Annotated in this window: 48 protein-coding genes, 1 tRNA gene and 3 pseudogenes (1 of these 52 only partly in view); 29 read left to right on the forward strand and 23 right to left on the reverse strand. The window is 64.0% G+C overall.

All coding sequences use genetic code 11. The features are described from left to right. Both A3CW_RS54565 and A3CW_RS47165 read right to left on the reverse strand, forming a co-directional pair. The coding region (locus tag A3CW_RS54565) for an IS4/Tn5 family transposase DNA-binding protein (RefSeq protein ID WP_407669762.1) at nucleotides 1–187 on the reverse strand (187 nt) is incomplete at its 3' end. A 91-nt stretch (nucleotides 188–278) separates the two neighbouring features. After that, nucleotides 279–1,151: pseudogene (locus A3CW_RS47165) on the reverse strand (transporter substrate-binding domain-containing protein); the annotation flags it as partial. A 438-nt stretch (nucleotides 1,152–1,589) separates the two neighbouring features. Between A3CW_RS47165 and A3CW_RS0122050 the strand changes: the two are divergent. The 3 genes and pseudogenes from A3CW_RS0122050 to A3CW_RS53915 form a co-directional block, all read left to right on the forward strand. Further along, nucleotides 1,590–2,513, forward strand: a complete 924-nt coding sequence (locus tag A3CW_RS0122050; RefSeq protein ID WP_081771756.1) for a transporter — start codon at nucleotides 1,590–1,592, stop codon at nucleotides 2,511–2,513. 554 nt (nucleotides 2,514–3,067) lie between these two features. Further along, a complete protein-coding gene (locus A3CW_RS50290) occupies nucleotides 3,068–4,972 on the forward strand; it encodes a sensor domain-containing diguanylate cyclase (RefSeq protein ID WP_063750856.1) in 1,905 nt (634 codons plus the stop codon). A 105-nt stretch (nucleotides 4,973–5,077) separates the two neighbouring features. Then, nucleotides 5,078–5,381: pseudogene (locus A3CW_RS53915) on the forward strand (hypothetical protein); the annotation flags it as partial. 785 nt (nucleotides 5,382–6,166) lie between these two features. Here A3CW_RS53915 and A3CW_RS0122060 read toward each other — a convergent pair. After that, nucleotides 6,167–6,628, reverse strand: a complete 462-nt coding sequence (locus A3CW_RS0122060; RefSeq protein WP_028205506.1) for a hypothetical protein — start codon at nucleotides 6,626–6,628, stop codon at nucleotides 6,167–6,169. Between the two features lie 576 nt (nucleotides 6,629–7,204). After that, entirely contained in the window at nucleotides 7,205–8,005 is an 801-nt protein-coding gene (locus A3CW_RS0122065) for a helix-turn-helix transcriptional regulator (protein WP_028205507.1), read from the reverse strand. A 449-nt stretch (nucleotides 8,006–8,454) separates the two neighbouring features. Here A3CW_RS0122065 and A3CW_RS0122070 point away from each other — a divergent pair, with 449 nt between their 5' ends. After that, a complete protein-coding gene (locus tag A3CW_RS0122070; protein WP_211254079.1) occupies nucleotides 8,455–9,276 on the forward strand; it encodes a sulfite exporter TauE/SafE family protein in 822 nt (273 codons plus the stop codon). Nucleotides 9,277–9,626: 350 nt separating this feature from the next. Here the strand turns inward: A3CW_RS0122070 and A3CW_RS0122075 are convergent, their stop codons facing one another. Together A3CW_RS0122075 and A3CW_RS0122080 are read right to left on the reverse strand one after the other, a co-directional pair. Further along, on the reverse strand, nucleotides 9,627–11,267 hold the full coding sequence (locus A3CW_RS0122075) for an MFS transporter (RefSeq protein WP_322787963.1): 1,641 nt from the start codon (nucleotides 11,265–11,267) through the stop codon (nucleotides 9,627–9,629). Nucleotides 11,268–11,271: 4 nt separating this feature from the next. Then, complete coding sequence (locus A3CW_RS0122080; protein WP_028205510.1) at nucleotides 11,272–12,216, reverse strand: ornithine cyclodeaminase family protein; 945 nt, start codon at nucleotides 12,214–12,216, stop codon at nucleotides 11,272–11,274. 181 nt (nucleotides 12,217–12,397) lie between these two features. Here A3CW_RS0122080 and A3CW_RS0122085 point away from each other — a divergent pair, with 181 nt between their 5' ends. After that, the gene (locus A3CW_RS0122085; protein ID WP_035513575.1) at nucleotides 12,398–13,504 is read left to right on the forward strand and encodes a porin; all 1,107 of its coding nucleotides are present in this window, start codon (nucleotides 12,398–12,400) and stop codon (nucleotides 13,502–13,504) included. Nucleotides 13,505–13,663: 159 nt separating this feature from the next. Here the strand turns inward: A3CW_RS0122085 and A3CW_RS0122090 are convergent, their stop codons facing one another. Next, complete coding sequence (locus A3CW_RS0122090) at nucleotides 13,664–15,208, reverse strand: hypothetical protein (RefSeq protein WP_028205512.1); 1,545 nt, start codon at nucleotides 15,206–15,208, stop codon at nucleotides 13,664–13,666. A gap of 380 nt (nucleotides 15,209–15,588) precedes the next feature. On the opposite strand from A3CW_RS0122090, the gene A3CW_RS0122095 reads away from it, so the two are divergent. From A3CW_RS0122095 to A3CW_RS52460, 10 genes and pseudogenes are all read left to right on the forward strand, one after another. Further along, nucleotides 15,589–16,320, forward strand: coding sequence for a TenA family transcriptional regulator (locus tag A3CW_RS0122095; protein WP_028205513.1), 732 nt, complete (start codon nucleotides 15,589–15,591; stop codon nucleotides 16,318–16,320). Between the two features lie 165 nt (nucleotides 16,321–16,485). Then, a complete protein-coding gene (locus A3CW_RS0122100) occupies nucleotides 16,486–17,940 on the forward strand; it encodes an aldehyde dehydrogenase family protein (protein WP_028205514.1) in 1,455 nt (484 codons plus the stop codon). A 29-nt stretch (nucleotides 17,941–17,969) separates the two neighbouring features. Further along, nucleotides 17,970–18,449, forward strand: coding sequence for a GlcG/HbpS family heme-binding protein (locus A3CW_RS0122105; RefSeq protein WP_028205515.1), 480 nt, complete (start codon nucleotides 17,970–17,972; stop codon nucleotides 18,447–18,449). A gap of 19 nt (nucleotides 18,450–18,468) precedes the next feature. After that, entirely contained in the window at nucleotides 18,469–19,485 is a 1,017-nt protein-coding gene (locus A3CW_RS0122110; RefSeq protein ID WP_028205516.1) for a 2Fe-2S iron-sulfur cluster-binding protein, read from the forward strand. Between the two features lie 97 nt (nucleotides 19,486–19,582). Further along, nucleotides 19,583–19,888 (forward strand): 2Fe-2S iron-sulfur cluster-binding protein, encoded by a 306-nt coding sequence (locus A3CW_RS0122115; protein ID WP_028205517.1) that lies wholly within the window; start codon nucleotides 19,583–19,585, stop codon nucleotides 19,886–19,888. 347 nt (nucleotides 19,889–20,235) lie between these two features. After that, a complete protein-coding gene (locus tag A3CW_RS0122125; RefSeq protein WP_035513578.1) occupies nucleotides 20,236–20,514 on the forward strand; it encodes a 2Fe-2S iron-sulfur cluster-binding protein in 279 nt (92 codons plus the stop codon). Beyond that, nucleotides 20,508–21,455 carry an alpha/beta hydrolase gene (locus tag A3CW_RS0122130; RefSeq protein ID WP_028205520.1) on the forward strand — a complete coding sequence of 316 codons (948 nt, stop codon included), beginning with the start codon at nucleotides 20,508–20,510 and terminating at the stop codon, nucleotides 21,453–21,455. Before A3CW_RS0122125 ends, A3CW_RS0122130 begins: the two co-directional genes overlap by 7 nt. Nucleotides 21,456–21,576: 121 nt before the next feature. Continuing rightward, entirely contained in the window at nucleotides 21,577–22,269 is a 693-nt protein-coding gene (locus A3CW_RS0122135) for a GntR family transcriptional regulator (RefSeq protein ID WP_028205521.1), read from the forward strand. A gap of 406 nt (nucleotides 22,270–22,675) precedes the next feature. Beyond that, nucleotides 22,676–22,871, forward strand: a pseudogene (locus A3CW_RS51145) (chloride channel protein); the annotation flags it as partial. 573 nt (nucleotides 22,872–23,444) lie between these two features. Further along, the gene (locus A3CW_RS52460) at nucleotides 23,445–23,801 is read left to right on the forward strand and encodes a hypothetical protein (RefSeq protein ID WP_154678006.1); all 357 of its coding nucleotides are present in this window, start codon (nucleotides 23,445–23,447) and stop codon (nucleotides 23,799–23,801) included. Between the two features lie 52 nt (nucleotides 23,802–23,853). On the opposite strand, the gene A3CW_RS0122145 is transcribed toward A3CW_RS52460, so the two are convergent. From A3CW_RS0122145 to fdnG, 7 genes are all read right to left on the reverse strand, one after another. Further along, nucleotides 23,854–23,949, reverse strand: a tRNA-Sec gene (locus A3CW_RS0122145). A gap of 47 nt (nucleotides 23,950–23,996) precedes the next feature. Next, a complete protein-coding gene (selB, locus tag A3CW_RS0122150) occupies nucleotides 23,997–25,925 on the reverse strand; it encodes a selenocysteine-specific translation elongation factor (protein WP_028205523.1) in 1,929 nt (642 codons plus the stop codon). Next, a complete protein-coding gene (gene selA, locus A3CW_RS0122155; RefSeq protein ID WP_035513582.1) occupies nucleotides 25,922–27,388 on the reverse strand; it encodes an L-seryl-tRNA(Sec) selenium transferase in 1,467 nt (488 codons plus the stop codon). The genes selB and selA overlap by 4 nt, the downstream gene beginning before the upstream one ends. Before the next feature lie 15 nt (nucleotides 27,389–27,403). After that, a complete protein-coding gene (gene fdhE / locus A3CW_RS0122160) occupies nucleotides 27,404–28,336 on the reverse strand; it encodes a formate dehydrogenase accessory protein FdhE (RefSeq protein ID WP_028205525.1) in 933 nt (310 codons plus the stop codon). Nucleotides 28,337–28,464: 128 nt separating this feature from the next. After that, nucleotides 28,465–29,091 carry a formate dehydrogenase subunit gamma gene (locus A3CW_RS0122165; protein WP_028205526.1) on the reverse strand — a complete coding sequence of 209 codons (627 nt, stop codon included), beginning with the start codon at nucleotides 29,089–29,091 and terminating at the stop codon, nucleotides 28,465–28,467. Next, nucleotides 29,078–30,016, reverse strand: coding sequence for a formate dehydrogenase subunit beta (gene fdxH / locus A3CW_RS0122170; protein ID WP_028205527.1), 939 nt, complete (start codon nucleotides 30,014–30,016; stop codon nucleotides 29,078–29,080). Before fdxH ends, A3CW_RS0122165 begins: the two co-directional genes overlap by 14 nt. Before the next feature lie 12 nt (nucleotides 30,017–30,028). Further along, complete coding sequence (gene fdnG, locus A3CW_RS0122175) at nucleotides 30,029–33,100, reverse strand: formate dehydrogenase-N subunit alpha (protein ID WP_081771757.1); 3,072 nt, start codon at nucleotides 33,098–33,100, stop codon at nucleotides 30,029–30,031. A 195-nt stretch (nucleotides 33,101–33,295) separates the two neighbouring features. On the opposite strand from fdnG, the gene A3CW_RS0122185 reads away from it, so the two are divergent. Both A3CW_RS0122185 and A3CW_RS0122190 read left to right on the forward strand, forming a co-directional pair. After that, entirely contained in the window at nucleotides 33,296–34,705 is a 1,410-nt protein-coding gene (locus tag A3CW_RS0122185) for a YihY/virulence factor BrkB family protein (protein ID WP_028205530.1), read from the forward strand. Nucleotides 34,706–34,925: 220 nt separating this feature from the next. After that, nucleotides 34,926–36,098: a porin gene (locus tag A3CW_RS0122190; protein WP_028205531.1), complete on the forward strand. Its 1,173-nt coding sequence runs from the start codon at nucleotides 34,926–34,928 to the stop codon at nucleotides 36,096–36,098. A 228-nt stretch (nucleotides 36,099–36,326) separates the two neighbouring features. Here the strand turns inward: A3CW_RS0122190 and A3CW_RS0122195 are convergent, their stop codons facing one another. The 3 genes from A3CW_RS0122195 to pdxR all read right to left on the reverse strand — a co-directional run bounded on the left by A3CW_RS0122195 (nucleotide 36,327) and on the right by pdxR (nucleotide 39,749). Next, nucleotides 36,327–37,226 (reverse strand): LysR substrate-binding domain-containing protein, encoded by a 900-nt coding sequence (locus tag A3CW_RS0122195; protein WP_028205532.1) that lies wholly within the window; start codon nucleotides 37,224–37,226, stop codon nucleotides 36,327–36,329. A 253-nt stretch (nucleotides 37,227–37,479) separates the two neighbouring features. Continuing rightward, nucleotides 37,480–37,929, reverse strand: a complete 450-nt coding sequence (locus A3CW_RS0122200; RefSeq protein ID WP_028205533.1) for an HU family DNA-binding protein — start codon at nucleotides 37,927–37,929, stop codon at nucleotides 37,480–37,482. A 323-nt stretch (nucleotides 37,930–38,252) separates the two neighbouring features. Then, nucleotides 38,253–39,749 (reverse strand): MocR-like pyridoxine biosynthesis transcription factor PdxR, encoded by a 1,497-nt coding sequence (gene pdxR / locus A3CW_RS0122205; RefSeq protein ID WP_028205534.1) that lies wholly within the window; start codon nucleotides 39,747–39,749, stop codon nucleotides 38,253–38,255. A gap of 192 nt (nucleotides 39,750–39,941) precedes the next feature. Between pdxR and A3CW_RS0122210 the strand changes: the two genes are divergently transcribed. The 5 genes from A3CW_RS0122210 to A3CW_RS0122235 all read left to right on the forward strand — a co-directional run bounded on the left by A3CW_RS0122210 (nucleotide 39,942) and on the right by A3CW_RS0122235 (nucleotide 44,681). Beyond that, on the forward strand, nucleotides 39,942–40,379 hold the full coding sequence (locus tag A3CW_RS0122210) for a carboxymuconolactone decarboxylase family protein (RefSeq protein ID WP_028205535.1): 438 nt from the start codon (nucleotides 39,942–39,944) through the stop codon (nucleotides 40,377–40,379). 229 nt (nucleotides 40,380–40,608) lie between these two features. Continuing rightward, complete coding sequence (locus A3CW_RS0122215) at nucleotides 40,609–41,292, forward strand: DJ-1/PfpI family protein (RefSeq protein WP_028205536.1); 684 nt, start codon at nucleotides 40,609–40,611, stop codon at nucleotides 41,290–41,292. Nucleotides 41,293–41,464: 172 nt separating this feature from the next. Next, on the forward strand, nucleotides 41,465–41,797 hold the full coding sequence (locus A3CW_RS0122220; protein ID WP_028205537.1) for a hypothetical protein: 333 nt from the start codon (nucleotides 41,465–41,467) through the stop codon (nucleotides 41,795–41,797). 293 nt (nucleotides 41,798–42,090) lie between these two features. After that, complete coding sequence (locus A3CW_RS0122230; protein ID WP_028205539.1) at nucleotides 42,091–43,587, forward strand: DASS family sodium-coupled anion symporter; 1,497 nt, start codon at nucleotides 42,091–42,093, stop codon at nucleotides 43,585–43,587. 41 nt (nucleotides 43,588–43,628) lie between these two features. Next, nucleotides 43,629–44,681: an Ldh family oxidoreductase gene (locus tag A3CW_RS0122235; RefSeq protein WP_028205540.1), complete on the forward strand. Its 1,053-nt coding sequence runs from the start codon at nucleotides 43,629–43,631 to the stop codon at nucleotides 44,679–44,681. A gap of 97 nt (nucleotides 44,682–44,778) precedes the next feature. Here A3CW_RS0122235 and A3CW_RS0122240 read toward each other — a convergent pair whose 3' ends face one another. After that, nucleotides 44,779–45,951 (reverse strand): 4-hydroxybenzoate 3-monooxygenase, encoded by a 1,173-nt coding sequence (locus tag A3CW_RS0122240; RefSeq protein WP_028205541.1) that lies wholly within the window; start codon nucleotides 45,949–45,951, stop codon nucleotides 44,779–44,781. A gap of 236 nt (nucleotides 45,952–46,187) precedes the next feature. Between A3CW_RS0122240 and treF the strand changes: the two genes are divergently transcribed. From treF to A3CW_RS47180, 4 genes are all read left to right on the forward strand, one after another. After that, on the forward strand, nucleotides 46,188–48,023 hold the full coding sequence (gene treF, locus A3CW_RS47175) for an alpha,alpha-trehalase TreF (protein ID WP_063750857.1): 1,836 nt from the start codon (nucleotides 46,188–46,190) through the stop codon (nucleotides 48,021–48,023). 99 nt (nucleotides 48,024–48,122) lie between these two features. Beyond that, nucleotides 48,123–48,806: an HAD family hydrolase gene (locus A3CW_RS0122250; protein WP_028205542.1), complete on the forward strand. Its 684-nt coding sequence runs from the start codon at nucleotides 48,123–48,125 to the stop codon at nucleotides 48,804–48,806. A 208-nt stretch (nucleotides 48,807–49,014) separates the two neighbouring features. Then, nucleotides 49,015–49,974 carry a glycosyltransferase family 2 protein gene (locus tag A3CW_RS0122260; protein WP_035513586.1) on the forward strand — a complete coding sequence of 320 codons (960 nt, stop codon included), beginning with the start codon at nucleotides 49,015–49,017 and terminating at the stop codon, nucleotides 49,972–49,974. A gap of 89 nt (nucleotides 49,975–50,063) precedes the next feature. Then, nucleotides 50,064–52,034, forward strand: coding sequence for a PAS domain-containing hybrid sensor histidine kinase/response regulator (locus A3CW_RS47180; RefSeq protein WP_051481636.1), 1,971 nt, complete (start codon nucleotides 50,064–50,066; stop codon nucleotides 52,032–52,034). Nucleotides 52,035–52,051: 17 nt separating this feature from the next. On the opposite strand, the gene A3CW_RS0122270 is transcribed toward A3CW_RS47180, so the two are convergent. Further along, nucleotides 52,052–52,885, reverse strand: a complete 834-nt coding sequence (locus A3CW_RS0122270) for a class II glutamine amidotransferase (RefSeq protein WP_028205544.1) — start codon at nucleotides 52,883–52,885, stop codon at nucleotides 52,052–52,054. 55 nt (nucleotides 52,886–52,940) lie between these two features. Beyond that, nucleotides 52,941–53,618, reverse strand: a complete 678-nt coding sequence (locus tag A3CW_RS0122275) for a MarC family protein (protein WP_028205545.1) — start codon at nucleotides 53,616–53,618, stop codon at nucleotides 52,941–52,943. Nucleotides 53,619–53,863: 245 nt separating this feature from the next. Between A3CW_RS0122275 and A3CW_RS0122280 the strand changes: the two genes are divergently transcribed. Continuing rightward, nucleotides 53,864–54,079, forward strand: a complete 216-nt coding sequence (locus A3CW_RS0122280) for a DUF3311 domain-containing protein (protein ID WP_028205546.1) — start codon at nucleotides 53,864–53,866, stop codon at nucleotides 54,077–54,079. Then, nucleotides 54,076–55,551: a sodium:solute symporter family protein gene (locus A3CW_RS0122285; protein WP_028205547.1), complete on the forward strand. Its 1,476-nt coding sequence runs from the start codon at nucleotides 54,076–54,078 to the stop codon at nucleotides 55,549–55,551. The genes A3CW_RS0122280 and A3CW_RS0122285 overlap by 4 nt, the downstream gene beginning before the upstream one ends. Before the next feature lie 61 nt (nucleotides 55,552–55,612). Here the strand turns inward: A3CW_RS0122285 and A3CW_RS0122290 are convergent, their stop codons facing one another. Both A3CW_RS0122290 and A3CW_RS0122295 read right to left on the reverse strand, forming a co-directional pair. Then, nucleotides 55,613–56,230 carry a glutathione S-transferase family protein gene (locus A3CW_RS0122290; protein WP_028205548.1) on the reverse strand — a complete coding sequence of 206 codons (618 nt, stop codon included), beginning with the start codon at nucleotides 56,228–56,230 and terminating at the stop codon, nucleotides 55,613–55,615. Nucleotides 56,231–56,243: 13 nt separating this feature from the next. Continuing rightward, nucleotides 56,244–56,609, reverse strand: a complete 366-nt coding sequence (locus tag A3CW_RS0122295; RefSeq protein WP_028205549.1) for a YciI family protein — start codon at nucleotides 56,607–56,609, stop codon at nucleotides 56,244–56,246. Between the two features lie 104 nt (nucleotides 56,610–56,713). Here A3CW_RS0122295 and A3CW_RS0122300 point away from each other — a divergent pair, with 104 nt between their 5' ends. Next, entirely contained in the window at nucleotides 56,714–57,160 is a 447-nt protein-coding gene (locus A3CW_RS0122300) for a MarR family winged helix-turn-helix transcriptional regulator (RefSeq protein WP_028205550.1), read from the forward strand. 2 nt (nucleotides 57,161–57,162) lie between these two features. On the opposite strand, the gene cobM is transcribed toward A3CW_RS0122300, so the two are convergent. Then, a protein-coding gene (gene cobM / locus A3CW_RS0122305; protein ID WP_028205551.1) for a precorrin-4 C(11)-methyltransferase crosses the window boundary here: on the reverse strand, nucleotides 57,163–57,486 show its 3' end. The gene runs 408 nt beyond the window's last position; the window shows 324 of its 732 coding nt (coding positions 409–732); its start codon lies off the right edge, out of view — the gene reads right to left on this strand; the stop codon is at nucleotides 57,163–57,165.

A 57,486-nucleotide genomic window follows, 5' to 3' on the forward strand; every position in this document is an offset into this window, starting at 1 on the left:
CGCTCCAGCCACGGCACGCGCCCGGGATGCTCGCCGTCGGCTTCTCCGCGAGCCGTGTAAGCACAGCCTTCGCGCGTTTATTGCGCCTCACGTCACCCAGATCCACGCCTTCCAGTTCCTTGTATGCCCAGCCATCGGACTCTCGCGTCATTTGTCGTCGCCGCAAATTGCAAGAGTAAACGCGCATTCGCTTCAGTTAACAACCCCGAATTCCTGCGTCAGATCAAACTTCAAGCCTTATCTGACGGGGCTTCGCGGAGATGTGTGTAACGAGGTGCCTTCAGCCTGGGGCTCTGCAAACGGATCGCCCATCCGATATAGCCAGCGTCGCGCACCGCCATATCGTCGCGCACAGCGATCCCAGGCAGTATCTGCGCCCATATCTTCGCTTTCCAGTCATCCACCACGAGGATCTGGATGAGCCCAACATTGAGCATCTCCATTGCGTCCTCGTCCTCAAGCGCATCGGGGAGCAGCGCAAGCTTTACCGGAGCCTTGCCTTCCTTGCGAAAGCGCGCATTCAGCGTGTTCAGGCTCTCGTAGTAACTGCTGCTGGCGCGTACATGGACCGTCTTTCCGCTGAGATCGTCAAGCTTCGCAAGAGATGGCGACTTCGGCCCGGTAACAACGACTTCCCGTACCGGCGTTCGGTCGCGTGGCGCCACGAAGTCGACCTGTTTGAGACGCGCCTCGGTAGCCGTCAGATTGCCGGCCGCGATGTCGCCCCGGCCGGCGATCAGCCCCGGGATCAACTGGTCGCGCGTTGTCGGGATGATGACCAGGGTGAGCGGGCGCTTGCCAAGCGTCGATTTGTATTTCCTGTTCACGTAGCGCTCAAAGTCCCGCATAAGCCCGGCAGTCAGTCCGCGCTCGTGACCCTGGTCGTTAAAATAGAGTGTGCGACTATAGGGAACGAGTACGCGGATCAAACGGCGGTCGAGCATTGCGTCGAAGTCGCCTTTCCATGGTTGGTTGCCGAGATCGATACGGCGCGCCCCGGTAGCCGACGCGGGGGCAGTAGCAGCTGCCGGGGTAGACGCGGAAGCGGCAGGCTGCGATGCCGCACCTTGCGCGGCGCAGCACGTCGCCACACCCGCGAACATGCCTGCGCAGAACGCCGCAATGTACATCAACGCATGTATGACGCGCATCGTTAAGACCCGCTCCGAAACCGGAGGCTGGAACGAACCCCGGTAGTGCCCGTGTGTGTACCAATCGCCACGCCATGCTCATCTTTCGAGCTGAGACTCCGCAACGTGAATCCGGTGCGGTCATGAATCCCGCTTAACCTTCTGCGCGCTGGCGACGGTCTCACTGCACCAGCACATCCTGATACTGCCACTATGGTGGCTTGTGAAAATCGGCCTATGGTCCTACACGGCGATCTCCGGGGACGGCAGGTCGACGGCAGTGATTGCTCCATCCTTCAGGTCAGACGAGCCCGTTCACGCGCCGCCTCCCCACGACAATCAGACCATCGTCCTATTCACCGGTGGGGACGTCGCTGCTATCCTGGGTTCCGAACTCGCGAGGCGTATGCAGCCGCATCGCATTCGCCCCCTCCTGCCGGCAAACCGGATTGAACCGCCATGAGCAGGCGACCCGCTCTGGGGTTACGTCTCTGTTACTGTGCCGCCGTGCTGCCGTGGCTGGCAAACGCACCGCGTGCGCAGGAACTGGAGCCGCGCACCTATTCTCCCTCGCCGATTGGCACCAACTTTCTCCTCCTGGGTTACGCGCACGTAAGCGGCGACGTACTCACCGACCCGTCCCTCCCCATCACGGGTGTAAGCACACAACTGAACAACCTTGTTCTCGGCTACGTGCGCACGTTCGCACTGGCAGACCGCACGGCGTCGATCGGCGTTGCCGTGCCATTCGTGAGCGGCAACCTGAATGGGCTCGTCATTGGTGCACCAACCGAGGTGCATCGCGCAGGCCTCGGTGACGTGCAGTTTCGCTTCGCGCTAAATCTGATCGGCAACCCCGCGCTTTCACCCGAAGCGTTTTCCCGTGCGCCGCCCGTTACCTCGCTCGGCGCGAGCGTGACGATTCAGGCGCCCACAGGCCAGTACGTCCCCTCACGCCTCGTCAACGTCGGTAACAACCGTTGGGCATTCAAGCCAGAGGTCGGGGTATCACAGCCATGGGGAAACTGGTTCTTCGAGGCCTCGGCCGGTGTCTGGATGTTCACGAACAACACGAACTTTTTCAACGGACGGGAAAAAAGCCAGGCTCCACTCGCGATCGCCCAGCTCCATGGCGGATACAGCTTTCGGCCGGGGCTCTGGCTCGCCGCCGATCTCGGCTATGCGCTCGGTGGCGCCACCGAAGTCAATGGTGGATCGAGCAGCGGCCGCCAGGCTAACGCGCGCGGCGGCGTCACGCTTGCCGCGCCGCTCGGTCGCGGCTGGTCTGCCAAGCTTTCCTACTCTCGAGGCTTTGTCGTGCGCGCGGGCGGCAACTATCAGATCGTCTCCGTCGCGATCCAGTACCGCTGGTTCGATCATTGAGTTGGGTCATTGGCGCCTCATGAGGGTCACCTCGAAGCACTGCTCCCATCAATCAGCCGCCTGGAACGTCCAAACGACAAAAGAAAATTGTCGCGTTTGGCGGCCCGAACCCGGCACCAACCGTTCAGCGCGCTGATGCCTCAAATTTCGCAGAAGCATAGTCGGACGTCCTCATACGACGGAGACATGTATTGAAGAAGCGTTTGCAACCCTGAATGGCCAAGTCTGGCTTTGCGATCCAGAAGGGATAGACGACTCCGGCAAGATGTATGACCGATACCGGCAGATCACCCTCACCGATTGCGCTATAGGTTGAAGGACCGCTGTCGGGGTTGGTTACCGCTGAACGTGTCGAGCAGAAGTTGGCCACATCAGGACAGCCTTACCGGATGCTGGTGAGCCACCCGAAAGGCGAGATGCTCCTGGAGAGTGGGCGAAAACGAACTGATGGGCAGGATTCGGGAACGTGTCTCAGAGCTGATGCCGCCCTGAAATGCGGTGACGCCGTCGATCGCCTACGATGATAGACAAGCCCGCACCGGAAGTCAGACATCATGGCGCGCTCACTCACTACCGCGGTTCGTTGGTCGCTCGATTACATTGCGCGCAAATCGTGGCTGCGACGGGCGCTGCTCGCACTCGCCGTGCTTGTGACTCTGAATATCCTGATTAACTCATGGCAGTCGTGGCACGACTTCCGAGCCGCAGATACCCTGGCAGCACAGCGGCTGAACGGCCAGGCCTCGCTTATCACAGCACGCATCGAGGACCGTTTGCAGCGCGTAAGTGTGTCGACGGCACAGATTGAGAACATGCTGGACAGCCAGACGCTCGCCGATGCCGAGCTGACGCAACTGGCAATGGACATGCGTCCAGCGCTCGGTGAAGTGCTCATTGCGGTCTTCGCGCCTGACGGCCGGCTGCTTGCCGGATCGAGTGCGGGTGTCGGCAACCAGGTGCCTGGCCTTGAATCGGCGCTTGCCCGTGTGCGGAATGATCCGTCTGACCTCGTCACAGACCTTGCGACCTGGGCACAAGAGGCAGTCGTCATTTTCGCGAAGGGACATCGTAACCGGGGAGGTGAACTCGACGCGGTCATCGTCCAGGTGGTCAACGTCGAACAGCGCCCGCTCGAAGCCATGAATTTGCCGGCGGGCACTTCCGTCCTGTTGCGCGACAGCGCGGACCGCGTCATCGCACGCTACCCGGCCGCCTTCGCGATGCCGCCGGGACAGAAGCTGATCGACGGCACGGCGACGACTGGCCCCACGACGACGACCCGTTATCTGCTCTTTCCACTGGACGGTACGCAACAGTTGGTGGCCACACGCAGGATTCCGCTCGGATCCACAGCAAGCTACTGGACACTTGATGTCGGCCTTTCGGTCGATGTATACCGCGCGAGTGTACGGCAAAGCTTGTATCTCAACCTCGCTGGTGCTGCCACGGTCCTGGTCATGCTGGCGAGCGCGATCCTGCTCGTGCGCCGTGAGCGTCACCTATTCGATCAGGTGCAACAGTTTGCAAGCCTGATTTCGACCATTGTGAAGAACATGCCCACGCCGGTTGTCGTGGTACAACCCGGCGAAGGTAAAGTTCTTGTTGCCAATGAATCTATGCTGGCTGTATTCGGTGCGGTCGCTGGCGCGGGGCAACCGTTTGCCCGGCTGTTCGTGGAACCCACTGCATGGACGGACACACAGTCGGTCCGTCAAGACGAGACGATCGCGATGCTCACGCGCGACGGCCCCCGGCATATGCTGCTGTACAGCACCCGGCTCCCCCTCGGCGTGCAAGCCGAAGCATCCGACGCACTGCTGGTTACACTCGTCGACGTCAGTGATCAACACCAGCAACTCACGCAGCTACGGACCGAAGCCGACATCGACGCGCTCACTGGACTGCCGAACCGCCGCAGTTTCGCGAGGGCTGCCGCGCAGGCGGTTGCGCATGCTCGCGGGCAACACCGGCCGCTATCGCTGCTGGCGCTGGATCTGGACTACTTCAAGCTTGTCAATGACACGTACGGTCACGCAGCCGGGGATCGCGTTCTGGCAGTCGTGGCATGCGTGCTTGAAGGAGCGCTGCGCGCAGAGGATCTGGCCGCCCGCCTGGGCGGCGAAGAATTCGCCGCCATCCTGCCCGACACAACAGTAGAGCAGGCCCAGACCGTCGCCGAACGTATTCGCACCTCCATCCAGAACACTCCTATCGCCCTGGAGGCAGGACAGACCATTTCGCAGACCGTAAGCATCGGCATCGCGTCATACCACGATGGCGAAGATGACATCGCGGCAGCGCACGAGCGTGCCGATGCCGCGCTATATGCGGCCAAGAGCGCGGGGCGCAATCGTGTCCACATTGCGATACCCGCCGCCCCAGAGTCCACAGAAACGACACTATCGGCGCCATCAGGTCGTGAAAGTCAGGCATCAGCGACAGACAGAGAGAGCAAGTGAACCGCTGACGGTGCTACGACGGGAACTGAAGGAATCTCGTGTTCGATGACGCCTCCCTCGATGTCTGCTGTGCGCCTCATGACAGACATTTGCGCTGTGGACTGGTTAGAGCTGCGAGATCCCTCCGGATTGGTCCGCGCCGTATACGGATGGGCCGACGACGCTGAGCTCAGGATTTTGCCAAGGTATCTGGTCGAGTCACAGACGAACAGTTCAAGCGGACTAGGCAGCTTGCTGGTCCGTGATCGCGGGAACGGTCAAATTCTTGAAAGGTCGTCGATGGTCTGCTCAACCCGGTACCAACCATCCAGATTGGACCAGGCTGTCAGAGTGGCTCAACTTACGCTACCCACAGCATCTCGACCCGCTGCGGCACTGGGAAGCTTGCGAGCAAAACATCCGGAACTGAGCGACTTTTGAAGGCGCCGTTATTGCGCCTACTAACCCTGACTTGGTGAACAAGAAGGCAGGGTCATCGCCTAAAGAGGTCGTCAACACGCTCCGTATAAGCGTTCACGGTCGACGTGCCCGTGCCCTCTGCACGCCTGCTAGCGGATCGGCAGGTTCCCATCGAAGCCGCCCATGTTCCGCACGCACTTAACGCGGCATTCGGCATCGACACCTCGACATCGCAGCAACGGGATGAAGACCAAGTCCGGTTGAACGGTGCACAGGCCGCTGTGTGTCCAGAATCTGGTCGGTGGTACCGGGTTGACTGATCGTCATGGTCACTGATGGGGGACGCACAACCCAAAGCGGTCGTCGGCAGCCCATGACCAACCGATGATTGCGGAAATCCAGACATCAACGGTCCGCTCCATCACGGTTTTCGGATAGTGACTCACGCCGCGCAGTTCATAATCCCTCGATATCCACCTGTATCCTTCGGCGTTGACCTCGGCGTGCACGACAGGATCGGATGATGCAGTCTGCACGAATGCGGAAGTTGCGTATGACGATCAGAACCCGGCCATGAAGTCGGGAGGTGCAATACATGATAGTAATCCTTATCGATGAATTGTCGTTCACTTCTTCTGTGTAGGTAGACGTACTGCTGGTAGTTCTGAATCTCTTCAGATCGTGCACGTGGATGCCGCCCCTGACGCCGTCACAACGTTCCGCAGTCATTTCGCATGTTGCGACCCACCGGTACACGTCGAGGCAGCAGTCGAATATCGCGTCACCCTCAGCGCATCACGTGGGGCGATCGTCAATAACGAACCATCGGAGCGTGCGAGCCGGTTGGTCAGGCACGGCAATTTGCGTGGGCAGGCTGCCGATCACGCCCTTCACCTGGGCGAGAAACGCGCCACCCTTCATTGACGCGAGGGCGACGGTTTTCAGGCCGCACTGCGCAGCCGTGTTCAAGCGCGAGTGAACGATGGTGACCCACCAATCCGTCATCGTGTAGCTTGTGTCGTGGGCTTCGATGCACGTCCGATAGTTCGAAGCGACAAACTTCCCTGCGTCGCCCGAGGCCGCAACCACCGCCCACGCCTTCTCGTAACTCCCGCTATCCCGTCCCGCAGCGCTCCCCACCATCGACCGCGTTTGCAGCCCATAGGCCACAGCGACGACTGCAATTGCAACGAGTCCAGTGAGATACACAGGATGACGCTTCGTTGCCTGACGGCCCGTTTTAAGTACAGAAATCATGACGTGATCCCCTTCCTTCGAAGACAAGGTCTGGTCCCTGGATCTGTGCTTGTGATGGTCACCCTGCAATACAAGAGCGGCCTGGATCTTTGACGGGATCGTAGATTATTCGCTGACGCCCGAACATAACCTGAATAGGTGATCGCGTGAGCGCAGCGGGTGCCGACGGCGCCCCTCCCGTCCACTTCGGACAGACTGCCTGAGGACGCGATATTCGCACTCTGGGATGAGCTCGCGGACTTCGCGGTCGGTGACAGCGAAGTCGCCGCTGGGCACCTGCTACCGCGGAACTAACCGGCGTAGTACCTGACGGGCCCAGTTCAGGGTGCGCCGGGAGCCAACGGCGCGCCACTGCCGGGCTCAGGCGGGTGATATGGGTCCGGAATTCCCCGAATCCTGGGCGTTGGATATCGTTGATCCAGGTCGTCAGGGCGAGATGTGAATTGGGAGCTACGTCCGGCTGACTGCCCTGGGGCCCCTCATCTTGTTGGTCATTGACAGGTCCGAACCGGCGGGCTCCCGCATCTCACGCGATCCTTACGTCGCTGCTTGCAACGGTCCAGCGCCTGCACTCCGCTATCGCAACTTGCCGAGCCACAGCGCGGTGAGCGCTGAGCGATTACGAACATTGAATTTGCCGTAAATCGACTTGATATGGACATGCGTCGTGTTCGGACTTTGGTCGAGTTTCTGCGCGATCTGCTTTTCCGTGAGACCGTCGAGCAGCCACAGCAGCACCTTTCGCTCGGCCGACGTCAGGGGCGCGTCGGCGATGAGCAGGCCGTAGCTGAGCAGTTGCTGCCGGCTGAACCATCTCAGCCCATGCATCACGAAGCACAGAAGCTCGAGATCCAGCGCAGAGAAGCGGGGTGCCAGCACATCGCGAAACACGAAGAGATGAATCCGCACATCGTCGTTGAGCGACCACCGCATCTGAATGCTGTCGCCGTGGCCGACTTCGAGGTAGTGGCGGCGATAGTGCTCACCTTCAAACCATTCGGCGGGCATCGCCTCGAAGAGCAGGTTGGCGCAGAACGGTTCACTACCTGACGCGGCCACGACATGTGACGAGTCGACGTGGCCGGACAAGAGTGTGTCGTACTGCTCCTGCACGGAAGCGACCATGGCCGGGACCGGATGCAGGAGCCGAGCCAGTCGTGGACGCCAGCCGAACAACGGATCTTTTGGCGCGAGCGAAGGCAATCGCACAACAGTGGACCAAAGCGCATTCTGTGCCTTGAGCATGGCACAGAGCGTGGTTAGCAGATGGGACAGTGCGACATCGCCATCACCTGCTGAGAACTCGGCCAGCCGATCCCAGAGTGCATAGACGTCGTCGTGGACCAGTGGATGGGTGGAATCCGCGAATGGAAGCATGTTGTCCCCAAGAAAAATGTGCGGATCGCCGATGTTCGGTGAGCACGAGCGTATCACCTCTTCAGGTAGTGCCCAAGCGCATCACGGTGCTCGATACTGATACGCCGCTCACAGCCGCGTTCAGACCGTTGGGTGAGGAGCTTCATGTTTCATGGCATCGGCCGTCAGCACGAGGAACCGTGCGGTGGACGTGGCATTAGCCTATCCAGATGTGCGGTAGCGCACACTTCGTGCATCAAACTGAAAGTCGCCGAGCCTATCACTTTAACCTTTCTTCCGACCAGCCAGCGCACCCGCCGCACCGGTGTAATCAATCCTTGAACGCGCGCTTCCCGCCACAACGGGCGGGAAAAGCCGGCCTTTCCGGTGGTGTCCAAAACTGAGAGACATGGCAAATGGATAGCGAACCTCAGCCCGCGCCTGAGAGCCCCGCGGGATCAGCCCGGTCATTGACCCCGGCACCGGGGTGGCACCCCTGGCAGGTCAAACTTCAGTGGGCGGTGCTCGTGCTCGCCACGGCACTTTGCCTGGCCTTGTCCGTGCACGAAGGCGTCGAGCTCTTTGTCATCGGTGCCATTTTTCTGGCGTCCGGCATATCCAGCATCGCGGGCTTCGCCTTTTCCGCAGTCTGCGGCGCAATGCTGTTCCATCTCTCCGCCGACCCGGTGCAGATCGTCCAGATCATGATTGTCTGCAGCATCGCGAACCAGACAGCAATGGTCTGGTCACTCAAACAGGATATCCAGTGGCGGGCGCTGGCTGTTTTCCTGATCGGCGGCGTGGCCGGACTGCCCCTGGGCATCACCGTACTGCTCACGCTGGATCGTCACGTCTACACCCATGTGCTTGGCGTGTTCCTGGTTCTCTATGGGTGCTACATGCTCGCCCGGCGGCCGCTGGTCATCCGGCGCCAGGCGAAGGCACTCGATGTCTTAGCGGGATTTCTCGGCGGCGTCACGGGTGGCGCGGCCGGCTTTCCCGGAGCATTCGTGACCATCTGGTGCGGGTTCAAGGGGTGGAACAAGGACCGCCAGCGTGCCATGTATCAGCCGTTTATCCTGATCACGCAGGTCGCCGCGCTCGCTGCAATCAGCCTCTTGCGACACTCCGCCGGCAAGACCGGTTTCGCCCCAGCCATTCTGCTCTGCATACCCGGGTCGCTGCTCGGAACCGCGATCGGTATGACGCTCTATAAACGACTGTCCGACAATCATTTCGCACGGGTCGTGAACCTGCTGTTGATTGTCTCGGGGATCAGCTATTTTGGATAACTAGAGAATCTGCCGCAGAACGTGCGCCCCGTCGAATCTGGCTTGCCGCTCAAATGGCCGCTGATCACCGGAGGAGCGGCCATTGATGTTCGAACAGTGCGTTGGTCCGCTCAGGTCCGCTACGACCGGCCACGTCGGACCGTATTCGGCCACTATCGGCCGTTCGGGAACGCCAGCAGCCACGACATTCAGACGTCCCTTCAATCCAGAAAGCAGTCGTTCGATTCGCACAACGAGACGCTACGAACTCTTGGACATCAAGACGCGAACGCGGGCAACCCTGGCGCAGCCGCACCTTTAGATTAAATAGCTATACAAGGTCAAATATCACCCCAATTCCGCTTCGGCGCTTACTCAGGCACCGACTCGGGCGCCGACGATCGCTGCCCGACACTCAGCGCCACCACCTCGATGAGCGGAACGAGCCGCACGAGCAGACACGCTGCGATCATGGCGCACGCAACGACGAGCAACGCTTGATCCACACCGGATTGCAAAGCGGCACGGGCGCTGTCCAGAAACGGCGCTCCACCGTGCGCCGCTACGGCCGCAAAATCAACGGCGACCCGCGACGCGCTTCCATGAAGCAGCACCTCAGGATCACGCAACGCCGCGAAAGGCCCCGAGAGTGACGCGCCGCGCGCCGCAAGCCGGCTCTCGAGCCCGGAGACATACCGCGTATGGACAATTGCCCCGGCCACGGCCGTACCGAGTATGCCGCCCACCATCCGCGCCGACTGGATCATCGCGGTGGCGATGCCGAGTTGCTGCTTGCCCGCGACCTGCTGGGCGAACACGGTCAGGTTTGGCATGACGAAGCCGATGCCGACGCCGCCGATGAGCATGGCGGCAGGCAATGCCAATCCGCCGTCGCGCACCGGAACGCATGCTATCCCCGCGCACGAAGCGGCCAGCAAGGCAAATCCGGCGTAGAGCAGCAGATTCGGGTTGGCGATCCGGGTGACGATGCGCGTGTTCGCGATCGTGCCCACTGTGATGCAGACGACGAGCGGCGTCACGGCAACGCCCGCCTGTTCCGCGCCGAGCCCGAGCGCGCCTTGCAAAAGCAGAGGCACGTAAAAAAGCAGCGCAAACATGGCGACGCCCATCAGAAGCGAAAGCACGAGCAGCACGACGATCGCGCGATCGCGCAGCAGCACGGGTGGCAGGATCGCTTGCGGCGCGTGACGCTCCTCACGAACCAGCAGCGCCAGTCCCGCGACGAATACGGCCGCCTGGATACACGCGGTCAGATTGATCCCGTGCCGCCCTACGGATTCGACCAGAAGCTGCGAGGCGCCCAGGGTGAGCGCAATCCACACGGCTCCGCGCCAGTCGGGATTGAGCGTCCCAGGGTGCACGTGTCGGATGCGCGGCAGAAAGCCGCTCGTCAGGCAAAGGCTGACGAGGCCGACGGGGATGTTCACGAGAAACGCCGAGCGCCATCCATAGTGCTGGCTGAGAAAACCGCCCAGCGACGGTCCGATTGCGTTGGCGACGCCGAATGCGCTCGAAAAGAGCACCTGCCACCTCAGCCGCACGAGAGGGTCCGGAAAGAGATCGGGAATCGACGCGAAGCAGGTCCCGACCAGCATGCCGCCACCAATCCCCTGCAACGCGCGGTATGCGATCAGCGTAGCCATGCTGCCGGCCGCGCCGCATAGCGCCGACGCAGCCGTGAAGAGGACGATCGCGGCAATGATCAGGGGCTTGCGCCCGAACCAGTCCCCCAGCCTGCCGAAAATCGGCACGGTGATTACCGATGTAAGCAGATAGGCCGTCGCCACCCACGCATAGAGATCAAAGCCCTTCAGATCAGCGACGATGGTGGGCAACGCCGTCCCTACGACGGTCTGATCGATGGCGACCATCATGACGACGCTGGACAGGCCGAGCATCGCGCATAGCGACTGCGCGAACGTCCGCGCCTGGGCATGCCCGCCGGCATTCAGGGTCTCGACACCCGAGACGTTCTGCAGGTTCTGACTCATGGCGTCAGCCCGCAGCGTGATTGCCCGCGCGTGCGAGGTAATTGCGCCATACGAGGCCTGCGAGGGCGATGTCCTGCAGACCGATGCCGACGGCTTTGTAGACGATGATGTCGTCTTCGTTCTGCCGGCCGGCCACGCGTGCGCCGAGGACGTCTCCCAGTTCGAGCACGTGGTCCCATTGAACAAGACCGGGCCCCGCGAGCAGCAGATCGCCGGCCTCCACGCGCGCCTGTTCGCGCAGCTCGACGACGACGCGCGCAGCACGCGCAAGCACCGCGTCATCGAGTTCGCGCGTGGTCGGCAGACTTGATCCGATCGCCGCGACGAGGGTGCCCGGCTGCACATGCGCGCCGTCGAATAGCGGCTGGTCCGCGCGCGTGGCGGTCACGATCACGTCGGCATCGCGCACGGCACGGGCCGCGTCGCAAGCGAATGCTTCGACATCGCTCGAACCGTGTTCTTCGTTGAAGCTCGCCACCGCCGCGGCGGCATCGTCGAGACCGACGATACGAAACGATCTCAACCCGGTATGGGCCGCAAGCGCGCTGGCATGCGCGCGCCCCTGCACGCCCGCGCCAAAGATTGCGGCTGTTTGCGCGCCGCGACGCGCCAGCGAGCGCACTGCCAGCACGGTGGATGCGGCCGTCCTGATGCGTGTCAGCGCATTCGCGTCGAGCGTGGCGAGCAGACTGCCGTCGTGCGTCGAGAACAACACGATCATGAAGTTGAAGCGGCCGGCGATCGTCGTATAGACCTTCGCGCCGGCCACGCCTTCCAGAGGAAGCACGGCGCCCAACGTGGAGAGCTTGACGCCATCCGCTTCGGTGCGGATGCGCTGCTGCACGGCGGCTTCTCCCGAAGCGAGCTGGACGAACGCGCGCTCGAGGACGGGAATCGCAGAAGAGAAGTCGACCAGCCCGTCGATCTCATTGTCGGTCAGATGAATCATGTCAATCCTTGAGTGAATGCCAAGATCATACGAGGCATCGTCCATTTTGTATACAACATACTGTTAATAAGGCTGCAAGGCGCGGAATTCCCTCATTTGACAGCGCGATTTTGAAAATATCGTATACCGTCTGCGAACTCCAATCCCAGATTCGCTATTCCCATTTCAGGAGACTCAAGGCATGGCGGTAACAAAACGATCAGTCATCGCCGCTGGTGCGGCGCTCGCCGTAGCCGGCACCGCTCACGCGCAGTCGAGCGTGACGCTGTACGGCATCATCGATGCAGGGTTGGCTTATACGACCAATCAGAAAGGCGGACAGACCTGGCAGGAGATGAGCGGCATCACGCAGGGGAGCCGTTGGGGGCTGCGCGGGAACGAGGATCTCGGCGCTGGCCTCCACGCCGTCTTCGTCCTCGAGAACGGCTTCTCGCTTGCCAATGGCACGCTCGGTCAGGGTGGCCTCATGTTCGGACGTCAGGCGTATGTCGGCCTTTCCAGCGACCATCTGGGTGCCCTCACCCTCGGTCGCCAATACGAAGAGATGGTCGAGCAGATCTCGCCTGTCACGACGGACCAGTGGGGCGTACTCTTCGAACACCCCGGCGACAACGACAATACCAATCGCGGTTTTCGCGTGAACAACACGATCAAATACGTGAGTCCGACGTTTTCGGGCACCCAGTTCACTGCACTGTACGCACCGGGTGGTCAGCCCGGCTCGATCGCCACTAACAGCGTCTATAGCGTCGGCGCCCACTATTCAGCAGGCGGGCTGTACGCCGGGGCGGCATTCACGCATGTGGACCATCCGGGTGCGCTCGCCGCGGGCACGTTCTGGACCACCGCGAACAGCGTGAACGGCAGCTATGCCATTGCGGCACACGCGTACCAGGTGTTCGGCGTGGGCGCGAGCTATCAGTTCGGTTCGGCCAAGGTGGGCGGCGCGTTCACGCAGTCGACCTTCAAGGGCGGCTTCGGCGGCCAGGACGTGCGCTTCCAGAACTACGAGGTCAATGCCTCGTACCGGTTCACGCCCGCCGCACTGCTCGGCGTCGCGTTCGTCTATACCGATGGACGCGTCGACGCAAGCGACAGTCGTCCACGTTACGAGCAGGCCGATCTCTTCTTCGACTACAGCCTCTCGAAGCGCACCGATGTCTATCTGATGGGCACGGGGCAGCACGCGATCGGCTCGGCGAAGTTCGCCCAGGTTAGCCAGTTCCTCTCAGCTTCGACGACGAGCGAGCAGGCGGCCATCGCTGTCGGTATGCGTCACCGGTTCTGACGCCTTCCCAGGTTCACGGCGACGCACGCGGCGCGTCGCCGGTTCGTTTCCCCGTATTCCCACGTGCATCAGAATAAAAACAGCGCCCTCGCACTTCCGGTGCGGGGCGCCGCGAGAATAAGCATTCAGTCTGCGAGCGTGCGCGTCAACGCGTGGGGCTCACCACACGATGATCGCGATGAAGGTGGACACCACCAGACCGGCGACCACCGGCAGCAGAAGATACCGCACTGCCTGAAGCACCGGCACGCGCGCAAAGCTCGCGACGGCGGCAAGCGCGGACCACGCAGTCAGCGTTTTTCCGGTCCACACAGAACCCATCTGGCCAATTGCGGCGAGCGTCGACACATCGAACCCGACCGCACGTCCGAGCGCGCCCGCGAGCGCCCCGGTTAGCGGCAAGCCCGCAAAACCGGAACCGTCGATCCCCGTTACCATGCCCGCGAACAAGATGCCGTAGGACACGAAGAACTGGTTGTGGGGAATGTATTGCTCGCCCGCCTTGACCAGATCCGCGAGAAGACCCGGCGCGGCCACGCCCGGCGCGAGGCCCAGGATCGGGGCCGCCGTCCCGGCCACGCCGATGAAGAAGAAACCGGCGATCGGCAATACTGAACTCATCGCACGGAAGGAAAACAGGAACCCTTCCGTCACGTGATCCGCAACGTTCTTGCATGCCGAACGATAGTCTCGCGCGGTGGCGACGGCCACCATCAGCAACGCAGAGACGCCACCGACGAGCGCGGCCGCCGCGTTGCCGCTCGCCCCCTTGAAACCCGGCACGACGTGCGGCAGCACCATGAACGCGACGATGGCAGCGAACGCGAGCGGCACGAGAATGGCGAAGCACTTCGACCAGCGCTCCTGGGAAGGCGTCAGCAGATCCCGCGGCGCAGTGATCACCGGCGCCGCATGACCTGCACGGCCGCCATCACCCACCGACGCGTGTTGCGGCTTGCCGCGGCGGATACGCGCGTGACGCGCCGGAGCATGCGACACAACCGAGTTCGCGGTCACCTGCGTCGCTTCCCAGCGTTCGAGGTGCGCAACGTTCGGTTTCTGGATCTGGCTGCGGATGCGCAGATAGGCAATCGTGAAGGCCACGCCACCGGTAATCAGCGAGAGCAGCAATGCCTTGTCTGCGACGGCAGGCATCGGAACAGCCGCCGCCTTCGCGCTGATACCGGGCGCGACCTTGATGACATAGTCCGACGAAAGCGCCGTACCGAGCCCGGCGATGCCGATACACAGCGCCGCGCCAAGCGGTGGCACGCCCGCGTAGATCGCCGCGGGCAGCAGAATGCCCGCGATAAGCGGAACGGCAGGTGTCGGCCAGAAGAACAGCGAGAGCACATAGCTGACGAATCCGAGCACGAAGAATCCGACATGTCCGTTCACCATGATGCTGCGAAACGGCTGGACCATTCTGACGTCCGCGTTGATCTGCTTGAGCGCGTTGAGCAGCGCGGTCATCAGCGAGATCACAAGGAAGATATTGAAGAGTTCACGCGCAGCTGTGAGAGGGGCGAAGAACACCGCTTCGAAGGCACTCGAGAGATGGCCGGAATAGACGAGCACGGTGGCAAAGGTCGCGATGACCGCCGGTAGTACGACGTTCGCTCTGAGGACGAGGGTGGCAATGATTGCGACGACGCCGCAGAGGTAAGTCCAGTGAGCCGATGTGAGCACGACATGGGAGTCCATCATTTCTCCAGGAACGCTTCGTTAGAAGCGCCGGGTTTTAGAAAGGTTTGCGCTTGTTGGTATACTATGTACCAAAAAATCGACCTGCAACGAAAAAAATAATCTCGTTAACCCTGGTCCGGATGACCAATCAGGCCCATCACGCTATCGCGTATCGCCGGGAAGCATCGTGCAAAAAAAGGCCCTCCTGCCCGCTGGTCGGGCTTCCTGTTGATACATCCAGACCGTAAAGAGAGTGCGTGAAGGCAGTGCCCGACTTCTCACGACGCGCGCTTCAAATCTTTTCCACTTTGCATCTTCTAGTTTTTTGTATACAGTCTACTAAACGTAACCGATGCACTTTGCCAGCCGGTAACGTCACACTTCTCAAGGAGTTTCGAATGGCCGAACTGATGTCGCGCGACGCTTTCCGCGCCGCGCTGGAAGAAGCAATCAAAGGAAAGAGCGCTAACCAGGCTCCGTTCAGCATCGCGTGGGCGAGCGGCAAGCTCACGCGTGCGCACCTCGCACGCTGGGCAGAGAATCACTACCACTACGTCGGCCCGTTCGCCGATTACCTCGGTTACCTGTATGCGCGCATGCCGGAGCACATGACCGAGGCGAAAGACTTCATCCTCGCGAACATGTACGAGGAGGAAATCGGCGGCGACCGTCACACGGATCTGCTGATCCGCTTCGCCGAAGCCTGCGGCACGACCCGCGAACGCGTCACCAATCCCGACAACATGTCGCCGACTACGCGCGGCCTGCAAGGCTGGTGCTATGCCGTCGCGATGCGCGAGGACCCGATCGTCGCCGTGGCGGCGTTGGTGGTCGGCCTCGAGTCGCAGGTGCCGTCGATCTATCGCAAGCAAACCCCGACGCTGCGCGAGCAATACAAGTTCACCGACGAGGAGGTCGAATTTTTCGACCTGCACATCGTCTCCGACGAGATCCACGGCGAGCGCGGTTACCAGATCGTGCTCGAACACGCCAACACGCCGGAACTGCAACAGCGCTGCCTCAAGATCTGCGAAGTGGGCGCGCAGATGCGGCTGCTTTATACAACGGCGCTCTACTACGACTACGTCGAGAAAGAGATCCCGCTGCCGGAACTGGGTCTCGCGGCCTGACGAACGATACCGGCCGTACGCGCTACGCGTGCGGCTGGTTTGCGGTGCGTTCCGGCTGCCGGTATCCGGCGGATGAGTCTCTCCGCCGGGCTGCAGCGGCACGTCGCTCTTGTGTAATGCGCAGGCACGGCCATGCGCAGGTCTCTGTCACCGGACGACTCAGTGATGACAAACGATTCCATCTTTTTCAACCATATCGACGGCGAGTGGTGCGCGAGCCTCTCGGGCGCCACCTTCGAAAATCGCAATCCCGCCGATACGCGCGATCTGGTCGGCCACTTCCAGGCCTCGACGGCGGCCGACGCGGCGGCTGCCGTGAAAGCCGCATCGGCGGCTTTCGCCGGCTGGAAGAAGCTGTCGGTCGCGGCGCGCGCGCAGTATCTGCTGAAGGCCGCCGACTACCTCGAACAACACGCCGAACGATTCGGCGACGAACTCTGCCGCGAAGAGGGTAAGCCGCGCGGCCTCGCCCGCGACGAATTTGCCCGTTCGGCGCAGACGCTGCGCTTCTATGCCGTGGAGGCACAATCGTTCGGCGGCGAAACCTTCCCCACCGACGACGCGAAGATGAGCGTCTACACGCTGCGCGAGCCGCTCGGCGTCGTGACCGTCATCAGCCCGTGGAATTTTCCGGTGTCGATACCGGCACGCAAGATCGCGCCAGCACTCGTGTGCGGCAACACGGTCGTGTTCAAGCCGTCGTCGGATGCGCCGCTCTCGGGGCTGCGCCTCGCGCAAGCGCTCGTCGATGCGGGACTGCCGCGCGGCGTACTGAATTTCATCACCGGAAGAGCGGCCGAAGTCGGTCCCGGCATCACCGAGGCGCCGGAAATCCGTGCGATCTCGTTCACCGGTTCGACATCGGCAGGCGAACAGATCCATCGCGCCGCGGCGCTGTCCACGCGCACGCAGATGGAACTCGGCGGCAAGAACCCGCTTATCGTGCTCGAAGAAAGCGACGTGCCGCTCGCGGTCGATCTGACCATCAAGGGCGGCTTCTCGCTCACCGGCCAGGCATGCACGGGGACGAGCCGGGTGCTCGTCACCCCGCAGGCGAAAGCGGCTTTCGTCGCGCGACTCGTCGAAAAAACGCAGGCGCTCAAGATCGGCAACGGCATGATGCCGGGCATGGACATCGGCCCGCTTGCGACAGCCGGGCAATTGCGCACCGTGTTGTCCTATATCGAAGCCGGGAATGCCGAAGCGACGCTCGCTACGGGCGGCAAGCAGATCACCCACGGCGATTTCGCGCACGGCTATTACGTCGAACCCACGGTCTTCGTCGACGTGCCGCGCGAGGCGCGAATCGCGCGGGAGGAAATCTTCGGCCCCGTGATCGCGGTGATCGACGTCGCCGATTACGACGACGCGATCGCAGTCGCCAACGACACCGAATATGGCCTCTCCGCCGCGCTCGTCACGCGCGACGCTGCGTTGATGGAACGCTTCGCGCACGACATCGAAGCCGGCACCGTGAAGATAAACCGCACGACCACGGGCAATCTCGTCAACGCGCCGTTCGGCGGACTCAAGCGTTCGAGCACGGCAACTTTTCGCGAATCGGGCCGCGACGGGCTCGAGTTCTATCTGCAAACCAAGACCGTATATCGCGGCGTTTGATGCCGCCCCACTCCATCGAAGCCTCGCACATGAAATCATTCTTCAAACTCGAACTGGCCGAAGCGCGCCGCATGATCGCCGCAGCCATTACCCGCTCACATGAAATCGGCGTGCTTGAATCCGTCTGCGTAACCGACGAAGGGGGCTTTCCCCTCGCGCTGGAACGCATGGACGGCGGTCGTATCACAGGCCCGCAAATCGCCTGGAACAAGGCCTTCACCGCGGCGGGCCACAAGCGCTCGACGCATCTCTTCAGCACGCCGCCGAACGGCCCGGCGCTGCCCGGCAATGAGGCTTTCGGCATTCAGTGGAGCTTCGACGGCAAGTTCGCCGCATTCGTCGGCGGCTTTCCGATTGTTGTGGACAACCAGGTGGTAGGCGGCATCGGACTAAGCGGCGGCAATGGTGCTCAGGATACCGAAGCAGCACTCGCAGGCCTCGCGGCGCTGCGCGAGCTGCTGCGGGAGTCCGGCCGTGAAGTGCTGGTTCAGGCCGATATCAAGCTGTAACGCGAGGAAAGGTGCCGTCATGGACCATCGGGTCATGTGGATCGAGGAAGGTTGCACGTTCGAGGCCGCCAGCGATGAAAGCGTACTCGACGCCGCCGTGCGCGCGGGCGTCATGCTGCCCTCCGAATGTTGTTTCGGGGCCTGCGGAACGTGTCGCGTCAGGCTGGTGAGCGGCGCGGTGCGTTACGACGAAGCGCCGCCGGGCCTCTCGGAAGCCGAGACCGAACAAGGCTACGCGCTGGCCTGTCAGGCGCGCGCGACCTCGGACCTCGTCCTCAGCACGGACCGGCCGCTGGCAGCGCCAGTGCCGCCGGCGCGGCAGCGCGCGTCCGTGCACGCGATCGAGCGGCATGACGCTGGAATCGTTGCGTTGACGCTCGCCATTCACGGCCTCGAGCGGATCGCGTTCCGGCCGGGTCAATACCTGCATGTGCATCTCGGCGAGGCGGGCGTACGCAGCTTCTCGATGGCATCGGCGGCAGGCGCGGCGACCGTGGAACTTCATATCCGCAGGATTGAAGGCGGCTTCTTCACCGACACCCTGCTTTCGACCCTCTCGCCCGGCGACACGCTCGACGTGGAGCTGCCACTCGGCGGATTCGGCTATCACGCAGAGGACTATCGCCCGATCGTGATGATCGCGACGGGCACGGGCATCGCGCCGCTGCATGCGATGCTCGGTGAGATCCTCGCCGATCCCGACCATCCGCCGGTATCGCTGTTCTGGGGAGGCCGCACGCCGTCGGACCTGTATCTGCACGATGTATTGAGCGCGCTCGCCGCGCACCACGACGACTTCGACTACACGCCGGTGCTCTCGCGCGCCGCTCCGGACTGGACCGGCGCGCGAGGCTACGTGCAGCACGCCGTTGCCGCGCGCTACCCCGACCTCACGGAACATGCCGTCTACGCGTGCGGCTCGCCGGACATGATCGCCGCGGCCAAACGCGAATTCGCCAGTCGCGGCGTGAGCCCGCGCTATTTCTATGCAGACGGCTTCACGTTCCAGCATGCGCCCTCGGCCGTGCAGGCGTAAGAGCGCCGGTCGTTGCTAACGCGTTATGCAGGTCATGCGAGATGACCGTTGCTTCATGTATTGCGTCGCGGCCAATCGCTGCGGCGAGGAGACAGTAATGCCAAATGTCGTGTTTCACAAAAACGGCGAGACGTATCGCGACTCCGTCAAGGAGAACACCAATCTGGTGGTGCGGGCCGGTATTCGTCAGTTTCCGTATCCGCATCTTCGCTACGAATGCGGCATGGGGAAATGTTCTCAATGCGCCTGCCAGGTGCTCAGCGGTGCCGAACATCTGCCCGAGCCGAACTGGAAGGAGCGCAAGCAGCTCGCGGAGCGGCTCGCCCAGGGCTTCCGTCTCGCGTGCCAGTTGTGGATCGACCACGATATCGAGCTCGTCCAGCACGACGCTTTGACATCCTGATTTTTGTACAGCCTTGTCCATGTATATCATCCTGACCAACAAACCGGGCCAGTACCGTAGCGAGGCGACGGACGGTCTGCGCCCGCTCGAAGCGCTTGCGTACCTCTATGAAGGGCGGCACATCGCAACCTTCACGATCGCGGAGCTTCAACGGGAAACGCGCGTGAGGATCGTCGAGGAGACGGCGCCCGCCAGCATCAACCTCGTTCCGACCCGGTTCTTCGAGCATTTCGACACGCGCGAAGCGGCGCTTGATTCGCTAACCCACCTGGTTNGNGCGAGCCACGCCGATGCGCGGCTCGTTGTGCTCGCCGAACCCGTCGTCGTTTCTTGAGCGTATCCATTCCATGATTCAGGTTACTTTCATCAGCAACGGCGGCAAGACGGTGGCAGCGCCGCCCGACAGCAATCTGCTGCGCGTTTCACTTCGCGAGCAGGGCGGAATTCCGTTCAAATGTGGCGGCGGTCTCTGCGGCACCTGCAAATGCAAGGTGGAGCGCGGACTCGAAAATACCGATACCGTCAAACCGAAGGAAAAGCGGCACCTCAGTCCGGAAGAGATCGCGGCCGGCTACCGGATGGCGTGTCAGACGTTCGTCAATGGCGATGTGAGCGTGTCATGGTGAAATCCGACGCGCCTTTCGCGCCGTTCAGCGCCCTCTCCGATGATGACCGCCGCACGATGTACGCGTTGGGGCCGCGCTGGGCCGACGACATCGTCGGCAATCGCAAGGTGGTGGTCGACACCTACACGCCGATCGCGGCCACGGCGCCCAAGCTCGCCACCGTCGAACGGGATGTGCGCTACGGCGAACACAGCCGCCATACGCTTGACATATTTCAGCCGCTTGGGCTGCCGCACGGCGACACACTACGGGACGCCGTGGTCTTCATTCACGGCGGGGCATTCGTCCGCGGCAACAAGAGCGTGAACGGCGAGATTTACGACAACGTGTGCCACTGGTTCGCCAACCAGGGACTCGTGGCCTTCAACGTCGAGTACCGGCTCGCCGACGCCGCCCCTTATCCGGGCGGCGCCGAGGACGTCGCCGATGCACTTGCGTTCATTCGCGGACTGGCCGTCCGGCTTCGCTTCGACGCCCGGCGCATCGTCGTCATCGGACACTCGGCGGGCGGCGCGCATGCCGCCGCGTGTCTATTCGACCCCGCTCTCGCGGGCCGCGTGAATACGGAAAGCGTGGCCGGCCTGGTGTTGATCAGCGCGCGAATCGTTGCCGACGTGAGGCCAGGCAACCCGAATGCGCTACCCGTGCGCGCGTACTTCGGCGAAGACGAGACGCTGTACGCGCAACGCTCGCCGCTTACCCACGTAGCCCGTTCGGCGGTTCCGCTGATGATCGCGATCGCCGAATACGAGAATCCGTACCTCGACGAGTACGGCGCCCAACTATTCATTGATGCCCTGCGCCATCGAGGCGTTCCGCCCCGTTTCGTGCAGATGCGCGGGCATAATCACACGTCGATCGTCGCGCACTTCAACTCAGGAGAGAACTATCTCGGCAACGAGATCCTTGCGTTCATCGATGACGTCAGCCCGAAGAGCTAGGCGGACCGCCACGTAGGGTTCTGGGTGACGCAAAAACGGTATGACGTGTACTGTCTACAATTCTCGGCGTGCGTTAAAATGGGGCGTTGTCGGCGTGGCCGGCATAGAGCGTGGAGTTTCGATGAGCACCCTCCCGGATCCGTCCGGCCCGGCCGGCCAACCTGAGCGATCCGCCCCTATCCAGCACAAGCAGTTGTCCGAGCTGGTGCTTGCGCGCATCCGCGAGTCAATCGCGACGAGCGCCTATGCCCCGGGCGATCGCCTCGTCGAAGGTCGCATCGCCGAGGAACTGAACGTTTCGCGCGTGCCGGTGCGGGAGGCGCTGCGCGCCCTCGCCGCCGAAGGTCTGGTAGAGGTCCGCCCGCGTCATGGTGCAGTCGTCGCATCGCTCGACCCGTCTTCCGCGCGCGAAATGGTGCAGATCCGCGCGACCCTGGAAGGGCTGAACGCTCGCCTCGCAGCCGAACACTGCACGCCGGAACTCTCGGCCAGGATCGAACGGGTGCTGGAGGAAGGCAAGAAGCGCGCGAGCAACGGACAAACCGGCGGGCTGCTCGACCTGAATGCCCAGTTTCACGATCTGCTCTATGCGGCCGGGGCCAATATGATCCTCGCCGACTTGATGCGTTCGCTGCGCGATCGTACGCGCCGGCTCTTCATTAACTCGAATGACGACGAGATCCGCATGACGTGGGACGAACACGCCGCCATTCTGCGAGCGGTTCAGGCCGGCGACGCGGCGCTCGCAGCCCTGCTGGCGGAGCGTCACGTGATGCGTGCGGCGCAGCATTATTTGAGCAAGGCGGCGGGATAGGCTTCTGGGTTGCCCGGACGTCCACGGCGTTCCCCTGCCAGGCCTTCCAGTACTTGTTCCACCCTCATGCGGGGACTCGGCGCACGTTGTGCTGTCGAAGACTGTTGTCGCGCAGCGGATCGCGCACGGCCCGGCCGTTCAAATCCATACATCGCTCGCCATCAATGGTATCGCACATGCGCCTCCTGACAACTCCGGCACAGTCCAGGACCGTCGGGCGCGGGGCACGACCGATCGGCTCCGATGGCGGAGCAAACCACATCTGAGGACGACGGTCTGGTCGCGCCTGGAGATTAGAAGCGTTCCGGCTATAGTCGGGTCAACCAGGCATCTACCGTCGCGGCATGGCGCCCCGCTCGCAGGCCGCCCCCCTCCCGGTTCCGCACACCAGTGACGCATGATCTTCCTGCTGATCGCGCTCGGCATGGTGGGCTATCTTGCCGCCGTCACGCAAAGCCCGATCACTACGTTCGTCATCGTCATCGAAATGATCAACGTGTACGCGTTGGTTAAAGGCAACCGCGCTCATTTCCAGCCAGGTTTCGAAGCTCTTCGCGCCGCCGCTCTACGAAGCGCTGGCGCAGCGCTATTCGAAGCATTGATCTGCGTCGGCGCGCGTTCACTGGCCCGGATTCATGGTATGGCAAGCGCGCCTGACGCGGCGATGCGCCTAGCGCGCTGCGATCCCTTGGGCTCCTGGCGGCACACCGGTAACCGAACCGATCGCCTCGAGTGTGCCGTCAGGCATCACGCGAAACCCGGTTACGGCGCCGTTTCCCTCGCGCACATAGAGGAATTTGCAGCGACCGCTGAGCGCCATGTCGAGCGGAGCGCCAAGTGTACCCGCGGCGGGATTGAGCAGGCTTAGCGTACCGTCCGCGGCGATGCGCAGACTGCTGATCGTGCGCTACCGCCGTTGGCAGTATAGGCAAAACGCCCATCGCTGGTTGTGACAAGCCAGCAAGGAGCAGACTGGCCCAGGTGAATCGCAGCACTGATCGAATTGAGGTGCTTGCCGTCTTCGACCTCATAGGAGGAAACCGAACCAGATCCTGCTTCGGAGACAATTGCATAGCCGCGTGTCGTGACGGAAAAGCCGAACGGCGGAACGCTGGTTGATGCGTGTGGAGTTGGGATCGGTTAAGAGCCTCAGTCAAGCCTGCAGGCTTCTCGACATGAGTGAACAGAGCTTACGCAGATTGGCGCCAGATGTTGCGGTGCTACTAGTGCGTCGAGGACAGGAGCTTCGACATAGGGAAATGCTGGCTCGTGAGGAGAGGCGCTTCGGCGAATACTGGAAGTGCTTTCAAGAACTCCTCCTGAAAGACATAAGGCCAACGCTGAAAAAAGTTCAGGCGCAGATGTCTCAACAGATCGGGGGAGGAGACGTTTTTGAACTTAGCAAGTTCCACAGGAAAGCTTTGGCACTTGTAAACCTATCGAGCGGGAAGCCCGACGAAGATCAAGAAGACCCATTGGCGAAAAATCGGGCCAGTTCAGAGACAACCAATTCTCGTCGTAAACGACATTAATTGGTGAACTCCACAACAACAACTTGTCCGAAATGTGTACGAGCAAACAAACTGGCGGAAGGCAGCCAGAGTCGAACTGACCCGGGAGCGGCTGACGCCCCCAACCGGGTTTGAAGCCCGGCCGTACCACCGGATACGAATGCCTTCCTTCGTCAAACCCAAACCACCTGCAACCGCCAACAGAAATCGATGTGCCTACAACCATTCGCGCATCCGGCTATCGTGCCGTAGCAGATGCGTATCGCGCTGAAAGCGAGTATATCCAACGCGGTCGAAGTACTCCAGAATCTGGATCGCACGTTTGCGGCCCAATGCCGTAGCGTCGCGAAAGGCCGCGGCGTTGACCGCGCCGCCCTGCTCCTCGGCAATCTGCGCGACGGCACGCGCGAGCGTTTGCACCACGTCGCGATCGTAAAAGAGATCGCGCACGACCTGATACACCATGCCCAGGCGCGCGAGCTTGCGCAGCAGCGCACGCACCTTCTCTTCCGGCTGACGAGTCTCGCGCGCGAGATCCCGCACCCACGGCGGATCGAAACGCCCTTGTGCGAGCAGCGGCATGAGGCGCGCCGCGAGCGCTTCGTCATCGGCGTCGAGCGTCACCGCGTGCGACGGGAGATGCAGCCACGGCCCGCTGCGCGCCACGCGCCCCTCGCGCTCGAGCGCTTCAATCGCGGCGCGCCACACCGCATCGCTCACGAGCGGCGCCGCCATGCGGCGCAACCGTGCCACGTCCGGCCCCTGCTCGTCGGGCGAGCGCGCATGAAACTCGGCGAGCGCCTCGACAATGCGCTCGGTGAGCCTCGTCCAGTGCGCATGTGCGATCACCGCACCTTCGTCGTCGCGTCCTTGCGCTGCGATGGAAATCACATCGGCCGGCAAAGCAAGCGCAGCTTCGTCGTAACCGGTCAACTGCACCAACGTCGCGCGCGCAATACCGCGCGGCGCTTCTTCGATCAGCGGTGCCAGGTTCGCTTCGTCGAGCCACGTGCGCAACGCGTCGAGCCATGCACGCCGTTCCGGCGTCCGGCGCCGCCGCGACGGGCCGAACGGATCGAGCACGCGCCCGCCACCTACGGTATGGTTCGCCTGCGCGTTGCGAACAATGAAGCGGTCTCCCGGCAACGCGTGCATCGGCGCTTCGAACACGAGCTGCACGCGGGCAGCCGCGCCCGGCGCGAGCGTTTCGCCTTCGAGCAACGCGACGTTCGCAACGCGATGCGTCGTGCCGAGATGCACATGCAGCGGCGACCAGTGCTGCAACGTGATGCCCGCGTCGTCGAGCAACTGCAGTTCGACGTCGAGACGCAAGGCCAGCTCGGCCAGCCGCGCATCGACGATCCAGTCGCCGCGCGCAATCTGCGCCTTGTCGATGCCCGCGAGATTGAGCGCGCAACGCTGGCCCGCGTGACCCGCATCGCCGGCCTGTACTGCGCGATTCTGCGCATGCAGCCCGCGCACGCGCACAGGCGTGCCGGCAGGTGCGAGCACGAGCGCGTCGCCCGCCTGTACGCGCCCGGCGAATACGGTGCCCGTCACCACCGTCCCCTGGCCCGTCAGCGTAAATACGCGATCCACTGCGAGGCGAAAGAGCCCATCGTCTCGTCGCGCCCGCCATGTACTCGCGCGCTCGCGCAACCAGGCGTCGAGTTGCGCCACGCCTTCGTCGTGCGACTGCGTGGCATGGGTCTCGAATACAGTTGCGTCCGCAAGCATCGTGTTGGCAAGCCACGCAGCAATTTCGGCACGCACGGCGGCGAGCCGCGCCGCGTCCACGCGGTCGCACTTGGTCAGCGCAATGGCGCCTTGCTGCACGCCAAGCAGTTGCAGAATGGCGAGGTGCTCGCGCGTTTGCGGCATGACACCGTCGTCGGCCGCAATCACGAGCAACGCGAAGTCGATGCCGCACGCTCCTGCCGCCATCGTATGGACAAGCTTTTCGTGGCCGGGCACGTCGATGAAGCCAAGCACGTCGCCGTTGGCGAGCGGCAGGTACGCGTAACCCAGTTCGATCGAAATGCCGCGCGCCTTCTCTTCTTTCAGGCGGTCGGTGTCCACGCCGGTCAACGCGCGGACCAGCGTGGTCTTGCCGTGGTCGATGTGCCCCGCCGTGCCGACGATCACAGACGCAGCTCCGCGAGTTGCGCCGCGAACACCGCTTCGTCCGCGGGTTCGAGGCAGCGCAGGTCCAGACGCAGGGCGTCGTCGGCAATGCGACCGATCACGGGCCGCGGCAGCTCGCGCAACGCGCGTTCGAGCTTGAGCAGCGCGCGGCCACTGCTGCCCTTACCTGCATGGCGCACGACCAGCCCGCTGCTCGGCAGCACGTCCACGGGCAGCGCACCGCTGCCGATCTGGCTGAACATCGGCTCGACGCTCGCGGCATACCCGTCGCCAATGGCGCGTTGAAACGCGGGCAGCGCGCGCTGCGCGGCCTCTTGCATTTGCAACGCGGGCCGTGTGAGCAGGCGCAGCGTGGTGAGCCGCTCCTGCAGGAATTCGGGCGCCTGATACAACCGCAACACCGGTTCGAGCGCCGCGAGCGTGAGCTTGCCGACCCGCAACGCGCGCTTGAGCGGGTGCTTCTTGATCTTCGCAATGAGCGCCTTGCGCCCGACAATCAGCCCCGCCTGCGGGCCGCCGAGCAGCTTGTCGCCGCTGAAGGTCACGAGGTCCGCACCCGCTTCCACAGTCGCGCGCACCGTGGGTTCCGCTGGCAAGCCCCACTGCGCGAGATCGACGAGCGTCCCGCTGCCCAGATCGACCGCTACGGGCAGGCCGTGCTGACGCGCCAGCGGCGCGAGTTCATCGAGTTCGACACTCTTCGTAAAGCCGCTGATCGCGTAGTTGCTGCAATGCACTTTCATCAGGAGCGCCGTGCGGGCATTGATCGCCGCTTCGTAGTCCTTGAGATGCGTCCGGTTCGTCGTGCCGATCTCACGCAGGCGTGCGCCCGCCCGGCTCATGATGTCGGGAATGCGAAACGCGCCGCCGATCTCGACCAGTTCGCCGCGCGAAACGACGACCTCCTTGCGATTGGCGAGTGCGCTCAACAGCAACAGCACGGCCGCCGCGTTGTTGTTCACGACGGTCGCGGCTTCGGCGCCGGTCAGCTCGCAGATCAGCGAGTCGATCAGGTCGTCGCGGTCGCCGCGCTTGCCGCTCGCGAGATCGAACTCGAGGTTTGCGGGTTGCGTGAGCGCCTGCACCACGGCTTTTACAGCCTCGTCGGGCAATAGCGCGCGGCCGAGATTCGTGTGCAGGACTGTGCCCGTGAGATTGAAGACCGCACGCAGGCGGCTTTGCGTGCGCTCGGCCAACCGTTGCGCGGTCGCCGCGATCACGCGCTCCAGCGAAAATGGTTCGGCATCCTTGTGTCCATTCGCCGGCACACCAGTTCGCACATCGCGACGCCAGCCGTCCTGCGTGGCGCGTATCGCGTCCAGCACCTGGGTGCGTCCGTACTGCGCAATCAGCGGCTGCGCTTGCTCCGAGGCAATCACGCGCTCGACGGCCGGCATTTTCGCGAGCAGCGCATGAAGGGCTTGCGCGTCGTGCTCCGCTGCCTGTCCCATGGTTTCACTCATGGCGCGCGCGGCTCCTTACTGGTCGCCAGGCACTTCGGGCCACAGCAACGGATTCGGGCTCGCGCGACGGTAGCCCGCATCGCTCATCAGCAGATCGAGCGTGAGGCTCGCCAGGTCGTCGGCAAGCGGCTCGAAATCGAGGTCTTTCTCCTGATAGCCGATCTTGCGGTACGTATGGCATTCGTCGCACGATTCGGCCTTGAGTGCATCATTGCCCCCTTCGATGCCGTGATACGCAATGCCCTTGGTCGAATCGCAGTTCGTGCACTTGACGCGCACCACGTGCGCCTCGGTGCCGCACAGGCTGCATTGCGCAAACCGGTAGCCCTGATACACGCCGCCAATGCGCACGATGCTGGCAACGGGCGGCGATCCGCACACGGGACAGACGCCCGGTGCGTCGACATAGGGAACATCGCGCACGTCGATGCGGCTCGCAAGGTCGGTCCACACCACCTGCAGCGCGGCCATGATGAACGGCGCGGTGGCGGGTGCGACTTCGGTGTAGCGCTGCGCGAGAACCGCATCGGCCTGGGCGTCGAGTTGCCCTTCGTTCATGGCGCGCAGCTCGCCTAGCACTTTCGCGAGCGCAGGCGCGACCGCTCCTACCGCTTCGACCCGATCGGCGAGACGCAATAGCACGGCACGCCATTGCGGATCACGCTCGCCCGAAAGCGCCGGCAAAATCGGCATGCAATGGTGCTGCGCGTTCGCAATGTCTTCGCGCGAGGGCATGGACGCGCTGCAATGTTCGAGCGCCTCCTGCTGCGCATCGACGAGCGCCGCCATGAGCCGCACGTAGCCGCCAATGGGATTATGGTCCGCGAGATGGCGCAGGCGCACGGCGCGCGTGCTGAAAAAGGCGAAGCGCTCGGGCAGACGGATGCGCGGAATGGCAGAAGGATCGAGCGATTCGATTTGCTGCGGGTCGAGAATGCGTTGCGTCACGACGGGTCTGCTCCAGAACGGCTTCACAAAGAAAAAAACCGCCGTGCCCTTGCGGGCGCCGGCGGTTTGCCGCTCGCGCCGCCACTGCCTTAGCCAAACGGCGCGGCAGGCGGCGCGCAGCCTGTGCGTTACTTGATACTCTCGCGGAACCAGCGCGGATGATGCTTTCTCGCCCAGCCCCAAGTGACGTAACCGCGCGTCATCGCGCCGATCGAGCCCTTCACCCACAGCGCTGCATAAATATGGACGATGATGCCGCACATCAGCACGAACGCCGCTACCGCATGCACCAACGAAGAGAGCCGGATAATGTCGATCGAGAAGTAGATCGAAAAATATCGCCGCCAGATCACGATGCCGCTCAAGAGCAACAGCACGAGGCAAACCACCATTACAAAGAATAACAGCTTCTGGCCCGCATTGTAGCGGCCGATCTCGGGCAGCCTGTCTTCGCGGTTGTTGAGCACGTCGCCCATCTGTTTCATCCACTGGATGTCGTCTTTGTCCAGATAGTTGTGATGCCAGAAGCGCAACGCAAGGATCAGGAACGAGACGAACATCACGATGCCGATGAACGGATGCAAAATACGCGTCCATTGGCCGCCGCCAAGCACCGCATAAAGCCAGGACATGGCCGGATGAAACATCGCGAGGCCCGAGAGCGCGAGCAGGATGAAGCTGATCGCGGTGATCCAGTGATTGCTGCGCTCGTTGGGCGTGTAGCGCTGAATCAGTTGCGGTTCATCGTCTTTCATCGCTGCGCTCCTCGGGTGGTTCGCCACGCATGCGCCGCGCCTCGTCGCGCGCGGCAACTTCGTCTTCTTCCGTCACCTCGTTCGGGCCAACCCGCGTGTAGTGGAAGAAACCCGCCAGCGCCGTGAGCGCCATGATGCCGAGTGCGATCGGCTTGGCCGCGCCCTTCCAGAGCCGCACCATCGGGCTGATGCGCGGGCGATCGGGCAGCCCGTGATAGAGCGAGGGCTGGTCCGCGTGATGTAGCACGTACATCACGTGCGTGCCGCCCACGCCCGGCGGATCGTAGAGCCCGGCGTTCTGAAAGCCGCGCTCCTTGAGGTCCACGATGCGCTCGGCCGCATGCTGCTTCATGTCTTCCTTGGTGCCGAACACGATCGCGCCCGTCGGGCAGGTCTTCACACAGGCGGGTTCCTGCCCCACCGCCACGCGATCCGAACACAGCGTGCATTTATAAACGCGGCGCTCCTTTCGTGACATACGCGGAATATTGAACGGGCAGCCCGTAATACAGAACCCGCAGCCGATGCAGTTTTCCTCGTGAAAATCGACGATGCCATTCGTATATTGCACGATCGCGCCCGGCGACGGACACGCCTTCAGGCAGCCCGGGTCCTCGCAATGCATGCAGCCGTCCTTGCGGATCAGCCATTCGAGGTTGCCGTCCGGGTTCTCCCATTCCGAGAACCGCATGACGGTCCACGAGTGCTCGGTGAGATCGTGTGGATTGTCGTAGACGCCCGTATTGACACCGATCTCGTCGCGCAGATCGTTCCACTCCATGCACGCCGTTTGACACGCCTTGCAGCCAATGCACTTGGTCACGTCGATGAGCTTCGCGACCGTGCCCGTGACCGGCTCGCGCACGCCCGGCGGCGGCGTGGTGGTGGCCGAGAGGCGCTTGATGTCGAGTGATTGAAATGCCATGGTTCGCGCCCCCTATGCCTTTTCGACCTTCACGAGGAACGATTTGAACTCGGGCGTCTGCGAATTGCCGTCGCCCACGGGCGGCGTGAGCGTATTCGTCAGATAACCCGGGTGCGTGAGCCCCTTGAAGCCCCAGTGCAGCGGTACGCCAACCTGATGCACGGTCTTGCCCTCGATGGTCAGCGGCTTGATGCGCTTGGTGACCACCGCCACCGCGATCAGATAGCCGCGATTGCTCGACACCTTCACGCGCTCGCCCGCCACCACGCCCACCTCCTTCGCGAGCGCCTCGCCGATCTCGACGAACTGCTGCGGCTGAATGATCGCGTTCAGCCGGGCGTGTTTCGTCCAGAAGTGGAAGTGCTCGGTGAGCCGGTAGGTGGTCGCCACATGCGGGAACTGCTGCGCGGTTCCAAACGTCTTGCGGTCGTCAGGGAACACGCGCGCCGCCGGATTGCTCGTGGCGAGCGGGTTGTTCGGGTGGAACGGGTTATAGCCGAGCGGGTTCTCGAACGGTTCGTAATGTTCAGGGAAAGGACCTTCGTTCATGCCGTCGCGAGCGAAGAAACGCGCCACGCCCTCGGGGTTCATGATGAACGGCCCCATGCCCTGATCGGGCGCTTCGTCAGCCTTGTAGTCGGGTATGTCCGCGCCCGTCCATGCGCTGCCGTTCCAGGCAATCAGCTTGCGGGTCGGATCGAAGGGCTTGCCCGCCACGTCGCACGAAGCGCGGTTGTACAGCACGCGCCGGTTCGCCGGCCACGCCCAGGCCCAGTTGAGCGTCTGGCCGATCCCCGTGGGGTCGTCGTTGTCACGCCGGCCCATCTGGTTGCCCGTCTGGGTCCACGCGCCGCAGAAGATCCAGCAGCCGCTCGCGGTCGTGCCATCGTCCTTCAACTGCGCGAAGGCCGAGAGCTGCTCGCCCTTCTTCACGAGCACCTTGGTGGGATCTTTCGCATCGGTCTGGTCGGCGAGCGCTCGGCCGTTGTACTCCATCGCCAGTTCTTCCGGCGTGGGACTCGCGGGATCCGAATACGGCCAGTCGAGCTTGACGATCGGATCGGGCAGTTTGCCGCCGTCCTTCTGATACGCGGCGCGGATGCGCAGGAACAGGCCCGACATGATCACGAGGTCGCTCTTCGCCTCGCCCGGCGGCTCCGCACCCTTCCAGTGCCACTGCAGCACGCGGCTCGAACTCACGAGCGAGCCGTTTTCTTCCGCAAAGCACGTGGTGGGCAAACGGAACACTTCGGTTTGAATCGATGTCGGATCGACATCGTTATAGTCGCCGTAGTTCTTCCAGAACTCTGCAGTCTCGATGGCGAGCGGGTCCATGATCACGAGCCACTTGAGCTTGCTGAGCGCCGAGACGGTCTTGGCCTTGTTCGGGGACGACGCCATGACGTTGAAGCCCTGGCAGATATAGCCGTTGACCTTGCCCTGATTCATCAGTTCGATGGTCTGCAGCAGGTCGTACGGCTTGTCGAGCTTGGGCAGCCAGTCGTAGCCCCAGTTGTTGTCCTTCGTGGCCGCATCGCCCCACCACGACTTCATGAAGCTCACGAAGAACGCGCCGTAATGCTGCCAGTAGCTGAGCTGGTTCGGCCGCATGGGCTGCGACGCGCGCTTCTTGATGTAGTCGTCGTAGTCCTGCTCCGCTTCGAACGGCAGCGTCATGTAGCCCGTAAGCAGGTTCGACATGAGCCCGAGGTCGGTCAGCCCCTGGATGTTCGAGTGGCCGCGCAGCGCGTTCATGCCGCCGCCCGCAATGCCGATGTTGCCGAGCAGGAGCTGCACCATCGCGCCGGTGCGGATATTCTGCGAGCCGATCGAGTGATGGGTCCAGCCGAGCGCATACATGATCGTGGCCGCGCGGCCCGGCACGGCCGTGCTCGCAAGCATTTCGCACACCTTGAGGAATTTGTCCTTCGGCGTTCCGCACACCTTCTCGACCATCTCGGGCGTGTAGCGCGAGTAATGCTGCTTGAGCAGCTGGTACACGCAGCGCGGATTCTGCAGCGTGTCGTCGGTCTTCACGAAGCCGTCGTCGCCGAGCTCGTAGTTCCACGACGACTTGTCCGGGTACGAATGCTTCTGCGGATCGTAGCCCGAAAAAATGCCGTCGTTGAACGCGTAGTCTTCGCGCACGATGAACGAGAAGTCCGTGTAGTTCTTCACGTACTCGTGCTGGATCTTGTCGTTGGTGAGCAAATAGTTGATCACCGCGCCAAGGAAGGCGACGTCCGTGCCCGTGCGGATCGGCGCGTAGAAGTCCGCGACCGACGCCGTGCGCGTGAAGCGCGGGTCCACCACGATGAGCCGCGCCTTGCGGTGCGCCTTCGCCTCCGTGACCCACTTGAAGCCGCACGGGTGCGCCTCGGCCGCATTGCCGCCCATCACCAGAATCACGTCCGCATTGCGAATGTCGACCCAATGGTTCGTCATCGCTCCACGGCCAAACGTCGGGGCAAGACCTGCCACCGTCGGGCCGTGTCAGACACGCGCCTGGTTGTCGAATGCGAGCAGGCCCATGCTGCGGGCCACTTTGTGCGTGAGATAGCCGACTTCGTTGCTGCCCGCCGATGCGGCCAGCATGCCCGTGGTCAACCAGCGATTCACGGTCTTGCCGTCGGCCGTTTTCTCGACGAAATTCGCGTCGCGATCTTCCTTCAACAGCTTCGCGATACGGTCGAGCGCCTCATCCCACGAAATGCGTTTCCACTCGTTCGAGCCGGCCGCCCGGTACTCGGGGTACTTGAGGCGGCTCTCGCTATGAATGAAATCGATCAGGCTCGCGCCCTTCGGGCACAGCGTGCCGCGATTGACGGGGTGATCGGGATCGCCCTCGATATGGATGATGCTCGTGGTCGCGTTCTTCGCGCCATCGCCGAGACCGTACATGAGGATCCCGCAACCGACCGAGCAGTACGGGCAGGTATTGCGGGTTTCAGTGGTGCGCGCCAGTTTGTATTGTCGGACCTCGGCAAGCGCGTTGTCGGGCGCGAAACCCATCAACGCGAGGCTGGAACCCGCCAGCGACGTAGCCGTGACCTTGAGGAACTGGCGCCGGGACATCTGCAGCATGATTCGTCCTCGGCCTGGTTGTGGGTTTTTTCAGTATAAGACGTTTTGGGAGACGGATCGCGCTGGATGCCCGCGAGCTTGACGCGCGTGCAGCGCAAGATCGCCCGGGAACCACGCTTGCTAATATTGAAAGGCGAATGAGCCATCTTTGTGACGAAAACGAACCACTGAAGAACCACCGCGGGGCGCACCACCATGTCAACGCTTTCCACCGAACGACTGCAGTCCGCCGCGCGCAAGGAAGCGTCGTGGGTGGTGGGCGCGTTGCGCCAGTTCATCGCCAATCGCTGCCCGTCGCTCGCGGCGAGCATCGCGTTCTACTCGGCGTTTTCGCTCGCGCCCACGCTCGTGATGGTGATCGCCGTGGCCGGCTGGTTCTATGGCGTCGATGCCGCGCGCGGCGAACTCTTCCGCCAGGTCCACAACGTGCTCGGCGACGACGCGGCCGCGGGCATCACCACCATCGTGCAGAACGCGCACCGGGCGGGCGGCAAGGGCGGCGTCGCGGCGATCATCTCGCTCGCCTTGCTCGTAGTCGGCGCGTCCGCAACCTTCTCCTCGCTCAATTCCGCGCTGAACATCGTCTGGCCGCCGGACGGGCAGCGCCCCTCCAGCGTGATGGCGCTCGTGCGCGTGCGGCTCATTTCGTTCAGCCTCGTGCTGGGCGTCGCGTTCCTGCTGATCGTCTCGCTCGTGCTCGACACGGCCATTACCTTCGTCGGTCAGTGGCTCTGGGGCAATTCTCCTTATGTGATCATCGGCAACCTGATGCAGCTCGGCGTCGGCCTCGTGGTGCTGGCCGTCGCGTTCGGCGCCCTGCTGCGCTTCCTGCCCGACGCCACCGTGCGCTGGCGCGACGCGATGGTGGGCGGCATCGTCGCGGCGGTGCTGTTCTCGGCGGGCAAGAAGCTGTTCGCGCTCTATCTCGCGCACGCGGGCATGGCAACGGCGTTCGGCGCCGCCGGCTCGCTCGCTGTGCTGCTCATGTGGCTCTATTTTTCAGCGGCCGTGCTCCTGCTCGGCGCGGAATTCTCGGCCGCGCGCGGGCGCTTGCACGACCCGCGCGGCGCGTGGGGTTTCCTTGAGGAAACGCCGCCGGGCAGCCGCGCCAAGCTGGCCTCGGTGCTCGCCGCCTCCACCATCGTCGCGCGGCACGACACGAAGCGCGCGGACCGTCCCGCCGGCGCGTCGGCGCCATCGCCCGTGCCGATCGGAAACGGCGGCGCAGCCGCCACGGCAATGCCTGCGGCTCTGGCGGCGGCCGTTTCGGCAGACAAATCGACACTATCGGAAACTCCGCTCGGCGCGATTGGGCGCGCGAGCGCGCATGGCGGCGCGTTCGGGAGGCTGAAATCGGGGCTGCAGATCCGCCGTTCGGTCGTGCGCATGGAGGACAGCGCCACCTACGCGGCCGCGCTCACGCTGGTCCACGCGGGCCGCACGGTCGCCGCCGCCGACCGTTATGTGAAGCGCCATCCGTGGGGTTCGGTGCTGTTTGTCGCGAGCGCGGCGCTCGCCATGACGGCCGCCGTCAGCCGCCGCCACCCCAATGCCGCCGCGCCACTTGAGGCTACTACCAAAGGTCGCAGCAAGGCGAAAAAATAACGATTGTTTACGGAACTTTTATCAAAAAGAACAATAATGCTCGATCAACAATCCAATATTTCTTAAAACGGCATAATCGACGGAGGCCCCGTCTGACAAGGGGTTCTGGCCGGTGTCAGGTTTTCGCGACAATCTTTATTTTTTCATTTCAGGTCGCCTGGCCTGCTGCGTTATTCTCCAACGCGCAACAACTACACAATTTCTGCGTGGAGAAAACAGAATGAAACGAGTCGCTCTCTCGACCCTCTCGCTGGCCCTCTTGGCCGCAGCTGGCACCGCGCACGCTCAAAGCAGCGTGACCCTGTATGGTGTGATCGACGAATCGATCCAGTGGGCCCACAACACGATGGACGCCAACGGCAAGAACGCCAACCTCGTCGGCCTCGCCGGCGGCAACCTGTCGGGCAACCGCTGGGGCTTGAAGGGTACGGAAGATCTGGGCGGCGGCATGAAGGCGATTTTCCAATTGGAAAACGGCTTTGACATCAACACCGGCAAGCTCGGCCAAGGCAGCAAGATGTTCGGCCGTCAGGCATACGTCGGCCTGTCGCACGACCAGTTCGGTACGGTCACGTTCGGCCGCCAGTACGACCCGCTGGTCGACATGGTTCAGCCGCTGACCGCCGACAACTACTTCGGCAGCACGTTCACAACGCCGGGTGACGTCGACAACAACGACAACACCTCGCGTACGAACAGCGCAGTCAAGTACGTCTCGCCGGTTCTGCAAGGCTTCCAGTTCGAAGGCATGTACGCATTTGGCGGCGTCGCTGGCGCAACCGGCTCGGGTCAGAGCTGGGGCGGCGCAGCTACGTACGGCATCGGCTCGCTGAACGTCGCTGCTGGCTACTTCCGCATGGACAACGCATCGTCGCCAGTCGCACGCACGGGCTGGTCGTCGACCGCAACGTCGGACGGCATCTTCGGCGACAACCAGATCACCGCTGGCTACAACACGGCGAAGTCGGTCGGCATCGCTTCGGTCGCAATTCAATACGTTGCTGGTCCGTTCACGATGAGCGGCCGTTACAGCAACGTCCAGATGCGCCAGGACTCGGCCTCGGCATTCGCTTCGAACCAGCGCTACAACGTCGCAGGTGGCTTCCTCGGTTATCAGCTGAACCCGGCACTGTTGCTCGGCCTCGGCTACATTTGGTCGCACGGCGCTGGCGACACGTCGAACACGTACAACCAGGTTTCGCTGGGCGCGGACTACAACCTGTCGAAGCGCACCGACTTCTACGCTGTGGCTGCCTACCAGCACGCCAACGGCACGCAGCGCAACGCGGACGGCACGACGTCGATCGCTGGCGCAGCAATCGGCTCGTACAGCTACAACTCGGATTCGAGCTCGCAGACCCTGGTCAGCGTCGGCATCCGCCACAAGTTCTAAGCAACGCTTCACTCCGGGCTTCGGCCCGGCGCCGGAACTGGCTGACGAGCCATTCCGGCGCAGCGAGCGAGACCGCGCAGCTAAAAACGACACGCTGCACAAACCAGCCTCGGGCGCAAGCCCTGGCTGGTTTTTTTATGCCCGCCGGGTTCTAGGAGCAATCCTCCAGGGCGTTTTCACGTACGGCCACGCCTTGCGCCGTTTACACGCCTTTTACGCGAGAGAAGCTCAGCGCAGCCGCGCCAGCGCGGCGGCGGCGTGCCACACGAACGCGTCGCCCAGCACCGTCGCCGCGCGCTGCGTGCCGCGCACGACATGGAGCGCGCTCGACAGCGCGGGCGTGAAGCGCTTCACGCTCACCCGCGCGCTCGCGTGCTGGGCTGTCAGCGCGTCGACGAGCGCGATGCCCATCCCCGCTTCCACCATCGCCACGACGGATTGCGCGAGCGCCGCTTCGACGCCGGACTCGCGCGCCACCCCGCATTCGGCAAAGTGCCGGTCGATCGAGAGGCGCGCCTCGCTCGCCGCGGCAAACGAAATGAAGGGTTCGCCCGCGCAGTCTTGCGCATGAATCACGCGTTTGCGCGCGAGCCGGTGCCCGCGCGGCACGATGCAGCGCAGCGGCCATTCACCCAGATACTCGAGACGAGCGCCAGGATGCGCGACGGCTTGCGCGACGAAACCGAGATCGCAGCGTTGCGCCGCCACCCGCTCGGCAATCCCGGCGGCCTCGCCCGTCAGCAATTCGAAATCGACGCCTTCGTGCTCGCTCGCAAACGCGGCGGCCACGCGCGGCAGGAAGTCGGCGCAAAGATCCGTTGAAGCGGCAACGCGCACGACGCCGCGCCGTTGCGCGCGAATCTGCGCGGCCGCCTGAGCCACGCGCTCGAAACCGAAGAACGCGCGCTCGACTTCGTCTTGCAGCGTATGGGCCTCGACGGTCGGCAGCAAACGCCCCTGGCGCCGCTCGAAAAGCGCGAACCCCACCTTTGCTTCGAAGTCGGCAAGCAAACGGCTCACCGCAGGTTGAGAAATGCCGAGCGCCTGTGCCGCGCGCGTGACGGTGCGCCATTGCATCAACGCGCGAAACGCTTCCACCTGGCGCAAACTGAGGTCGGCTGTCTGCATAACACTTTGTTATGGATAGTTGAATTATTCTGCCGAAAGCATCACTTTCATGTGATATCGACGACGGCCATATCGCAATTACAGAGATATCATACTGAATATCAGCCATAACATCAGGACATGGCAAAGCAATGCCAGTGCGCATTGCACGCACCAAATGAAAAATCCCCGTGGGCTCGACGCCAACGGGGATTTTTTGGTACTGACGGGTAACCGCTACCCGAAGGCCGCGGCTTGTAGCGCAATCAGCACATCAGGCTGCTGCAGCGTCCTTCAGCTTCTTCAGGGCGCGCGCCTTGATGCGGACCGATGCGGGCTTCGCCGGGAACCAGCGCTCTTCGCCCGTGAACGGATCCTTGCCGAAGCGCTTCTTCTTCGCCGGCACGGCCTGGACGACGATCTTCAGAAGGCCCGACAGCGTGAATTCGCCAGCGCCCTTCTTGTGGACCGAACCGAGGATCGTGTCTTCCAGCGCGGCGAGCACGGCCTTGGCAGCCTTCGGCTCGACGCCTGCACGTTCAGCGACGTGCGTAGCCAGCGAGGCCTTCGTGAAGGTGTCCTTGATCGGCGTCGGTGCGCCGGACGCCTTCACGGCGACCTTCTTAGCTGCGGCCGTCTTGGTGGCGGGCGCTTTCTTTGCGGCAACCTTCTTGGCCGGGGCAGCTGCCTTTTTTGCGGCCACTTTCTTTGCGGAAGTCGGCATGTTTCTCCTACCAGTGTTGGTCAGTGAATCGAAGAAGCACTGCGGAATGCACGTGCTTCAACGGCGGATTCTACATACGCGCAAGCGTTTTGCGTGAAGCTTTTGCATTGTCGTTACGATTTTGTTGCGCGGCGCTGACTCTCGATCACATTTTGACGCCTGTTTACAGGGGTAAACGTGCCCCTGACGCGCCCGAATCACTGACGGACGACGCACTTCGGCTGGCGCGGCGCACGCCGCGTTCATCAGGAAAGCGCCATACGTATGGCGTTTTTGCACGATTTCGGCTGCCACGCCGGTGTCGCCGGGACGGCGAGATGCAGTCAAAGCGTGCGCAGCAGCGTGGCGAGCGACGTCAGCGCGGTGTCGATACGCTCGGCGTCGACCCCGCCGTAACCGAACAGAAAACCGCTTTGCACAGGTGCTTCGAGATGAAACGGCGCGAGCGGATGCAGGCCGATCGATGCGCGGCGCGCGGCCTGCGCGAGCGCGGCGGCGTCGAGCGGCGCGACGAGCCGTGCCGCCAGGTGCAACCCCGCCGTGTTCGGCATGACGGGTTCGAGCCACGGCGCAAGCGGTCCGCTCAGATGCGCGAGCAGCACGTCGCGGCGCTGCGAATACGTCTGATGCATGCGCCGCAAATGGCGCGCGAAATGGCCATTGAGCATGAAGTCGGCGAGCGCCGTCTGCGTGAGCACGCAGCCGTGGGCGTCGCCAATCTGCCGCGCGCGGGCGAGCGGCGCGGCCAGCGCGGCAGGCGGCACCATGTAGCCCACCCGCAGCTCGGGGAACATGGTCTTCGAAAACGTGCCGACGTAGGCCACGAGGCCGGCGTTGTCGAGGCTTTTGAGCGGCTCCATCGAGCGGCCCTCGAAGCGGTATTCGCAGTCGTAGTCGTCTTCGATTACGAGCGCGCCGCACGCCTGCGCCCATTCGAGCAGCGCGACGCGCCGTTCGAGACTCAGCGGCATGCCGAGCGGAAACTGGTGCGATGGCGTCACGTACACGAGCCGCGCCGCCTTCGGCAGCCGCGCGACGACGAGCCCGTCGCGATCCACCGGCACCGGCACGACCTTCGCGCCCAATGCGGCAAAGACATCGCGCGCGGGCGGATAGCCCGGGTCCTCCACGGCGACGACGTCGCCCGGTGTGAGTGTCACGCGCGCGAGCAGGTCGAGCGCCTGCTGCGCGCCTTGTGTGACGATCACGTCCTGCCAGTTGCCCTGCACCGCGCGGTTGAAGGCGAGATAGCGCGACACCGCGAGGCGCAGCTTCTCCTCGCCCGCGGGCTCGCGATACATGCCGTAACCGCGCACCTGCACGCGCAGCGCGTCGTTGATGCAGCGCCGCCAGATGTCGAAGGGAAAGCGCGACTTGTCGGTGACGCCGCCCGCGAAGTCGCAGGCGAGCCGCGTGTCGAGGCGCGGCAACGAGGCGTGCAGCGCCGCTGCTTGCGCCTGCCACCACGGCGTGGCCTGCGCCACGCGCGGCGCCTTCCCGGCATGCGCAGAAGTGATGGCAGCGGTGGCCGCGCGTATCTGCGGATTCGGATGACCGCGCTCGCGCGCGGGCAGGCGTTCGAGGGTTTCGGCCACGAATGTGCCCGAGCCGCGCCGCGAGTTCAGATAGCCTTCGGCGAGCAGGCGTTCGAATACGTCGAGCGTGGTCTTGCGCGAAACGCCGAGCTGCAGGGCGAGATCGCGCGTGGACGGCAGGCGGGTGCCGCCGGCCAGACGGCCATCGACGATGCTGTCGCGCAGCTGGCGATAGATCTGGCCCGCGAGGTCGCGACGGCCCGACACGGTGACGTGGAGTTCCATGATGATGCTGCAGGTAGCGTTCGACGGGAGTGAAAGTGGTCACCCGAAATATTGCCAGAATGGCTATGTGAACGCGCCAGCGCAACGCCTAAAGTGCACCTGTGATTACGCAGTTCGCAAGTCCAACGCATCGTTGTCCAACCTCGCTGTCGACGACAGCGCCACAAAATTCAACTCGATAGGTGAACGCTCATGCAAGCACGTCTGGATTTCTACAAGGCCAACCCGGAAGGCACGAAGGCCATGATTGCGCTCGAAGAGCGCGCGAGCAAAAGCTCGATCGAAAAGCCGCTCGCGGAACTGGTGCGCCTGCGCGCTTCGCAGATCAATGGCTGCGCCTATTGTGTCGACATGCACACCATTGATGCGCGTAAGGGCGGCGAAACCGATCGCCGGCTCGCCACGGTATCGGTGTGGCGCGAAACGCCGTTCTTCACCGAGCGCGAGCGCGCGGCGCTCGAATGGACCGAATCGGTCACGCTGCTCGCGCAAACGCACGTGCCCGACGACGTTTGGGAACGCGTGAAGCCGCATTTCAGCGATCAGGAGATCGCCGACCTCACGCTGCTGATCATCGCGATCAACGGCTGGAACCGCATCGCGGTGACGTTCCGCAAGATGCCGGCCTGAGTTTGAAGCAGCCAACGCGCCGCTTCAGTTGCCGCAAGTTAAGCGGCGGCTGAACGCGGCGCGTGTCTCGTTCACTGAACGCTTTCCGATTGCGGCTCGCGCGTGCGCCGCTGGCAGTTTTTGCGTGGTTTTTGGCATGGTTGTGGACCGGGGCGAGATTACAGTGATTTCCGAATCATCGGCACACTGTCGACCTTTGCGACAGTCCAACCTCGACCGGGAACCCCACATGGCACTGCAAATCGGATTTCTCGCATTTCCCAACGTTCAGCAGCTCGACCTGACCGGCCCGTACGACGTGCTCGCGTCGATGCCGGACAGCCAGGCGCGGCTCATCTGGAAGACGCGCGATCCGGTGCGCTCGAGCACCGGTCTCATGCTCACGCCCGACACGACCTTCGACGACTGCCCGCCGCTCGACGTGATCTGCGTGCCGGGCGGCAGCGGCGTCTCCCAGCTGATTCCCGACGACGAGACGCTCGCGTTCCTGCGCCGCCAGGCGAGCACGGCGCGCTACGTCACCTCGGTTTGCACGGGCGCGCTCGTGCTCGGCGCGGCCGGGCTGCTGCGCGGACGCCGCGCGACCACGCACTGGGCCTTCCACGAACTGCTGGAGCCGCTCGGCGCGCTGCCCGTGAAAGCGCGCGTGGTGCGCGACGGGAACGTGCTGACCGGCGGCGGCATCACTGCGGGTATCGATTTCGCATTGACGCTCGCCGCCGAGCTGATCGGCGACGAGGCCGCCCAGGCGCTCCAGCTCGAACTCGAGTACGCCCCCGCGCCGCCGTTCGATGCGGGCGACCCCGCCAGCGCGCCGCGTGTGATCGTGGAAAGGTTGCGCGCGCAGACAGCTGCGTCGCTCGCCGAGCGCGCGCGAGTAGTCGCAGCGGCGGCCGCGAAGCTCGGCGCCTGAGTGCCCAGCGAGGCCGCCGGGGTCGCCGCTGCGGTTACCAGCAAGCCAGGGTCAGCGCTTGCTACCGTCTTTGGTGGGGATCGATTACATTGAGCAACGGGCGCGCCGCAGCCATGTGCGCCCGTCGTCCCAGCGCTGAGTAAGTCGTTCAAACCAATCATTAGGGGAATCAATGCGCTCCACCACCAGCAAGCTGACTCTCGCCGCGGCTACCGCCGCATTCCTGATCGGCGTTGCCGCGCCGGCATTCGCGCAAACGGAAGCCAGCGCACCCGCCGCGGCCACGGCCTCGCAACCGCTCACCAAGGAACAGAAGGCGCAGGCAAAGGCTCAGGCCAAGGCGCAGCGCAAGGCCGAACGCAAGCAAGCCCGCGCGAAGAACAACGCCGAGCTGAAGAAGCTGGAAGACGCGGGCTACAAGCCGGCACTGAACGACCCGAACTATCCGCAGAACCTGCAGGACGCACAGAAGAAAGCTAACGCTGCTGCTGGCGCCAGCCAGTAATTCGCATTGGCGGCCGTTTTAACCGGCTGTTTTGCCGGTTAAAACGCCTCCACCCTCAACTTGCCCGCATCACCCGCAGCATGCTGCCACGCTGCCCTTCCCCCGCCTTCGCGCTCGCCCGCTCCCGCCGTACACACTAAACGCTTCATCAGTCGAATGGCAGTACCATCCGCGAAGCGAATGCGCTGACTCGTTCGCAAGCCGCCACACCGCCGCTTTTCGACGCTGTATGCGCCCTGCCAGAAGCGACACGCGAGCCATGCCGCGTGCATGCCCAACATGGAGTCATCGCCATGAACGCACCCCAGCCAGCCGCCAACGCGAGCGCCGCGCCGCAGAAAAAGGGCATACCTGTGGGCCTGATCGCGGGCGTGATCGCGCTCGTCGTCGTGCTTCTGCTGCCCCTGCCCGATAGCCTCCCGCCCGCCGGCCAGCGCATGCTCGCCATCCTCGCGTTCGCCGTGGTCGTGTGGCTCACCGAAGCCGTATCGTACGAAGCGAGTGCCATCATCATCACCTCGCTCATGGCGTTTCTCGTGGGCACCGCACCCACCATCGACAACCCCGCTGTCGATTACGGCACCAACAAAGCCATCAGCATGGCGCTCGCGGGCTTCTCCAATTCCGCGCTCGCGCTCGTGGCCGGCGCACTCTTTATCTCCGCGGCGATGACCGTCACCGGACTCGACCGGCGCATTGCGCTCGTCACGCTCTCGCTGATCGGCACCACCACGCGGCGCATCCTGATCGGCGCGGTCGCCGTGACCATCGTGCTCTCGCTCGTGGTGCCGAGCGCCACCGCGCGCAGCGCCTGCGTCGTGCCGATCATGGTGGGCGTGATCTCGGCGTTCGGCGTGGACAAGCGCTCGAACATCGCGGCGGGCATCATGATCGTGGTCGCGCAAGGCACCAGCATCTGGAACGTCGGCATCCAGACCGCCGCCGCGCAGAATCTGCTGACCGTGGGCTTCATGGACAAGATGCTCGGCGCGCGCGTCACGTGGCTCGACTGGCTCATTGCGGGTGCGCCCTGGGCGATCGTGATGTCGGCGGCGCTGCTCTTCATCGTGCTGAAGATGCTGCCGCCCGAAGCCGACGCGATCGCGGGCGGCAAGGAAGCTGTCGAAGCCTCACTGCGCGAACTCGGCCCCATGACGGGCCCGCAAAAACGCCTGCTGGGGGTTTCCATCGGCCTGCTGCTGTTCTGGGCGACCGAAGGCAAGCTGCACCCGTTCGACACCACCTCGGTCACTTACGTGGGGCTCGTGCTGCTGCTGTTGCCGCGCTTTGGCGTGATGGACTGGAAGACCGTGCAAAGCCGCATTCCATGGGGCACGGTGATCGTGTTCGGCGTGGGCATCAGCCTCGGCACGGCGCTGCTCACGACGAAGGCGGGCCAATGGCTCGGCGACCTCGTCGCGCATCACACGGGGCTCGACACCGCCACCCCGTTCATGGCCTTCGCGATTCTCTCGGCCTTCCTCATCCTCATCCACCTCGGTTTTGCGAGCGCAACGGCGCTCACCTCCGCGATGCTGCCGATTCTCGTGTCGGTGCTGCAGTCCATGCAGGGCGACTTCAACCGGCTCGGTCTCACCATGCTGCTCGGCTACGTCGTGAGCTTCGGCTTCATCCTGCCGATCAACGCGCCGCAAAACATGGTGTGCCTCGCCACCGAAACGTTTACGGCGAAGCAGTTTGCGCGCGTGGGCATCGTGCTGACCGTCGTCGGCTATGTGTTATTGCTGCTGTTCGCCGCGACGTGGTGGCGCTGGCTGGGCTGGATCTGAACACTGCACCCGAACGCTGCACGGTTAGCAAGGAGCCGCTCATGGAAGTCAAGATCGACGACGCACGCCGCTTCGCCACGGCCGTGCTCACGCACGTCTCGGTGCCTGAAGACATCGCCGCCGACGTGGCCGACCATCTGATCGAATCCGACCGCGTGGGCTACGCGAGCCACGGCTTGTCGATCCTGCCCAACTACAAGCGCGTGCTGGCCGCGGGTTTCGTCAGCGCCGATGGTCGCGCGGAACGCGTAGTCGACCGCGGCAGCCTGATCGGCTATGACGGCCACAGTGGCTTTGGCCAGCACATTGGCAAGGTCGTGATGGAAGACGCGATCGCTCGCGCGCACGAGCATGGCCAGTGCATCGTGACGCTGCGCCATAGCCATCACCTGGGACGCATGGGCCACTACGGCGAAATGGTCGCGGCGCAGGGCTACGTGCTGCTCGCGTTCACCAACGTGGTGAACCGCGCGCCGATCGTCGCGCCGTTCGGCGGACGCGAGCCTCGGCTCACGACCAACCCGCTGTGCTTCGCGGGCCCGCTGCCGGGCCGGCGGCCGCCCTTCGTGGTGGATATCGCCACGAGCGCCATTGCCGTGAACAAGGCGCGCGTGCTCGCCGAAAACGGCCTGCCGGCGCCCGACGGCTCGGTGATCGACGCGAACGGCCAGCCGAGCACCGACCCGAACGTGCTGTTCGCCGATCCGCCGGGCGCGCTACTGCCGTTCGGCCTGCACAAGGGCTATGCGCTCGGGCTCGTGGCGGAACTGCTCGCGGGGGTGCTCTCGGGCGGCGGCACGATCCATCCGGACAACCCGCGCAACGGCGTCGCGACCAACAATCTGTTCGCGCTGGTGCTCGATCCGCAGGTGGATTTCAACACGACGTGGCGCTCGCAGGAGGTCGACTCGTTCCTCGACTATCTGCTCAGCTGTCCGCCGCAGGATCCGGCGCAGCCGGTGCAGTATCCGGGCCAATATGAGGCGGAGAATCGCGCACGGCATATGCAGACGATCGTTCTGCCCGACTCCGTAAGAAAGCCCTTCGCCGATATCGCAAACGAACTGGGCATCGCGCCGCTCACGGCGATTTGAAACCGGCTTGAAACGGTCCAACGCGTCGCCGGACACGCAAAAAAAGCCGCGCGAGCCCTTCGGGACTCGCGCGGCAATATCATTCGTTGCGCCTACCTCACACCGCAACCGCGCCCACGTAGTTCTCGGCCATCGCCGTCGCGGCGGCGCGCGACGTGGTGACGTGCTCCAGCTCGGCGACCTGCAGGCGCTGCTCGAACGGCGTGGCATCGTCGAGGCGGTGCATCATGCGCGTCATCCAGTACGAGAAGTGTTCGGCGCGCCAGATGCGGCGCAGCGCCGTTTCGCTATAGCCGTCGAGCAGATCGGTGCGGCCTTCCTTGTAGAACGCCACGAGCGCCGCGGTCAGCACGCGCACGTCCGCCACCGCGAGATTGAGGCCCTTCGCACCGGTCGGCGGCACGATGTGCGCCGCGTCGCCCGCGAGAAAGAGGCGGCCATGCTGCATCGTGGTCGTGACGAAGCTGCGCATGCCCACGATGTTCTTCTGGAAGATCTTGCCCTCCACCACCTGGTGGCCTTCGCGCGAATCGACGCGCGCGTGCAACTCGGCCCAGATGCGGTCGTCGGACCAGTGATCGACGTTGTCCTTCGGATCGCACTGGAAATACATGCGCTGCACGTTCGGCGAGCGCGTGCTGACGAGCGCGAAGCCGCGATCGTGCCGCGCGTAGATCAGCTCGTCGGAAGTGGGCGGCGCCTCGACGAGAATGCCGAACCAGCCGAACGGGAACACCCGCTCGTAGTCCTGGCGCAGCGTTGCCGGAATCGAGGCGCGCGACACGCCGTGGAAACCGTCGCAGCCGATCACGTAGTCGCAGTGCAGCTCGTGTTCCTCGCCGTCTTGCGTGAAGCGGATCGACGGCGTGCTGGTTTCGACGCCGTGAATCGACGTGTCCGAGACGTTGAAGAAAAGCTTGCCGTCCGCAGCCACGCGCGCGGCCACGAGGTCCTTGAGCACTTCGTGCTGCGCGTAGACGGTGATGGCTTTGCCAGTGAGGCCAGTGAGATCGATGCGGCGGCGCTTGCCTTCGAACGCGAGTTCGAAGCCGTGATGCAGCGCGCCTTCGGCCTTCATGCGCTCGCCGACGCCCGCTTCGGTGAGCACGTCCATCGTGCCTTGCTCGAGCACGCCGGCGCGAATGGTCGATTCGATCTGCTCGCGGCCACGCAGCTCGAGCACGACCGAGTCGATGCCACGCAAATGCAGAAGATGGGAAAGAAGCAGGCCCGCGGGCCCGGCGCCGATGATACCAACCTGAGTGCGCATGAGATGTCTCCTGATGCGGCGTTGCTTGAATTGATTTTTCGCAAGTTTCGCCGCTGTGCCCGTTATCGCGCAACGCGATATGGAGAATATGGACTATCCCGATTTCGAATAACGCCACAGGCGCCAGCCGTCTCGTCAGCCCGTTGTGCGGAACGGAAATTGCTCATTGACACGCTTCGCCTGCGCCCCAGCTTCGCGCGCAGGCGCGCTCGTCGCCCATCAAAAACATCAAGGCCATGTCTTTTCTGTTCCGCTCCCACACGCCCGCATCCGCCACGAAATCCCGCTCCATCCCGTTTGCCGCCACGCTCGCCGCTGCGTTGTGCCTCGCCTGGCCGCTCGCGCAAACCGCCCATGCCGCCGAGGCCTCAGCCTCCGCGAGCGCGCCGGCCAACGCGCAGGAATTACAAACGCCCGCGCGATCGGCAAAGCCGGTTCGCTCGCCAGCGCAGCATGACGCGGCAAAAGAGAGCCAGCCCGCCACGCCCGCCGACCTCTACGGCCGCCTCTATCACGACGTGCAGCTCGCGCAGATCTTCCCCGACAGCAAGACGTTTGCCGATATGCTGCCCAACGAGCGCCCGGGCCAGATCACGGCGGCCTACGAGCGCTGGCGCCAGCAGCACGCGGGGTTGCACGACAACGCCGCGCGCAAGGCCGCGCTCACGCAGTTCGTGAACCAGTACTTCACGGCCCCGGCGCAAACTGAAGACCACTACGTTTCCGATCCGAACCAGGATGTCGTCGGGCACATCGACACACTCTGGAACGTGCTGAGCCGCCGCCCCGACGCGAAGCCGGATCCGTATTCGTCGCTGCTGCCGCTGCCGTACGCGTACGTCGTGCCGGGCGGGCGCTTCAACGAAATCTACTACTGGGATTCGTACTTCATCATGCTCGGCCTGGAAGCCAGCGGCCGCCACGAACTCGCGCTCGACGAGCTGAACAACTTCGCCGCGCTGATCGACCGCTACGGCCATATCGCGAACGGCAATCGCACGTACTACCTGAGCCGCTCGCAGCCGCCGTTTTTCGCGCAGATGGTGAGCCTCGTCGCGGAAAAAGACGGCGACGCCGTGTACCTCCATTACCTGCCGCAACTGCGCAAGGAATACGACTACTGGATGGCCGGCGCGCAGACGGTCAAGCCCGGCCACGCCGCGCGCCACCTCGTGCGCCTGCCCGACGGCACGCTGCTCAACCGCTACTGGGACGCGCGCAACCGCCCGCGCGACGAGTCGTACCGCGAAGACATCCTCACCGCGCGCGCCACGCCGCAGCGCGATGCCTCCGACCTCTGGCGCAACCTGCGCGCGGGCGCGGAAACGGGCTGGGACTACAGTTCGCGCTGGCTCGCCGACGGCCACACGCTCTCGACCATCGACGTGACCTCGCTCGCGCCGGTGGACCTCAACTCGCTGATGGTGATCCTCGAACGCACGCTCGCGAAGGCCTACGGCCTGAAGGGCGACGCGCGCGAGGCCGAACTGATGACGAAGCGCGCGCAACAACGCGCCGACGCCATCGACCGCGTGCTCTGGGATCCGCAATTGCACGCATACAGCGACTACGACTTCGCGCACCGCACGCTCACGCACCGGCTCACGGCGGCGACCGTCTACCCGCTCTATGCAGGCGCCGCGACGAAGGCCCAGGCACAGGAAGTCGCCGCCGCGGTGCGCGCCGGACTGCTGCGCCCCGGCGGGCTCGCCACCACCCAGGTCGCGACCGGCCAGCAATGGGACGAGCCGAACGGCTGGGCGCCGCTGCAGTATCTCGCGGTCATGGGGCTGCGCCGCTACGGCGAGCAGGACCTGGCGCAGGAAATCGCCACGCGCTGGATCGCCACGAATCTCGCCTACTACACGCGCACGCACAAGCTCGTCGAGAAGTACGACGTGAGCGCGTCGGCCACGAAGGCCTCGTCGGCGGGCGGCGGCGAATATCCGCTGCAGGACGGCTTTGGATGGACCAATGGCGTACTGCGCGTGCTGCTGCAGATGTATCCGCAGACCGGCGCTGCGCAAGGCGCAGCCGCGGCGTCCGGCGCGGCTGCGGCCAGCGCGCCCTGAGGCGACGCCGCGAGCCCGCCGCGGCGCACGCCAGCGGCGCGCGGCGTACACTTTTTGCGCTACCACTGCGTAATCGTCGTGTTGCAACAGGAGCCACCCATGCGCAACGAAACGGCCTTTTTGTTCGACCTCGACGGCACGCTCGTCGACAGCGTGTATCAGCACGTGCTCGCATGGAAGGAAGCGCTCGACGCGGACGGCATCGAGCTTTCGGTGTGGCGCATTCATCGGCGCATCGGCATGAGCGGCGGGCTCTTCATGAACCAGTTGCTGCGCGAGACGCACGAGGCCCACGAGACGATCGCGCCCGAACGTATCGCACGCTTGCAAAAACTACACGCCGACGCCTATCGCCGCCACGCCGACCAGGTGCGCCCGCTGCCCGGCGCTCGCGCGCTGCTCGACGCCCTCAGCGCCGCGCAGGTGCCGTGGGCGATCGCCACGAGCGGGCGGCTCGCCACGGCGTCCGTGAACTTGCAGGCGCTCGGCGTGGACCCGTCCGTCACGACCGTGGTCACGCGCGACGAAGTGCGCCACGCCAAGCCCGATCCGGATCTCTTCGTCGCCGCGGCGCTGCGGCTGAACGTGCCGATCGAGCGCTGCCTCGTGGTGGGCGACAGCGTCTGGGACATGCTCGCGGCCCAGCGCTGCCGCGCGCTCGGCATCGGCCTGCAGTCGGGCGGCTACGGCACCGAGGAACTGGAGCGTGCGGGCGCGCTGCGCGTGTACGAAGATCCCGCCGACCTGCTCGGCCATCTCGACGAAGTCTGCGCGCGCGACTGAGCGGCTGATCGCGCGGCTAATCGAGCTGATCGCGCGCGCCGCCCGCATGCGGCGCGAAAATTGCGCAGCTCTCGAATGTGCGGTGCAGCATCGCCGCTGCGCCGCCCCGCCTCTGGCGCACGTCATGTACTGCATGTCGCGCGCCATCGGCGTATGCTGACATAGGTCAATTCGACAACTCACCGGCCGGCTCCCGCCGCCTGCTGCGATGAACGACTCCGCCCCTGCCCCCGGAACTCCCAGCGCGCCGCGCGTGACGGTGGTCGTCCTCACGCGCAATCACGTACGTCAAACCATCGATACCGTCGCGCGCCTCACCGCCCTTCCCGAACACCCCGACGTCATCGTGGCCGACAACGGCTCCACCGATTCCACCGTCTCCCTGCTGGCGTCGCTCTTTCCGCAAGTGCGCATCATCCAGTCGCTGGGCGACCACGGCATGGCCGGTTTCAATCGCGCCGTGCTGCTCGCGCGCACCGACTACGTCGCGTGCTGCGACGACAGCACCTGGTTCGCGCCGGGCGCACTCGCGCGCGCGGCGCAGCTGCTGGACGCCCATGCACAAGTAGCCGTGCTCAACGCGCGCGTGGTGAGCGGCGACGAGCGCGAAATTCACCCCGCCTGCCTGATGCTTGCCGCCACGTCGCCGGGCGCGGAAGGCGAGGCCGGGCCGACGCTCGCGAACTTCATGGCGGGCGCATGCATTTTCCGCGCGGCCGTGTTCCGCGCGCTCGGCGGCTACGAGGAGCGGCTGTCACACGGCGGCGCCGAGGAGCTTGCCGCGCTCGACATGCTGTCGGCCGGCCATCAGATCGTCTATTGCGAGCAGGCGCTCGCGCATCGCGAACCGCTTTACCGCTGGTTCACGCGCGCGCAGCAATGCGCGCTCGCGCGCAACACCGCCTGGGTGGCATGGATGCGCCTGCCCGCGCGCGATGCGATCTCGGCGACCGGCCGCGCGCTCGCCGTGTTCGCACGCCAGCGCTCGCTCGGGCCGGCGGGCGTGGCGCTGCTGCGCGGCGCGTTCTGGACGTTGCGCGCACGCCGCGTGGTGCCGCCGCACGTCGTGCTGCTCACCCGCCAGGTCCGCCGCGCGGAACGCCACGTGCGCGCAGGCATTCCGGCAATGGCCGAAAAGTACGACCGCTCGGGGCAGCGCGCGTGGTAAGCTGCGGCGCCCGCTGCACGCGGGCCGTCCATTCAAGAGGCCAGAGCCTGTCAAACTTGTGAACAGGCCCTATGACAGACCCGAGGACCATGACGACGCCCGACTCCGGCATCGCCCCGCACAACGCCGCCCCCGAAAGCCACCACGAACGCCGCTTCGAGGCGCTCGTGGAGCCGATCGAGGACTACGCGATCTTCCTGCTCGATACGCGCGGCTACATCGTGAGCTGGAATCGCGGCGCGGCCCGCATCAAGGGCTATGAAGCGCACGAGATCATCGGCCAGCATTTCTCGCGCTTTTACACCGACGAAGCGAATGCGCGCCGCTGGCCCGATCACGAGCTGGAGCAGGCCGCGCTGCACGGACGCTTCAACGACGAAGGCTGGCGCGTGCGCAAGGATGGCTCGATGTTCTGGGCCAACGTCGTCATCACCGCGCTGCGCGAGCGCGACGGCTCGCTCTCCGGCTTCGCCAAGGTCACCCGCGACCTCACCGCCGAACGCCGCCAGGTCGAGGCGCTGCGCCTTTCCGAAGAGCGCTTTCGCCTGCTCGTGGAAAGCGTGAGCGACTACGCGATGTTCATGCTCGATCCGCAGGGCCACGTGGTGAGCTGGAACACCGGCGCGACCAACCTGAAGGGCTACCGCCCGGCCGAGATCGTCGGCCAGCATTTTTCCGTGTTCTATCCGCCCGACGAGGTCGCCGCTGGCCAGCCCGAACGCGAGCTGCGCCGCGCGAAGGAGTTGGGCCGGGTCGTGACCGAGGGCTGGCGCGTGCGCAAGGACGGCTCGATGTTCTGGGCCAGCGTCACGATCACAGCCGTGCACGACGGCCACGGCCGGCTCACAGGTTTCGCGAAGGTCACGCGCGACATGACCGAAAGCCGCCGCACCGACGAACTCGAGCATTCGAGCGAGCAGATGAAGCAGTTCCTCGCCTTGCTCGCGCACGAACTGCGCAACCCGCTCGCGCCGGTGCGCAACGCCGTGGCCACGATGCGCCTCATGGCTGCGCCGAGCCCCGACATCGAGCGCGCACGCGACATGATCGACCGGCAGATCGTGCACCTCACGCGGCTCGTGGACGACCTGCTCGACGTCGGGCGCATCACGTCGGGCAAGATCGAGTTGCGCGAGGCGCCGCTCGACCTGCACGAAGTGGTCGCGCACGCCATCGACGCGGCGCAGCCCTTCACCTCGGCGCGCGGCCAGCACGTGGACGTGCAGATGCCCGACGAGACGCTCACCATGACGGGCGATCACACGCGGCTCGTGCAGGTGCTGCAGAACCTGCTGCACAACGCCTCGAAGTTCTCGCCCGACGGCAGCCACATCGTCGTGGACGTCCGTTCCGCCGCGCGCGCCGTACAGATCCAGGTGCACGACGAAGGCCGCGGCCTGCGGCCCGGCACGCACGAGTCGATCTTCGGCCTCTTCAGCCAGGACCGCTCGGCGCCCGGGCCCGCGGAAAACGGGCTCGGCATCGGCCTCATGCTGTGCCGCTCGCTCGTCGAGCTGCATGGCGGCACCATCTCGGCCAGGAGCGCCGGGCCCGGCAAAGGCAGCACGTTCACGATCCGCCTGCCGTTCGCGCGCGAGACCGCGCATGCCGTGCAGCCGCCGCCGCTCATGCCGGACACGGCCGGGCTTGCCGCGCTGGCCGAAGCCGGCGTGCCGCCGCTGCGCGTGCTCGTCGTCGACGACAACCGCGATTCGGCCGACAGCCTCGCCATGCTGCTCGAACTCAAAGGGCACGACGTGCACGTGGCCTACAGCGCCGCCCACGCGCGCGAGGAAGTGGACGGCTTCACGCCCGACGCCGCGCTCATCGACATCGCCATGCCCGAGATCGACGGCTATGCGACGCTGCGCGCCCTGCGCGCGCTGCCGCCGCTCAGGCACACCCTGTTCGCCGCGATGACGGGTTTCGGCCAGGCCGCCGACATCGAACTCACCCGCGAAGCGGGCTTCGAGATACATCTCGTGAAGCCCGTGGACGTCACGCTATTCGACGAAGTGCTCGCACTCGCGGCGGCACGGCAAAGGAGCCGCCGCGCGTAACGTCGACTTGAGGCGCCTTAAGGCGAGATAGGTGCGAACGGCCGGTATTCGACCGTGGGCCCGCGCACGACGATCGCCGTCGATTCCGGCACTTCGGCCCATACATCGGGCGCATCGCCAAGCGGCTCGGAAACGAGCAGATAGGCATCGTCGCCGGCCGCCACGATGCGCGGGTCGTCGGGATACAGTTCGCGCAGATGCCGGAATGCCGTGGTGTGATAAAGCGAGCGAGAATTGCGCTCGCTCGAATACCGCGCGGCGACGATCTGCTCGCCGTCGCATGCGCAGACGGTCATATTGAGCGCCGGCTCGACGCCATGCTTTTTTGCGGTTTCCTCGACAAAACCCGCCATGCGTTCCAGCGCAAGAACGGGATCGACTTCGAGGCCGAACGTCATCGCGAGATAGAACATCGTTTCCGAATCCGTCGACCCTTCGAGCGCATTGAAGCGCCCCGGATCGATCGCGACCAGCAGATCGCGCCGCATCAGCGGATAGCTGCGGATCAGCCCGTTGTGCGCGAAGATCCAGCGCCGGTGGCGAAACGGATGGCAGTTCGTTTCCTGCACGGGCGTATGCGTGGCCGCGCGGATGTGCGCGACGAACATCGGCGCACGCACTGCGCGCGCCAGTTCGCGCAGGTTGCGGTCGTTCCAGGCCGGATGCACGCTGCGGTAGCGATAGGGAATGTCGTGCGGGTCCTGATACCAGCCGAGCCCGAAGCCGTCGCCATTCGTGGTGGTCGCGCCTTTGGTGGAGTGCAGGCTTTGATCGATCAGCGAATGGCGGGCATGAAACAGCACGGTTTCAAGCTGCACGGGGTTCCCGGTATAAGCGAGCCAGCGGCACATGATGGTCTCCTTCGCGTAAGGACGCTTGTGTACGCCGGCCCGTTTGCAGGCGCCGCTACTTTGCGGCGCGCAGGTCGGCGATCGGCGTGAGAAAGCCGGTCAGGCCAGTCAGTATGATCTGCACCCCGATGCACAGGAGCAGAAACGACGACACGCGCATGGCCACGCGCGTGCCTTCCACACCCAGGTACTGCGAAAGCCGCGCAGCGCGGCTGTACACGAAATAGATCACGAGCATGACGAGCGTGGAGATGACGATCGACGCGAAGCTCGAGAGCAGCCACGCCGAAAGCTTGTGCGTGCGATTGGCATTCAGCGCAATGGCCGTGGCGATGGAGCCGGGGCCGGTGGTGAGCGGAATGGTCAGCGGAAAAAAGGCCTTGCCGGAGGCCGAACTCGCGCTCATGGGCTTGACCGGGTGATCGGCCGGCGTCGGCTCGGGCTCGGGCGCGTTGAGCATCTGCCAGCCGCTCACGGCCACCGCGAGGCCCCCGCCGATACGCAACGCTTCCATGGAAATGCCGAAGAAATGCAGGATGGGCGTGCCCACGAAAAACGCCGCGACCAGCACGAAGAACGCATTGATCGCCACGCGCTTGGCGAGCAGGCGCCGCTCTTCGTCGGTGAGGTTCGCCGTGCGGTCGAGAAAAACAAAGGCAACGCCAATGGGATTGATGATGCTGATGAGTCCGGTGAAACCGAACAGGATGTCTGAAATCAGGCTCTCGATCATGGAGTCGATCCGGTAAGGGCATGCGCAAAAAGCGCGCCGGGCTGCGAGAAGTGTAGCCGGATCGGCGTTTGGCGTGCCTGATCGACGTCGCTCGATGCCCTGAAAAATGGCGCGCTGCACCAATCTTTACAGCAAGCCCTTCAGTATTTTTGGCAGCTTTACGGGGCGCGTTCACAAGCATAGAGTGGGTTGCCTCGCACCCCGACGCGACGTTTCTTTTCTTCTCATATGAAAGAGGAGTTGCCATGTCACTGCGGTTGCTCGCTGCCTTGCCCTTTATCGGCATCCTGTTAGGGGTGCCGTTCGTCAATCGCACCGAGCCGCTCGTGCTCGGCATGCCGCTCGTGCTCGCGTGGATCGTCATGTGGGTCGTGCTGGCCGCGGTGATCATGGGGATCGTCTACCGGCTCGACCCGGTCAACCGGCTTTCGGGCGAAGCGGATGCGGAGGTGCGATCATGAGCGCCCTCATCATCATCGCGGCGATGACCCTCGTCGCGCTCTTCCTCGGCGTGCGCGCCCGCCGGGGCCACGACATGAGTCTCGAGCAGTGGTCGGTGGGCGGACGCAGCTTCGGCACCGCGTTCGTGTTCCTGCTGATGGCGGGCGAAATCTACACGACCTTCACGTTTCTGGGCGGCAGCGGCTTCGCCTACGGCAAGGGCGCGCCCGTCTACTACATTCTTGCCTACGGCACACTTGCATACATCCTCTCGTACTGGATGCTGCCGCCCGTATGGCGCTTCGCCAAGCAGCACCGGCTCGTCTCGCAGCCGCACTTCTTCGCGCGCAAGTATCAGAGCCCCGCGCTCGGCGTGCTCGTGGCGTGTGTGGGCGTGCTCGCGCTCGTGCCCTATCTCGTGCTGCAACTGAAGGGCCTCGGCATCATCGTGACGACGGCCTCGTATGGCGCGGTTTCGTCGACGGCGGCGATCTGGATCGGGGCGATCGTGGTGACGGTCTACGTGATCGCTTCGGGCGTGCGCGGCTGCGCGTGGAACTCGGTCGTGAAAGACACGATGATTCTCGCCATCGCCGTGTTCCTCGGCATCTACCTGCCGATTCACCACTATGGCAGCCTGAGCGAGATGTTCCGCGCCATCGACGCGGCCAAGCCCGGCTTCCTCACCTTCCCGGCACGCGGCCAGAGCGTAACGTGGTTCCAGTCCACCGTGCTCCTCACGGCGCTGGGCTTCTTCATGTGGCCGCACACGTTCATGTCGGTGTACACCGCGAAGAACGAACGTATTTTCCGCCGCAACGCGATGATCCTGCCGCTCTACCAGCTCATTTTGCTGTTCGTGTTTTTCTGCGGTTTCGCGGCGGTGCTCAAGGTGCCGGGACTCAAGGGCGGCGACATCGACCTCTCGCTCTTTCGCCTCGCGCTGCAAACGTTCGATCCGTGGTTCGTGGGCGTGATCGGCGCGGCCGGCGTGCTCACCGCGCTCGTGCCGGGTTCGATGATCCTCACGACGGCATCCACGCTGCTTGCCAATGACGTCTACCGCGGCGGCCTCGTGAAGAACGCCGACGACGCGCGCGTCGCGAAGCTCGCACGCCTGTTCGTGCCGGTGATCGCGCTCGTGGCCGTGGGCTTCACGCTCCGGGGCGGCGAAACCATCGTCGCGCTGCTGCTGATGGGCTATAACTTCGTCACGCAGTTGTTCCCGGCACTGGTGTGCAGCCTTTCCGCGCGCAACCGCGTGACGAAGCAAGGCGCGTTTTGCGGCATCGTGGCGGGCGTGCTGGTCGTCATCGTCACGACGATGACGCACCTGAGCGTCGCGCAACTGCTTCCGTTCGCACCGGACGCCATCAAGGACGTCAACATCGGCTTCCTTGCGCTGTTCGTGAACGTGATCGTGCTTGCGGTAGTGAGCACGGTGACGCAACCGCGCACGCATGTGGATCATGAGCATGCGCGGGCGCATTGATATTGCGTAACGCGGTAGCGAGGCGGCCCAATCGGCAGGTTCCGGTTGGGCCGTTTTCTATTTATGCTGCCTTGCGCGCTTCGGCAATGCGCTGCGGCGCCTCGGGGCGCGCGTAGAGGCGATCGAGATACGCCTGCAAGCGCGGGAAGCCGTCGAGCAGTTGCACTTCGTTGGCCCAGTCCATCAGATAAACCGTCACGCAGTCGGCGACCGAAAGCTTGTTGCCGACGATGAACTCGCGTCCTTCGAGGTGCTTCTCGAGCACCGCGGCCATGGCCCTGAAGTCCTCCCGCGCGAGTTCGATATCGGCCGGACTGCGCTTTTCCGGCGGATAAAGGAACGAATGCCGTGTGATTCTCCAAAGCGGCTGTTCCAGCTCGGTGACCGCGAACAGGGTCCAGCGATACGCCTGCGCGCGCTCGTCGAGATCCGCGGGCAATAGCGCTTTCTCCGGATATTTATCCGCGAGATACAGCACGATGGCAGCCGACTCGGGAATCACGCGGTCGCCGTCGATCAGCACGGGCACCTTGCCCGCGGGATTGATGCGCAGGTATTCGGGCCGCCTGTGCTCGCCTTCGAGCAGATTGACCGAGATGAATTCGAAATCGGCGTCGACTTCCTTGAGGCCCCATAGCGCGCGTTGCGAACGGGTGCCGGCAAAACCGTAGAGTTTCATGACGCGCCTCCGTTCAGACACCGGGAATCGGCAGAACCGGCATCAGTTCGACGCCCTCGCCCGGGAAAATCGAAAAATGCGGGTGCCCTTCGAACAGCTTCGCGGCCTCTTCGTGCGATGCGGCACGCAGCACGGTATAGCCCGTCAGCGCGTTAGACGTATCCGCGATGCCATGCTCGCCGATCGACTTGGTCTTGCCGAGCGGCCCGCCCATATCGACGATCGACGCCTTGTGCTTTTCGACCCACGCGTGCCAGGCCGCAATGCCCTCCTTCTCCTTTGCGTGTCGATCCGCTTCGGAAAGCGCCGCCCAACCCTTCATGCGTGCGTTGTCTTTGGTACCGAGAAAAACAGCGAGAAACAGTTTCTGATCGCTCATGTGTCCTCCAACTGCTGGTCTGGTTGCTGGTCTGAAAAACGGGAGCAACGGCATGTCGCCCATCCGGCCTTGACAGCATAGGTTGATATCAACATAATTGCAACATGGCACGTGCAAAGAAACTTCCCTTCGAAACCACGCTATTGGTGCGCGATTGCTGCCTGTGTCTGCATATGCAGCGGGCGGCACGCAATCTCGCGCGCATTTTCGACGACGTGCTGCGTCCGCTCGATCTCACGAACGGGCAATTTTCGCTGCTGATGTCGCTGAACCGGCCGCATCCGCCCGGCATGAAAGACGTGGCGTCGCTGCTGGCCATGGACCGCACCACGCTCACGGCCGCGCTCAAGCCGCTGGAGCGGCGCGGCCTCGTCGTGATCGAGCAGGACCCGGAAGACAAGCGCAGCCGTTTGCTGAGCCTCACCGACGAGGGGCATCGGCTGCTCAACGAGGCGTTTCCGCTGTGGCAGCAAACGCATGAGGAGATCGAAAAGGAATTTGCCGAGGGCGACGTGGACAAGCTGCGGGCGCACTTGCGCGCGCTTTCGTAGCCCTAGCGCTTCTGCGCCCCATACAGCGTCGAATCCGCAAATCCCTCAGCCGCGAGCACGCGCCCCACGAGAATCAGCGCCGTACGCTCGATATCCGTGGCCAGCACCTTCTGCGCGATATCCGCGAGCGTGCCCGTCACGCGTTCCTCGTCGGGCCAGCTCGCGCGATAGATCACTGCGACCGGGCAATCCTCGCCATAGTGCGGCCGCAATTCCTCGACGATGCGCGCGATATGGCGCACGCCCAGGTGAATCGCGAGCGTCGCTTTGTGCCGCGCGAGGTCGGCTAGCTGCTCGCCTTCAGGCATCGACGTTTTCGTGGCGTA

Origin of the sequence: Paraburkholderia nodosa DSM 21604 (genome assembly GCF_000519185.1) — a bacterium.
Lineage (GTDB): Bacteria > Pseudomonadota > Gammaproteobacteria > Burkholderiales > Burkholderiaceae > Paraburkholderia > Paraburkholderia nodosa.

Bases quoted from the DNA above. Each gene is read 5' to 3' on its own strand.
- A3CW_RS0122050 (WP_081771756.1), top strand. From the start codon at position 1,590: ATGAGCAGGCGACCCGCTCTGGGGTTACGTCTCTGTTACTGTGCCGCC.
- A3CW_RS50290 (WP_063750856.1), top strand. From the start codon at position 3,068: ATGGCGCGCTCACTCACTACCGCGGTTCGTTGGTCGCTCGATTACATT.
- A3CW_RS0122060 (WP_028205506.1), bottom strand. From the start codon at position 6,628: ATGATTTCTGTACTTAAAACGGGCCGTCAGGCAACGAAGCGTCATCCT.
- A3CW_RS0122065 (WP_028205507.1), bottom strand. From the start codon at position 8,005: ATGCTTCCATTCGCGGATTCCACCCATCCACTGGTCCACGACGACGTC.
- A3CW_RS0122075 (WP_322787963.1), bottom strand. From the start codon at position 11,267: ATGAGTCAGAACCTGCAGAACGTCTCGGGTGTCGAGACCCTGAATGCC.
- A3CW_RS0122080 (WP_028205510.1), bottom strand. From the start codon at position 12,216: ATGATTCATCTGACCGACAATGAGATCGACGGGCTGGTCGACTTCTCT.
- A3CW_RS0122085 (WP_035513575.1), top strand. From the start codon at position 12,398: ATGGCGGTAACAAAACGATCAGTCATCGCCGCTGGTGCGGCGCTCGCC.
- A3CW_RS0122090 (WP_028205512.1), bottom strand. From the start codon at position 15,208: ATGGACTCCCATGTCGTGCTCACATCGGCTCACTGGACTTACCTCTGC.
- A3CW_RS0122095 (WP_028205513.1), top strand. From the start codon at position 15,589: ATGGCCGAACTGATGTCGCGCGACGCTTTCCGCGCCGCGCTGGAAGAA.
- A3CW_RS0122100 (WP_028205514.1), top strand. From the start codon at position 16,486: ATGACAAACGATTCCATCTTTTTCAACCATATCGACGGCGAGTGGTGC.
- A3CW_RS0122105 (WP_028205515.1), top strand. From the start codon at position 17,970: ATGAAATCATTCTTCAAACTCGAACTGGCCGAAGCGCGCCGCATGATC.
- A3CW_RS0122110 (WP_028205516.1), top strand. From the start codon at position 18,469: ATGGACCATCGGGTCATGTGGATCGAGGAAGGTTGCACGTTCGAGGCC.
- A3CW_RS0122115 (WP_028205517.1), top strand. From the start codon at position 19,583: ATGCCAAATGTCGTGTTTCACAAAAACGGCGAGACGTATCGCGACTCC.
- A3CW_RS0122125 (WP_035513578.1), top strand. From the start codon at position 20,236: ATGATTCAGGTTACTTTCATCAGCAACGGCGGCAAGACGGTGGCAGCG.
- A3CW_RS0122130 (WP_028205520.1), top strand. From the start codon at position 20,508: ATGGTGAAATCCGACGCGCCTTTCGCGCCGTTCAGCGCCCTCTCCGAT.
- A3CW_RS0122135 (WP_028205521.1), top strand. From the start codon at position 21,577: ATGAGCACCCTCCCGGATCCGTCCGGCCCGGCCGGCCAACCTGAGCGA.
- A3CW_RS52460 (WP_154678006.1), top strand. From the start codon at position 23,445: ATGAGTGAACAGAGCTTACGCAGATTGGCGCCAGATGTTGCGGTGCTA.
- selA (WP_035513582.1), bottom strand. From the start codon at position 27,388: ATGAGTGAAACCATGGGACAGGCAGCGGAGCACGACGCGCAAGCCCTT.
- A3CW_RS0122165 (WP_028205526.1), bottom strand. From the start codon at position 29,091: ATGAAAGACGATGAACCGCAACTGATTCAGCGCTACACGCCCAACGAG.
- fdxH (WP_028205527.1), bottom strand. From the start codon at position 30,016: ATGGCATTTCAATCACTCGACATCAAGCGCCTCTCGGCCACCACCACG.
- A3CW_RS0122185 (WP_028205530.1), top strand. From the start codon at position 33,296: ATGTCAACGCTTTCCACCGAACGACTGCAGTCCGCCGCGCGCAAGGAA.
- A3CW_RS0122190 (WP_028205531.1), top strand. From the start codon at position 34,926: ATGAAACGAGTCGCTCTCTCGACCCTCTCGCTGGCCCTCTTGGCCGCA.
- A3CW_RS0122195 (WP_028205532.1), bottom strand. From the start codon at position 37,226: ATGCAGACAGCCGACCTCAGTTTGCGCCAGGTGGAAGCGTTTCGCGCG.
- A3CW_RS0122200 (WP_028205533.1), bottom strand. From the start codon at position 37,929: ATGCCGACTTCCGCAAAGAAAGTGGCCGCAAAAAAGGCAGCTGCCCCG.
- pdxR (WP_028205534.1), bottom strand. From the start codon at position 39,749: ATGGAACTCCACGTCACCGTGTCGGGCCGTCGCGACCTCGCGGGCCAG.
- A3CW_RS0122210 (WP_028205535.1), top strand. From the start codon at position 39,942: ATGCAAGCACGTCTGGATTTCTACAAGGCCAACCCGGAAGGCACGAAG.
- A3CW_RS0122215 (WP_028205536.1), top strand. From the start codon at position 40,609: ATGGCACTGCAAATCGGATTTCTCGCATTTCCCAACGTTCAGCAGCTC.
- A3CW_RS0122220 (WP_028205537.1), top strand. From the start codon at position 41,465: ATGCGCTCCACCACCAGCAAGCTGACTCTCGCCGCGGCTACCGCCGCA.
- A3CW_RS0122230 (WP_028205539.1), top strand. From the start codon at position 42,091: ATGAACGCACCCCAGCCAGCCGCCAACGCGAGCGCCGCGCCGCAGAAA.
- A3CW_RS0122235 (WP_028205540.1), top strand. From the start codon at position 43,629: ATGGAAGTCAAGATCGACGACGCACGCCGCTTCGCCACGGCCGTGCTC.
- A3CW_RS0122240 (WP_028205541.1), bottom strand. From the start codon at position 45,951: ATGCGCACTCAGGTTGGTATCATCGGCGCCGGGCCCGCGGGCCTGCTT.
- treF (WP_063750857.1), top strand. From the start codon at position 46,188: ATGTCTTTTCTGTTCCGCTCCCACACGCCCGCATCCGCCACGAAATCC.
- A3CW_RS0122250 (WP_028205542.1), top strand. From the start codon at position 48,123: ATGCGCAACGAAACGGCCTTTTTGTTCGACCTCGACGGCACGCTCGTC.
- A3CW_RS0122260 (WP_035513586.1), top strand. From the start codon at position 49,015: ATGAACGACTCCGCCCCTGCCCCCGGAACTCCCAGCGCGCCGCGCGTG.
- A3CW_RS47180 (WP_051481636.1), top strand. From the start codon at position 50,064: ATGACGACGCCCGACTCCGGCATCGCCCCGCACAACGCCGCCCCCGAA.
- A3CW_RS0122270 (WP_028205544.1), bottom strand. From the start codon at position 52,885: ATGTGCCGCTGGCTCGCTTATACCGGGAACCCCGTGCAGCTTGAAACC.
- A3CW_RS0122275 (WP_028205545.1), bottom strand. From the start codon at position 53,618: ATGATCGAGAGCCTGATTTCAGACATCCTGTTCGGTTTCACCGGACTC.
- A3CW_RS0122280 (WP_028205546.1), top strand. From the start codon at position 53,864: ATGTCACTGCGGTTGCTCGCTGCCTTGCCCTTTATCGGCATCCTGTTA.
- A3CW_RS0122285 (WP_028205547.1), top strand. From the start codon at position 54,076: ATGAGCGCCCTCATCATCATCGCGGCGATGACCCTCGTCGCGCTCTTC.
- A3CW_RS0122290 (WP_028205548.1), bottom strand. From the start codon at position 56,230: ATGAAACTCTACGGTTTTGCCGGCACCCGTTCGCAACGCGCGCTATGG.
- A3CW_RS0122295 (WP_028205549.1), bottom strand. From the start codon at position 56,609: ATGAGCGATCAGAAACTGTTTCTCGCTGTTTTTCTCGGTACCAAAGAC.
- A3CW_RS0122300 (WP_028205550.1), top strand. From the start codon at position 56,714: ATGGCACGTGCAAAGAAACTTCCCTTCGAAACCACGCTATTGGTGCGC.